The organism is Cupriavidus sp. FW305-27, from assembly GCF_058787995.1.
This window is the reverse complement of record NZ_JBYTAG010000010.1, coordinates 1-56559: the sequence shown is the minus strand read 5'-3', so window position 1 is coordinate 56559 and position 56559 is coordinate 1. Positions and strand designations below refer to the sequence as shown.

General features: G+C 67.4%; 50 protein-coding genes (1 of these 50 only partly in view). 14 read left to right on the top strand and 36 right to left on the bottom strand.

All coding sequences use genetic code 11. The annotated features are described in order from the left end of the window. The 7 genes from AC3WRI_RS06925 to AC3WRI_RS06895 form a co-directional block, all read right to left on the bottom strand. On the bottom strand, nt 1-57 hold the 5' portion of the coding sequence (locus tag AC3WRI_RS06925; protein WP_010813917.1) for a glutamate/aspartate ABC transporter substrate-binding protein. It extends 843 nt beyond the left edge of the window; only the first 57 of its 900 coding nucleotides appear in the window; the start codon lies at nt 55-57; its stop codon lies beyond the left edge, outside the window. A 266-nt stretch (nt 58-323) separates the two neighbouring features. Then, a complete protein-coding gene (locus AC3WRI_RS06920) occupies nt 324-1631 on the bottom strand; it encodes a Glu/Leu/Phe/Val family dehydrogenase (protein ID WP_010813918.1) in 1308 nt (435 codons plus the stop codon). 103 nt (nt 1632-1734) lie between these two features. Beyond that, nucleotides 1735-2718: a LysR substrate-binding domain-containing protein gene (locus AC3WRI_RS06915; protein ID WP_010813919.1), complete on the bottom strand. Its 984-nt coding sequence runs from the start codon at nt 2716-2718 to the stop codon at nt 1735-1737. Between the two features lie 55 nt (nt 2719-2773). Next, the gene (locus AC3WRI_RS06910) at nt 2774-3547 is read right to left on the bottom strand and encodes an ABC transporter permease (protein ID WP_010813920.1); all 774 of its coding nucleotides are present in this window, start codon (nt 3545-3547) and stop codon (nt 2774-2776) included. A gap of 12 nt (nt 3548-3559) precedes the next feature. Beyond that, nucleotides 3560-4414: an ABC transporter ATP-binding protein gene (locus AC3WRI_RS06905; protein WP_058697890.1), complete on the bottom strand. Its 855-nt coding sequence runs from the start codon at nt 4412-4414 to the stop codon at nt 3560-3562. Next, nucleotides 4411-5553: an ABC transporter substrate-binding protein gene (locus AC3WRI_RS06900; RefSeq protein WP_010813922.1), complete on the bottom strand. Its 1143-nt coding sequence runs from the start codon at nt 5551-5553 to the stop codon at nt 4411-4413. Before AC3WRI_RS06900 ends, AC3WRI_RS06905 begins: the two co-directional genes overlap by 4 nt. Before the next feature lie 204 nt (nt 5554-5757). After that, entirely contained in the window at nt 5758-7656 is a 1899-nt protein-coding gene (locus tag AC3WRI_RS06895) for an ABCB family ABC transporter ATP-binding protein/permease (protein ID WP_011614532.1), read from the bottom strand. 108 nt (nt 7657-7764) lie between these two features. Between AC3WRI_RS06895 and AC3WRI_RS06890 the strand changes: the two genes are divergently transcribed. After that, nucleotides 7765-8169, top strand: coding sequence for an acyl-CoA thioesterase (locus AC3WRI_RS06890; protein ID WP_037025319.1), 405 nt, complete (start codon nt 7765-7767; stop codon nt 8167-8169). A gap of 90 nt (nt 8170-8259) precedes the next feature. On the opposite strand, the gene AC3WRI_RS06885 is transcribed toward AC3WRI_RS06890, so the two are convergent. From AC3WRI_RS06885 to AC3WRI_RS06860, 6 genes are all read right to left on the bottom strand, one after another. Continuing rightward, on the bottom strand, nt 8260-9036 hold the full coding sequence (locus tag AC3WRI_RS06885; protein WP_492292910.1) for an enoyl-CoA hydratase: 777 nt from the start codon (nt 9034-9036) through the stop codon (nt 8260-8262). A 31-nt stretch (nt 9037-9067) separates the two neighbouring features. Further along, entirely contained in the window at nt 9068-10024 is a 957-nt protein-coding gene (locus AC3WRI_RS06880) for a DegV family protein (protein ID WP_454749230.1), read from the bottom strand. A 117-nt stretch (nt 10025-10141) separates the two neighbouring features. After that, nucleotides 10142-11341 (bottom strand): acetyl-CoA C-acyltransferase, encoded by a 1200-nt coding sequence (locus AC3WRI_RS06875; RefSeq protein WP_037025321.1) that lies wholly within the window; start codon nt 11339-11341, stop codon nt 10142-10144. A 21-nt stretch (nt 11342-11362) separates the two neighbouring features. Next, entirely contained in the window at nt 11363-13786 is a 2424-nt protein-coding gene (locus AC3WRI_RS06870) for a 3-hydroxyacyl-CoA dehydrogenase/enoyl-CoA hydratase family protein (protein WP_492292908.1), read from the bottom strand. A gap of 76 nt (nt 13787-13862) precedes the next feature. Then, the gene (locus AC3WRI_RS06865; protein WP_316152901.1) at nt 13863-15650 is read right to left on the bottom strand and encodes an acyl-CoA dehydrogenase C-terminal domain-containing protein; all 1788 of its coding nucleotides are present in this window, start codon (nt 15648-15650) and stop codon (nt 13863-13865) included. Between the two features lie 76 nt (nt 15651-15726). Further along, a complete protein-coding gene (locus AC3WRI_RS06860) occupies nt 15727-16317 on the bottom strand; it encodes a TetR/AcrR family transcriptional regulator (RefSeq protein ID WP_026201385.1) in 591 nt (196 codons plus the stop codon). A gap of 92 nt (nt 16318-16409) precedes the next feature. Between AC3WRI_RS06860 and AC3WRI_RS06855 the strand changes: the two genes are divergently transcribed. Beyond that, nucleotides 16410-16685, top strand: a complete 276-nt coding sequence (locus AC3WRI_RS06855) for a hypothetical protein (protein WP_041687143.1) — start codon at nt 16410-16412, stop codon at nt 16683-16685. Here AC3WRI_RS06855 and clsB read toward each other — a convergent pair. Next, nucleotides 16679-18022, bottom strand: coding sequence for a cardiolipin synthase ClsB (gene clsB, locus AC3WRI_RS06850; RefSeq protein WP_492292933.1), 1344 nt, complete (start codon nt 18020-18022; stop codon nt 16679-16681). The two genes, AC3WRI_RS06855 and clsB, sit on opposite strands and share 7 nt — an antisense overlap. Nucleotides 18023-18114: 92 nt before the next feature. Between clsB and mobB the strand changes: the two genes are divergently transcribed. Beyond that, a complete protein-coding gene (gene mobB / locus AC3WRI_RS06845) occupies nt 18115-18630 on the top strand; it encodes a molybdopterin-guanine dinucleotide biosynthesis protein B (protein WP_010813932.1) in 516 nt (171 codons plus the stop codon). Between the two features lie 2 nt (nt 18631-18632). Here mobB and AC3WRI_RS06840 read toward each other — a convergent pair whose 3' ends face one another. The 17 genes from AC3WRI_RS06840 to AC3WRI_RS06760 form a co-directional block, all read right to left on the bottom strand. Next, nucleotides 18633-19415 (bottom strand): endonuclease/exonuclease/phosphatase family protein, encoded by a 783-nt coding sequence (locus AC3WRI_RS06840; RefSeq protein ID WP_011614527.1) that lies wholly within the window; start codon nt 19413-19415, stop codon nt 18633-18635. Continuing rightward, nucleotides 19412-19900, bottom strand: a complete 489-nt coding sequence (gene nudB / locus AC3WRI_RS06835; RefSeq protein WP_010813934.1) for a dihydroneopterin triphosphate diphosphatase — start codon at nt 19898-19900, stop codon at nt 19412-19414. Before nudB ends, AC3WRI_RS06840 begins: the two co-directional genes overlap by 4 nt. Before the next feature lie 98 nt (nt 19901-19998). After that, on the bottom strand, nt 19999-20910 hold the full coding sequence (locus AC3WRI_RS06830) for a hypothetical protein (protein ID WP_492292906.1): 912 nt from the start codon (nt 20908-20910) through the stop codon (nt 19999-20001). Between the two features lie 212 nt (nt 20911-21122). Then, nucleotides 21123-22931: an aspartate--tRNA ligase gene (gene aspS, locus AC3WRI_RS06825; protein ID WP_011614526.1), complete on the bottom strand. Its 1809-nt coding sequence runs from the start codon at nt 22929-22931 to the stop codon at nt 21123-21125. A gap of 66 nt (nt 22932-22997) precedes the next feature. Further along, nucleotides 22998-23711, bottom strand: a complete 714-nt coding sequence (locus AC3WRI_RS06820; protein ID WP_010813937.1) for a DUF502 domain-containing protein — start codon at nt 23709-23711, stop codon at nt 22998-23000. Between the two features lie 14 nt (nt 23712-23725). Further along, nucleotides 23726-24070: an FmdB family zinc ribbon protein gene (locus AC3WRI_RS06815; RefSeq protein ID WP_492292904.1), complete on the bottom strand. Its 345-nt coding sequence runs from the start codon at nt 24068-24070 to the stop codon at nt 23726-23728. 164 nt (nt 24071-24234) lie between these two features. Next, nucleotides 24235-25671, bottom strand: coding sequence for a high affinity choline transporter 1 (locus AC3WRI_RS06810; RefSeq protein ID WP_010813939.1), 1437 nt, complete (start codon nt 25669-25671; stop codon nt 24235-24237). A gap of 293 nt (nt 25672-25964) precedes the next feature. Next, on the bottom strand, nt 25965-26585 hold the full coding sequence (locus tag AC3WRI_RS06805; RefSeq protein ID WP_010813940.1) for a methyltransferase domain-containing protein: 621 nt from the start codon (nt 26583-26585) through the stop codon (nt 25965-25967). A 32-nt stretch (nt 26586-26617) separates the two neighbouring features. Next, nucleotides 26618-28195, bottom strand: coding sequence for a ubiquinone biosynthesis regulatory protein kinase UbiB (ubiB, locus tag AC3WRI_RS06800; RefSeq protein WP_010813941.1), 1578 nt, complete (start codon nt 28193-28195; stop codon nt 26618-26620). Nucleotides 28196-28262: 67 nt separating this feature from the next. Continuing rightward, a complete protein-coding gene (locus AC3WRI_RS06795; protein ID WP_492292902.1) occupies nt 28263-28961 on the bottom strand; it encodes a ubiquinone biosynthesis accessory factor UbiJ in 699 nt (232 codons plus the stop codon). Nucleotides 28962-29091: 130 nt separating this feature from the next. Then, on the bottom strand, nt 29092-30081 hold the full coding sequence (locus AC3WRI_RS06790; protein WP_011614522.1) for a Tim44 domain-containing protein: 990 nt from the start codon (nt 30079-30081) through the stop codon (nt 29092-29094). A 63-nt stretch (nt 30082-30144) separates the two neighbouring features. Beyond that, the gene (gene ubiE / locus AC3WRI_RS06785) at nt 30145-30876 is read right to left on the bottom strand and encodes a bifunctional demethylmenaquinone methyltransferase/2-methoxy-6-polyprenyl-1,4-benzoquinol methylase UbiE (protein WP_010814445.1); all 732 of its coding nucleotides are present in this window, start codon (nt 30874-30876) and stop codon (nt 30145-30147) included. Between the two features lie 34 nt (nt 30877-30910). Further along, on the bottom strand, nt 30911-31333 hold the full coding sequence (locus tag AC3WRI_RS06780; RefSeq protein ID WP_011614521.1) for a gamma-butyrobetaine hydroxylase family protein: 423 nt from the start codon (nt 31331-31333) through the stop codon (nt 30911-30913). Between the two features lie 72 nt (nt 31334-31405). Next, nucleotides 31406-33271, bottom strand: a complete 1866-nt coding sequence (locus AC3WRI_RS06775) for an ABC transporter ATP-binding protein/permease (protein ID WP_011614520.1) — start codon at nt 33269-33271, stop codon at nt 31406-31408. A gap of 123 nt (nt 33272-33394) precedes the next feature. Then, nucleotides 33395-33832: an HIT family protein gene (locus tag AC3WRI_RS06770; protein ID WP_492292900.1), complete on the bottom strand. Its 438-nt coding sequence runs from the start codon at nt 33830-33832 to the stop codon at nt 33395-33397. Between the two features lie 9 nt (nt 33833-33841). Further along, nucleotides 33842-37816, bottom strand: a complete 3975-nt coding sequence (locus AC3WRI_RS06765) for a DUF3683 domain-containing protein (protein WP_011614518.1) — start codon at nt 37814-37816, stop codon at nt 33842-33844. A 180-nt stretch (nt 37817-37996) separates the two neighbouring features. Further along, nucleotides 37997-38575, bottom strand: a complete 579-nt coding sequence (locus AC3WRI_RS06760; RefSeq protein ID WP_011614517.1) for a YqaA family protein — start codon at nt 38573-38575, stop codon at nt 37997-37999. Between the two features lie 346 nt (nt 38576-38921). On the opposite strand from AC3WRI_RS06760, the gene AC3WRI_RS06755 reads away from it, so the two are divergent. From AC3WRI_RS06755 to AC3WRI_RS06720, 8 genes are all read left to right on the top strand, one after another. Further along, nucleotides 38922-39410 carry a (2Fe-2S)-binding protein gene (locus AC3WRI_RS06755; protein ID WP_011614516.1) on the top strand — a complete coding sequence of 163 codons (489 nt, stop codon included), beginning with the start codon at nt 38922-38924 and terminating at the stop codon, nt 39408-39410. A gap of 12 nt (nt 39411-39422) precedes the next feature. Beyond that, entirely contained in the window at nt 39423-41798 is a 2376-nt protein-coding gene (locus tag AC3WRI_RS06750; RefSeq protein ID WP_011614515.1) for a xanthine dehydrogenase family protein molybdopterin-binding subunit, read from the top strand. A gap of 27 nt (nt 41799-41825) precedes the next feature. Next, complete coding sequence (locus AC3WRI_RS06745) at nt 41826-42626, top strand: FAD binding domain-containing protein (protein ID WP_010814437.1); 801 nt, start codon at nt 41826-41828, stop codon at nt 42624-42626. Between the two features lie 95 nt (nt 42627-42721). Continuing rightward, nucleotides 42722-43618, top strand: coding sequence for an AAA family ATPase (locus AC3WRI_RS06740; protein ID WP_010814436.1), 897 nt, complete (start codon nt 42722-42724; stop codon nt 43616-43618). Nucleotides 43619-43620: 2 nt separating this feature from the next. After that, the gene (locus tag AC3WRI_RS06735) at nt 43621-44877 is read left to right on the top strand and encodes a vWA domain-containing protein (RefSeq protein WP_492292898.1); all 1257 of its coding nucleotides are present in this window, start codon (nt 43621-43623) and stop codon (nt 44875-44877) included. Then, nucleotides 44868-45425 (top strand): SRPBCC family protein, encoded by a 558-nt coding sequence (locus AC3WRI_RS06730; RefSeq protein WP_011614514.1) that lies wholly within the window; start codon nt 44868-44870, stop codon nt 45423-45425. Before AC3WRI_RS06735 ends, AC3WRI_RS06730 begins: the two co-directional genes overlap by 10 nt. After that, nucleotides 45398-46435, top strand: coding sequence for an XdhC family protein (locus AC3WRI_RS06725; RefSeq protein WP_010814433.1), 1038 nt, complete (start codon nt 45398-45400; stop codon nt 46433-46435). Before AC3WRI_RS06730 ends, AC3WRI_RS06725 begins: the two co-directional genes overlap by 28 nt. Before the next feature lie 19 nt (nt 46436-46454). Continuing rightward, nucleotides 46455-47060: a nucleotidyltransferase family protein gene (locus AC3WRI_RS06720; protein WP_010814432.1), complete on the top strand. Its 606-nt coding sequence runs from the start codon at nt 46455-46457 to the stop codon at nt 47058-47060. A gap of 12 nt (nt 47061-47072) precedes the next feature. On the opposite strand, the gene AC3WRI_RS06715 is transcribed toward AC3WRI_RS06720, so the two are convergent. Genes AC3WRI_RS06715 through otsB form a run of 4 tightly spaced genes read right to left on the bottom strand, consistent with a single transcriptional unit; the run spans nt 47073 to nt 51575 of the window. Then, on the bottom strand, nt 47073-47417 hold the full coding sequence (locus tag AC3WRI_RS06715) for a 4a-hydroxytetrahydrobiopterin dehydratase (protein ID WP_010814431.1): 345 nt from the start codon (nt 47415-47417) through the stop codon (nt 47073-47075). A gap of 35 nt (nt 47418-47452) precedes the next feature. Continuing rightward, nucleotides 47453-48844: an alpha,alpha-trehalose-phosphate synthase (UDP-forming) gene (gene otsA, locus AC3WRI_RS06710; RefSeq protein WP_010814430.1), complete on the bottom strand. Its 1392-nt coding sequence runs from the start codon at nt 48842-48844 to the stop codon at nt 47453-47455. A 48-nt stretch (nt 48845-48892) separates the two neighbouring features. Further along, nucleotides 48893-50758, bottom strand: a complete 1866-nt coding sequence (locus tag AC3WRI_RS06705) for a glycoside hydrolase family 15 protein (protein ID WP_010814429.1) — start codon at nt 50756-50758, stop codon at nt 48893-48895. 13 nt (nt 50759-50771) lie between these two features. After that, complete coding sequence (gene otsB, locus AC3WRI_RS06700) at nt 50772-51575, bottom strand: trehalose-phosphatase (protein WP_492292896.1); 804 nt, start codon at nt 51573-51575, stop codon at nt 50772-50774. 312 nt (nt 51576-51887) lie between these two features. Here otsB and ilvA point away from each other — a divergent pair, with 312 nt between their 5' ends. Further along, on the top strand, nt 51888-53426 hold the full coding sequence (ilvA, locus tag AC3WRI_RS06695; RefSeq protein WP_010814427.1) for a threonine ammonia-lyase, biosynthetic: 1539 nt from the start codon (nt 51888-51890) through the stop codon (nt 53424-53426). A 17-nt stretch (nt 53427-53443) separates the two neighbouring features. Beyond that, nucleotides 53444-54277, top strand: coding sequence for an NADPH-dependent 7-cyano-7-deazaguanine reductase QueF (gene queF, locus AC3WRI_RS06690; protein ID WP_010814426.1), 834 nt, complete (start codon nt 53444-53446; stop codon nt 54275-54277). Nucleotides 54278-54292: 15 nt separating this feature from the next. Here queF and AC3WRI_RS06685 read toward each other — a convergent pair whose 3' ends face one another. Beyond that, nucleotides 54293-55663 (bottom strand): carbohydrate porin, encoded by a 1371-nt coding sequence (locus tag AC3WRI_RS06685; protein WP_136227735.1) that lies wholly within the window; start codon nt 55661-55663, stop codon nt 54293-54295. Nucleotides 55664-55846: 183 nt separating this feature from the next. On the opposite strand from AC3WRI_RS06685, the gene AC3WRI_RS06680 reads away from it, so the two are divergent. Next, a complete protein-coding gene (locus tag AC3WRI_RS06680; protein ID WP_439671243.1) occupies nt 55847-56542 on the top strand; it encodes a TetR/AcrR family transcriptional regulator in 696 nt (231 codons plus the stop codon). Nucleotides 56543-56559 lie beyond the last annotated feature (17 nt).

Genomic DNA, 56559 nt, shown 5'->3' with positions numbered 1-56559 from the left:
CGTCCCGCACATCACGCCCCCGGCAATCATCAGGGCAGCCAGCTTGGCGAAATTCATAACATCTCCTTGACCATGAAGAGAAAGCGGGATTCTAGAGATAAAACCCCCACTGGTGAAACAGTATTGCGCAGCATCCGCCGCAATACAACTGGGTTTTCTCCTAGAACCCCACTTCAGGGCAATCACTGCGCACGGCGTCCGGATACGACAACGCGGTCTCCGGCGCTTGCCGGAGACCGCGTCTGACGGTCATGAGCCATGGGGAGCGGGACGATTATTGCATTGCACCATGGCAGTGCCTTATCCCGTTTCCCGTGCCCGGATCAGGGATACAGGCCGCGCATCTCGCGCGCCTGCAGGATCCGCGTACAGGCCACGATAAACGCCGCCGTGCGCAGCGTCACCTTGTTGTCCTGTGCCACTTGCCAGATTGCCCGGAAGGCTTCTTGCATGATCCGTACCAGGCGCTGGTTGATTTCTTCCTCGGTCCAGAAAAAGCTGGAGAAATCCTGCACCCATTCGAAGTAGGACACGGTCACGCCGCCGGCGTTGGCGATCACGTCGGGACAGACCAGGATATTGCGCTCGCGCAGGATATCGTCGGCTTGCGGCGTGGTCGGGCCGTTGGCGCCTTCAATCACCAGCTTTGCCGTGATCTTGGGCGCGTTCTGCACCGTGATCTGGCCTTCCAGCGCGGCCGGGATCAGGATGTCGCAGTCGACTTCCCAGAACTGCTCGGTGCGCAGGACTTCGCCGCGGAAGCCTTCGATGGTGCCGCTGTGCGAGGCGTATTCCATCATCGCCGGCACGTCCAGGCCGGCCGGGTCGAACAGCGTGGTGCGGTGGTCCTGCACCGCCACCACCTTGGCGCCGGCCTCATGGAACAGCTTGGCCGCCACCGCGCCCACGTTGCCGAAGCCCTGCACCGCCACGCGCGCGCCCTTGATCTCCAGGCCGATATTGCGCGCGGCCTCGGAGCCGACCACGAACACGCCGCGGCCGGTGGCTTCGTGGCGGCCGAGCGAGCCGCCCAGCGAGATCGGCTTGCCGGTCACCACGCCGGTGGCCGTGCTGCCGGAGTTCATCGAGTACGTGTCCATCATCCAGGCCATGACCTGGGCGTTGGTGTTCACGTCCGGCGCCGGAATATCCTTGCTCGGCCCGATGATGATGTTGATTTCGCTGGTGTAGCGGCGCGTCAGGCGTTCCAGCTCGGCGTGCGAGAGCGTGCGCGGATCGACGCGGATGCCGCCCTTGGCACCGCCGTAGGGCACGTTGACCGCGGCATTCTTCACCGACATCCAGGCCGACAGCGCCATCACCTCGGACAGGGTCACGTCCTGGTGGAAGCGCACGCCGCCCTTGCCCGGGCCGCGCGACAGGTTGTGCTGCACCCGATAGCCCTCGAAATGGGCAATGGTGCCGTTATCCAGTTCGATGGGAACGTCGACGATCATCGCGCGCTTGGGGCGCTTGAGGGTTTCGACCCAGCGTGCCAGCGAGCCCAGGTAAGGCGTGACACGGTCGACCTGCTGCAGGTAGATGCCCCAGGGGCCGAGATGGTCGGCATTGAGGTAAGACGGGAGTGCGTGCTTTTGGCCAGCAATATTGGTCGGTGCTGCGGAAGACATCGGTTGGTTCCGGTGTGAAGAATGCCCGCAAGCTTAGGGCTGGCGCCCCGCCCGAATCCAATGCCGTTTGCTCATCCGGTCATGCAAAACCTGCATAACGTTGTCATCTGGCGGAAACCGGGGAGCCGGCCGGCTGGCCGGACTGGGCCGCCGACAAGGTCGACCACACCTGGTCGACCAGCTGGCGCTTGCGCCGTGCCCCGGCGCGGCGTTCGTTGCCGTTCTCGCCCGGGCGCTCGCGGTACAGGCGGATTTCCATGTCGATCGACAACGGCAGCCCGCGCGCCGACTCGGCCCGCACCAGCCGGCCCGCGGCCACGTCCTCGCGCACCGCGCTTTCGGGCAGGAAGGCCATGCCGTGGCCGGCCAGCGCCATCACCTTGAGCGCCTCGGCCATGTCGGTCTCGTAGCATTTGTCGAGCTTGAGCGCCTCGGAGGTGTCGGCCAGCAGCAGGTCGACCATGCGGCCGAGAAAGGCGTTGGGCGTGTAGCTGAGGAAGGGCACTGGCTTCTTGTCGGTGCCGGGCAGCCGGAATTGCGGCTTGCCGGCAGCGTCCGGCACGCTGTAGGGCGACAGCCGCTCGGTACCAAGTACCAGCATGTCGTACCGGGCCGGATCCAGCTGGATCGCCTGGCGCGCGTGGTGGTAGACCATCACCAGGTCGCAGCCGCCCTCCACCAGCATCAGCACCGCGTCGTGGACGTTGAGCGCGCGCAGCCGGCACGGCAGCGTGCCGATCCTGCGCTCCAGCGCCTTGAGCCATTCCGGGAAGAAGGTCAGCGACAGCGTATGCGGCACCGCGAACTCCAGCACCTGGGCGTTGGCCGAGCGCTGGCCGCGCATCAGCGCACGGGTCTCGCTGACCTGCGCCAGCATGGCCAGCGCCTGCTCGTAGAACACCTTGCCGGCCGGGGTCAGGCTGGTGGGGTAGCTCGAGCGGTCGATCAGCTCGGTGCCGACCCACGCCTCCAGCGACTGGATGCGGCGCGAGAACGCCGGCTGCGTGACGTGGCGCAGCTCGGCCGAGCGCGAGAAGCTGTGCGTCTCGGCCAGGCTGACGAAGTCTTCAAGCCATTTGATTTCCATGACGCGGATTATCCACCCGCGCCCGGGCCTCCGTCACCTGTCCGGCGGCAAGCCGTCAGCCACGATGCGCCCAGCCGGTCATGCGCTTCTCGACCACCGCAAACAGCTCGTACATCGCCATCGCCATCACCGCGATCACCACCAGCCCGGCAAAGGCCAGCGGCATCTTCATGGCCGAGCCGGCCGACACCAGCAGGTAGCCGATGCCCTCGTTGGCGGCGTTCATCTCCGACACCGTGGTGCCGACAAAGGCCAGCGTGATTGCCACCTTCAGCGAGGCGAAGAAATACGGCATGGCGCGCGGCAGACCGACCTTGAACAACACGTCGCGCCGTTTGGCGCCGAGCACGCGCAGCACGTCCTCCAGTTCCGGCTCCAGCGTGGCCAGCCCGGTGGCGATATTGACCATGATCGGGAAGAACGAGATCAGGAACGCGGTCAGGATGGCCGGACCCGCGCCCAGGCCGAACCACACCACCAGGATCGGCACGAAGGCGGCCTTGGGCAGCGCGTTGAAGGCCGTCATCAGCGGATAGCTGGCGGCATAGAGCAGCCGTGACGAGCCCATTGCCAGCCCCAGCAGCACGCCCACGGCGATGGCCACGCCGAAGCCCACCATGGTGGTCCAGAAGGTGCGCCACGCATGGCCGGCGATCACGTCGGCATATTCCACCAGCGAGGCCACGATCGCCGATGGTGTCGGCAGGATAAAGTCGGACACGCCGAAGGCCATGCACGCGCCCTGCCACAGCAGCAGCACCGCGGCCAGCAGCAGCCAGGGCGCCACGCGCTGCACGCGGCGCTCCTGCGCGGAAGTGAGAGTCATCATGGTAGCTTTGCCTCAGTGTTGGCGCACATGGCCGATCTTCTCGCGCAGCACGTGCACCAGGTCGGCAAATGGCTCGGTATAGGTCAGTTCCAGGTCGCGCGGGCGCGGCAGGTCGATCTCCTTGCGCATCAGGATGCGGCCCGGGCGCTGGCTCATCACGTAAACGGTGTCGGCCAGGAACACGGCCTCGCGCAGGTCGTGCGTGACCAGGATCACGTTGAAGCGCTGTGCCTGCCACAGGTCGCGCAGCACGCACCAGAGCTCCTCGCGCGTAAAGGCGTCGAGCGCGCCGAAGGGCTCGTCCAGCAGCAGCATGCGCGGCTCGTGGACCAGCGCGCGGCAGATCGAGGCGCGCTGCTGCATGCCGCCGGACAGCTGCCACGGGTACTTGTCCTCGTAGCCGGCCAGGCCCACCGTATGCAGCAGCTTGCGCGCGCGCTCGACGTACTCGTCGCGACGTGCGCGCAGGGTGGAGCGATATGGTTCGACGATCTCCAGCGGCAGCATCACGTTGTCCAGCGTGGTGCGCCACGGCAGCAGCGTGGGCGCCTGGAAGGCCATGCCGACCTGCTTGAGCGGGCCGGTCACCTTCTCGCCGGCAATCCTCACGACGCCGCGCGTGGCCGCCTTGAGCCCGGTCGCCAGCTTCATGAAGGTGGACTTGCCGCAGCCGGACGGGCCGACGATGGCAATGAACTCGCCCGGCGCCACCTGCAGCGAGATGTCCTCGACCGCGAACTCGCCCTTGTGCGCGAGCTCGTCGTTATAGGCCAGCCAGACCCGGTTGAAATCGACAAAGGGCTCCGCGGCCACGGGTGCGGCGCTCCCGCCGGAGGCGGGCATGAAGGCAGCCTGGCGCGTCATCATCGCAGCACATCCAGTTCGGCCGCGCTGGGCAGGAACGCGTCGGTCCACAGCGCATCGGGGTTGATGCGGCCCTTGGTGCCGAAGGCATCGGCCACCTGCGAGGCCATCAGCGACAGGCGCGGCTTGCTGACGCGCCCGAAGCCCTCGGCCTTCGCGTCCGGCGACTTGACCACGCTGTCCAGCGCCAGCTTGAGCCGGCGCACTTCCAGCTTCTCATCGATGATGCCGTCGCGCGCCTTGACCGCCTTGATGCCCTCTTCCGGCCGCGCGATCACGTCGCGCGCCGACTTGCTGAAGGCGCGCAGGAAGGCCTTCACCGCCTCGGGGTTCTTCTTCATGAAATCCTCGGAGGCGATCACCGCGTTGCCGTACAGCTTCACGCCGAACTGCGGGTACGGCAGCACCACGATGTCTTCATCCTTCACGCCGCGCGCGTTCAGGTTCAGGATCGATGTGAACGAGAACCCGGTGATGGCATCGAGGTCGCCGCGCGTGAGCATGGTCTCGCGCAGCGTCGGGTCCATTGCCTGCCAGTTGAACGAGGACGCCTGCAAGCCGTTGGCCCTGGCGAAGATCGGGAAGGCGCGGCGGCCGGCGTCGAACACCGGAGCGCCCATGCGCTTGCCGGCGAGGTCCTTCGGCGCGCGGATGCCGGACTTCTTCAGCGCGAGGACGGCGGCGGGCGTGTTGTTGTAGACCATCATCACGGCCACCGGCTTGTTCTTCGCGTCGGGGTTGTTGCCGTAGAACTCCATCACCGACGACATATCGGCGAAGCCCATGTCGTACGTGCCCGAGGCCACGCGGTTGACCACGTTGCCCGAGCCGTTGCCGGCATCGATCGAGACGTCGAGCTTCTCGGCCTTGTAGTAGCCCTTCTGCTCGCCCAGCAGGAACAGCGCCGCCGGCCCTTCGAAGCGCCAGTCGAGCTGGAAGCGGACCTTGGTTGGTGCAGCCTGCGCGTGGGCCGCGCCGGCGAACTGTGTCGACAGCACCAGGCTGGTGCCGATCATCACGCCGAGCTTCAGCAGGCGGCGCCGTGCCGCAGTGCGGGACGCGCGCGTGCCGGTATGTTCATGGTTCTCGGCGGCAGCAGCGCAAACGCCGGGGGACGCTAGCGCAGCGTGGAAATGAGGCATGGAATCTCTCCGTTGATCGTGATCTCGGAGGGATTCGTCCGCAAGGGACGTGCCAGGTTTTTCAGCCCCGTTTCAGGGCGTGCCCGCAAGCGATTGCCGAACCAAAAGTGTGCGAGGCGATTGCCGCAGCGCCATCGTCGGCAATGATTGTCGACAATGCCCGCCGCCCCTTGGTGCACGCGGATACAGGAGAATGCAGTCCCGTCAGGCGTCCTGCGTGGCGTCGCCCACGTCGAGTGCCAGCGCATCCGCGCCCACGGCTTCGCCGCCCTTGGCGGCGGCGCGCGCCTGGATGTCCCACATCTCGGCGTAGCGGCCACGCGCGCGCATCAGCTCGGCATGGGTGCCGCGCTCGACGATGCGGCCGTGGTCCATCACCAGGATCTGGTCGGCATGCACGACGGTGGACAGCCGGTGCGCGATCAGCAGCGTGGTGCGGTTCTGCGCCAGCCGCATCAGCTCGGCCTGGATCGCCTGCTCGGTGCGTGAATCCAGCGCCGAGGTGGCTTCGTCGAAGACCAGCACCGGCGGGTCCTTCAGCAGCGTGCGCGCGATCGCCACGCGCTGCTTCTCGCCGCCGGACAGCTTCAGGCCACGCTCGCCCACCGGGGTGTCGTACCCCTGCGGCAGCTCGCGGATGAAGCTGTCGATCTGCGCGGCGCGCGCGGCGGCGATGACCTCGTCGCGGCTGGCGTCTGGCCGGCCGTAGGCGATGTTGTAGAAGATGCTGTCGTTGAACAACACCGTGTCCTGCGGCACGATGCCGATGGCGCGGCGCAGGCTGTCCTGCGTGATCGCGCGGATGTCCTGGCCGTCGATCTCGATGGCGCCGCCGTTGACGTCGTAGAAGCGGAACAACAGCCGCGCCAGCGTCGACTTGCCCGAGCCGCTGTGCCCGACCACCGCGGTGGTGGTGCCCGCCGCGATGGTGAAATCCACGCCATCCAGGATCAGCCGGTCCGGCTCATAGCTGAAGCGCACGTCGCGGAAACGCACCTGCGCGCCGCTGACCTGCAGCGGCTGCGCGCCGGGCGCGTCGGCCACCTCCTGGTTGGTGCCCAGCAGCACGAACATGCGGTCCATGTCGGTGGTGGCCTGCTTGATCTCGCGGTAGATCACGCCGAGGAAGTTCAGCGGGATATAGAGCTGGATCATCAGGGTGTTGACCAGCACCAGGTCGCCCAGCGTGAGCTTGCCGTCGACCACGCCCACGGTGGCGCGCCACAGGATCAGGATCAGCCCCAGTGCGATGATGGTCTGCTGGCCGAAGTTCAGGAACGACAGCGAGTTCTGCGAGCGGATCGCCGCGGTGCGGTACTTGCGCAGGTTCTCGTCGTAGCGCTGCGCCTCGTACTCTTCATTGCCGAAGTACTTGACGGTCTCGAAGTTGAGCAGCGAATCGATCGCTTTCTGGTTGGCGCGCGAATCGAGCTCGTTCATGCGGCGGCGGAAATGCGTGCGCCATTCCGTCACCACGATGGTAAAGACGATATAGCCCACCAGCGCGCAGCCGGTGATGGCCGCGAACCAGATGTCGTAGTGCAGGATAAAGAAGCCGATCACCAGCCCCATCTCGACCAGCGTGGGCAGGATGCTGTACAGCGAGTACGAGATCAGCGACTGGATGCCGCGCGTGCCGCGCTCGATGTCGCGGCTCATGCCGCCGGTCTGCCGGTCCAGGTGGAAGCGCAGCGACAGCGCATGCAGGTGTCGGAACACCTGCAGCGCGATCTCGCGCACGGCGCTCTGCGTGACCTTGGAAAAGAGCATCTCCCGCAACTCGGTGAACAGTGTCGCCGACAGCCGCAGCAGCCCGTAGGCGACGATCAGCCCGACCGGCACGGCCAGCAGCGCGCGCGGATCGCCCGGCTGCAGGTTCATGCTGTCGATCAGCTGCTTCATCAGCACCGGCACGCCCAGGTTGGCCACCTTGGCGGACACCAGGCACGCCAGCGCCAGCATCACGCGCCACTTGTAGTGCCAGACATAGGGCAGCAGGTTGCGCACCGTCTGCCAGTCGCTGCGGGGCGCGCGCTGACCGGGAAAGAGCGTGTTTGAAGCAGGAGCGGGGGCCGGCTCGGCGGTCGTGGAATAGCGGCGCATACGTTAGAATTCGGGCCAATGCGCGATTGTCGCAGAGTTCGCATTACGTGGCAGGCGAAGGGTCTTTCGCCGCGCCCCGCCTCCTTCCGCAGTCCACCACACACCGTCATGAACGCTCCCCACACCGTCCCCGCCCTGCCCGCCGGCAAGAATCCCGCTCTGCGTGTGGTGCCCATGCCCGCCGACGCCAATGTGCACGGCGACGTGTTCGGTGGCTGGATCATGGCGCAGGTGGATATCGCCGGCTCGATCCCGGCGGTGGAACGCGCCCAGGGCCGCGTGGCCACCGTCGCGGTCAACTCCTTCCTGTTCAAGCATCCGGTGTTCGTTGGCGACCTGGTCAGCTTTTATGCGGACATCGTCAAGACCGGCCGTACCTCGATCACGGTGTCGGTCGAGGTCTACGCGCAACGGATGCGCCACAGCAATGAGATCGTCAAGGTGACGGAGGCCACGCTGACGTATGTGGCGACGGATGAATCGCGGCAGCCGCGGATGCTGCCGTCGGCTTGAAGGGATAAGCCAGCGCTTGCTGGCTGTTTTCTCCCCTCTCCCACGAGCGGGAGAGGGGAGAGAACAAGCGGGATTGGACAGACGTGGGCCTTACTCGAACTTCGTAAAATCCGGCTTGCGCTTCTGGAAGAAGGCAGCAAACGCCTCTTTCGCCTCCGGCGCCACCAGCATCCTGCGGAACACCGCGCCCTCGTCGGCCATCTGCTTTTCCACCACCGCCACATCGCCCGCCTTCATCAGCCGCTTGGTCTCGCGCAGTGACGACGCCGGCAGGGCCGCCAGCTTGCGCGCCTGCTCCAACGCAAAGTCGTGCAGCTCGGCCACCGGCAGCACCCGCGTCACCAGCCCGATCTCCAGCGCCTCCTGCGCGCTGAAGGCTTCGCCCAGCAGCAGCTTCTCGGCCGCGCGCTGGTAGCCGACCAGCCGCGGCAGCAGCAGGCTCGAGGCGGCCTCCGGGCACAGGCCCAGCTGCACGAACGGCAGCGACAACTTGGCCGTATCGGACGCATAGACCAGGTCGCAATGCAGCAGCATGGTGGTGCCCACCCCGACCGCGGCACCGCTGATGGCTGCCACGACCGGCTTGGTGGCGTGGCTGATCTGGTAGAGGAACTGGAACACCGGCGCCTGCTCCGCGCCTTCGCCGGCGGTGGGCGGGCGCTGCATGAAGTCTTCCAGGTCGTTGCCGGCGGTAAAGATCTCGGGCTTGCCGCGCAGCAGGATGGCGCGCACGTTGCGGTCGGTCTCGGCCGCGCGCAGCGCGTCGGCCATGGCCTGGTACATCGCCGCGGTGATGGCGTTTTTCTTGTCGATGCGGTCGAACTCGATGGTCAGGATGCCCTGCTCGATGCCGGTGCGGATGCTCATGGTGTCCTCGTCTGTGGATGCATTGCTGGGTTTATTCAAAAGGCGGCGGCGATTCGGAAAGATAGCTCAGCCCGAACGCGCGCGCGCCGACATTCAGCGCCACCGTCAGGCTCATCGGCGCCAGCATCAGTGCCACGCCCTGTCCGCGCGCGGTGCGCTCCAGCGACTGGAACGCCGGCATCGCGCGCACGTCATCGAGCGGGCCGGCATAGCAGACCGAGATCGCCGGCACCATCAGGTCGCCGCCGCGGATGCACTGCTCGGCATGCTGCAGCACGCGCCGCGCACCCTCCTCGGAGCCGCGTGCCCTGGCGATGGCCTCGGTGTGCCCGCGGTGCATGCGCACCACCGGGCGGATATTGAAGGCGCTGCCCATCACATAGCGCCCCCAGGTAATGCTGCCCTCGCCCTTCTGGCGCGCGCGCGTGTACATGTAGAGCAGCTCGTCGGGCACCAGGAACATATGGGCGGCATCGCGCAGGCGCGTCTCGACCGCTTCCCGCACCGCCTGCGGGCTGGCGCCGGCGGCGGCCATGCGCGCGGCTTCGCGCACGATCAGCGCCTGGCCCGGCCCGATCGCGCCGGTGTCGACCACGGTCAGGTCGAACAGGCCCGTGCGCCCGGCTTCCTTGCGCAGGCGCACGCTGCGCGCCACGGTGCCGATCACCGCGCCGGTGGCATGCGCATACAGCTTGCTGCGCGAACTGGCAATGGTGAACAGGATGGCGCGGTCGCAGTGGGCCACCACGTTGCGCAGCAGGTGTTCTTCCAGCTCGCGCTCGAGCAGCGGGATCGATTCGGCGTAGTGGTCCTGGCGGCCGATCAGGTATTGCTGGTAGAGCGTGGGCAGCGCGTCTTCATCGCGCGTATCGGCGACAAAGTGTTCGCCCGCGCGGATGCGGAACGGAATCGTGTGGACCTTCAGCTGGGCCATGACGTCGCGCGGCAGATCGCACGCGGCATCGGCCAGGATGGCTGTCTCCTGCATATTATTGTCTCCTCCCTACCTGGTGACCCGCGTCGCGGGCGGCAGCCCCCGGTTACTGCTTTCTTCACCTGATGCAGAAGGGCGGGACAGTCCCGAGGGACCGTCCCGCAGGCGCGTTCAGACGCGCTCGAAGATACCTGCGGCGCCCATGCCCGTGCCAACGCACATGGTCACCATGCCGTACTTCAGGTTATGGCGGCGCAGCGCGTGCACCACCGTGGCCGAACGGATCGCACCGGTCGCACCGAGCGGGTGGCCCAGCGCAATCGCGCCGCCCATGCGGTTGACCTTGGCCGGATCCAGCTGCAGATCGCGCATCACCGCCAGCGACTGCGCGGCAAAGGCCTCGTTCAGTTCGATCCAGTCGAGCTGGTCCTGGGTCAGGCCCGCGGCCTTCAGCGCCGCCGGAATCGCTTCCTTGGGGCCGATGCCCATGATCTCGGGCGGCACGCCGCGCACCGCGAACGAGACGAAGCGCGCCAGCGGCACCAGGTTGAACTGCTTGAGGATCTTTTCCGAGACCAGGATCAGCGCGCCGGCGCCGTCGGAGGTCTGCGAGCTGTTGCCGGCGGTGACGCTGCCCTTGTTGGCAAACACCGGGCGCAGCTTGCCCAGGCCTTCCAGCGAGGTCTCCGGGCGCGGGCCTTCGTCCAGCGAGATCGTGCGCGACTTCACGTTCACCTGGCCGCTGGCGAGGTCGGGGAAGCGCTCGACGATCTCGATCGGCGTGATCTCGTCCTTGAACTCGCCGGCCTGCTGCGCCGCGATGGCCTTCTGGTGCGAGGCCAGCGAGAACGCATCCTGGTCCTCGCGGCTGACCTGCCATTGCTGCGCCACCTTCTCGGCGGTCAGGCCCATGCCGTAGGCGATGCCCACGTTCTCGTCGCGGGTGAAGATCTCCGGCGACATCGACGGCGAGTTGCCCATCATCGGCACCATGCTCATCGATTCCACGCCGGCGGCGATCATCACGTCGGACTCGCCCACGCGGATGCGGTCGGCAGCCATCGCCACCGCGCTCACGCCCGAGGCGCAGAAGCGGTTGACGGTGATGCCGCCCACGGTATTGGGCAGGCCCGACAGCAGCGCACCGATGCGCGCCACGTTCAGGCCCTGCTGCGCCTCAGGAATCGCGCAGCCGACGATGGCGTCTTCGATCAGCTTCGGGTCCAGGTCCGGCACCTGCGCCACGGCAGCCTTCAGGATGGTTGCCAGCAGGTCGTCCGGGCGCGTGTTCTTGAACGCGCCCTTCGGGGCCTTGCCGATCGGCGAGCGGGTGGCCGCAACGATATATGCGTCTTGCAGTTGTTTCATGATGTCGGTTCCTCGCTTGCCCTGTTAGTTACGCACCGGCTTGCCGGTCTGCAGCATGCCCATGATGCGCTCCTGCGTCTTGCCGGTGCCGAGCAGGTCGACAAAGGCCTTGCGCTCCAGCGCCAGCAGCCAGTCCTCGCTCACCAGCGAGCCGGCCTCGACGTCGCCGCCGCACACCGCCTCGGCGATGCGGCTGGCGATCAGGAAGTCGTGCGTCGAGATAAAGCCGCCGTCGCGCATATTGACCAGCGATGCCTTGATGGTGGCAATGCCCGAGCGGCCGGCCACCGGGACCAGCGTCGGCAGCGGCGCGCGGTAGCCGGCGCTGGCCAGCGCGCGCACTTCGTTCTGCGCCACGTACAGCAGCTCGTGCACGTTGAAGACGATCTTGTCGGACGGCTGCAGGTAGCCCATCTGGCGCGCTTCCAGCGCCGAGGCCGAGACCTTGGCCATGGCCGCGCTCTGGAAGCGGCTGGTCAGGAACTGCAGGATGTTGGTGCTGCCCGCGGCCTGCGCCGCGCGCGCGGCCGCCAGCGCGGCTTCCTTCAGGCCGCCGCCGGCCGGCACCAGGCCCACGCCCACTTCGACCAGGCCGATATACGTCTCCAGCGCGGCCACGCGCGAAGCCGAATGCAGCATCAGCTCGCAGCCGCCGCCCAGCGCAATGCCGGACGCCGCGGACACCACCGGCACCGAGGCGTACTTCACGCGCATCATGCCGTCCTGGAACTTCTTCACGAACGGTTCGATGCCCTTGGCGCCGCCCATCATGAAGGCGGGCATGGCCGCTTCCAGGTTGGCGCCGGCGGAGAACGGGCCACCCGGTGCGCCCAGCTGCAGCGAAGTCGGCTGCCACACCACCAGCCCCTTGTAGCCGGCTTCGGCCAGGTCGATGGCGCGGGTCAGGCCGTCGATCACGTCCGGCCCGATGGTGTTCATCTTGCTCTTGAACGAGACCACCAGCACGTCGTCCTGGCCTTCGCTCACCCAGATGCGCACGGCGTCGTTCTCTTCGACGGTGCGGCCGGCCTTGCGCGGATCGGCCGCGGCAGTGCCCTTGATCGCGGCACGGAATGCCTGGCGCTGGTACACCGGCAGCTTGCTGCGCGCGACGAAGGACTGCGTCGCCGGCGACCACGAACCGGCAGCGGCGTGCACGCCCTGGTTCTCTGCCACCGGGCCCTCGAATACCCATGCCGGCAGCGGCGCGGCCGACAGCGCCTTGCCGGCTTCCACGTCTTCCTTGACCCACTCGGCCACCTGCTTCCAGCCGGCCGACTGCCAGTCTTCGAACGGACCCGAGTTCCAGCCGAAGCCCCAGCGGATCGCCAGGTCGATGTCGGCGGCGGAGCCTGCGATCTGCTCCAGGTAGACGGCGATGTAGTGGAACACGTCGCGGAACACCGCCCACAGGAACTGCGCCTGCGGGTTGGTCGACTCGCGCAGCAGCTTGATGCGCTCGGCCGCATCCTTCTTCAGCATGCGCACCACGATCTCGTCGGCCTTCTTGCCGGCATCGACGTACTGGCCGGTCTTGGCGTCGAGCACCTTGATGGCCTTGCCTTCCTTCTTGTAGAAGCCGGCACCGGTCTTCTGGCCCAGCGCGCCCGCGTCGACCAGGCCCTTGAGTACGGCCGGGGTCTTGTACACCGGCGCGAACGGGTCGTCGTGCAGGGTGTCCTGCATGGTCTTGATCACGTGCGCCATGGTGTCCAGGCCGACCACGTCCGCGGTGCGGAAGGTGGCGGACTTGGCGCGGCCCAGCTTGGAGCCGGTCAGGTCATCGACCACGTCGAACGGGATGCCGAACTTCTCGGCTTCGGCAAACACGGCCAGGATCGAGAAGATGCCGACGCGGTTGGCGATGAAGTTGGGCGTGTCCTTGGCGCGTACCACGCCCTTGCCGAGCGTGGTGGTCAGGAAGGCTTCCAGCTGGTCGAGGATCTGCGGCTGCGTGGTCGCGGTCGGGATCAGTTCCACCAGGTGCATGTAGCGCGGCGGGTTGAAGAAGTGCACGCCGCAGATGCGCGACTTCAGGTCCGCATCAAACCCGTCGGACAGCGCTGTGATCGACAGGCCCGAGGTGTTGGTCGCGAAGATCGCGTGCGAGGCCAGGTGCGGCGCGACCTTCTTGTACAGGTCGTGCTTCCAGTCCATGCGCTCGGCGATCGCCTCGATCACCAGGTCGCATTCCTTGAGCAGCGCGATGTCGTCCTCGTAGTTGGCCGCCTGGATCAGGCCGGCCTCTTCCTTGATGCCCAGCGGCGCGGGCGAGAACTTCTTCAGGTTCTCGATGGCGCGCAGCGCGATGCCGTTCTTGGGACCTTCCTTGGCGGGAAGGTCGAACAGCACCACCGGCACGCGCGCATTGATCAGGTGGGCGGCGATCTGCGCCCCCATGACGCCGGCACCCAGCACGGCGACCTTCTTGACGATGAAATTGGACATGCTCGCTCCTGGATTAGTGAGCGTTAGACAGATGCGAAGCCGTCGTTCCCGGCCGGGAACGACGGGTAGAGTCGACTCAGAACAGGTCTGCGTCCAGCGCCATCAGCGTGGCCGAACCGGCGCGCGCCTTGCGGATCTCGGCGGCGGTTTCCGGCAGCAGCTTGGCAAAGTAGAAGCGTGCCGTGGCCAGCTTGGCGGTGTAGAACTTGTCGCCGCTCGCTTCCTTCTCCAGCGCGATCTTGGCCATGCGGGCCCAGAAGTATGAGAACACCAGGTGGCCCACCACGCGCAGGTACGGCACCGCGGCAGCGCCCACCTCGTCGGCATTGCCCATCGCCTTCATGCCGATTTCCATGGTGAGCTTCTGCACCTTGTCGCCAATGTCGGCGAGCGGGTTGATGAACTCCTGCATGGCTTCGTTGGTGCCTTCGGCTTCAACGAATTCCTGCACGATCTTGCCGAAGGCCTTCATCCTGGCGCCCATGTCGCCCAGGATCTTGCGGCCCAGCAGGTCCAGCGCCTGGATGGTGTTGGTGCCTTCGTAGATCATGTTGATGCGCGCATCGCGCACATACTGCTCCATGCCCCACTCGGCGATATAGCCGTGGCCGCCGAACACCTGCATGCCCTCATTGGTGGACGTGAAGGCGTTGTCGGTCAGGAAGGCCTTGATCACCGGCGTGAGCAGCGCGACCAGGTCGCCGGCCTGCTTGCGCACGGCTTCGTCAGGGTGCGACAACTCGCGGTCGATCTGCAGCGCGGTCCAGTAGCTGAAGGCGCGGCCGCCTTCGGCGTAGGCCTTCTGCGTCAGCAGCATGCGGCGCACGTCCGGGTGCACGATGATCGGGTCGGCGGGCTTGTCCGGCGCCTTCGGGCCGGTCAGCGCGCGCATCTGCAGGCGGTCCTTGGCGTAGGCCAGCGAGTTCTGGTACGCCACTTCGGTCAGCCCCAGGCCCTGCGCGCCCACGCCCAGGCGCGCGGCGTTCATCATCACGAACATGGCGTTCAGGCCCTTGTTGGGCTCGCCCACCATCCAGCCGCGCGCGCCGTCCAGGTTCATCACGCAGGTGGCGTTGCCGTGGATGCCCATCTTGTGCTCGATCGAGCCGCACTTGATGCCGTTGCGCTCGCCCGGGTTGCCGTTGGCATCGGGGATGAACTTGGGCACCACGAACAGCGAGATGCCCTTGGTGCCGCCCGGCGCGTCCGGCAGGCGTGCCAGCACCAGGTGGATGATGTTCTCGGCCATGTCGTGCTCGCCGGCCGAGATGAAGATCTTGGTGCCCGAGATCAGGTAGGAACCGTCGGCCTGCGGCTCTGCCTTGGAACGCAGGATGCCGAGGTCGGTGCCGCAGTGCGGCTCGGTCAGGCACATGGTGCCGGTCCACACGCCGGAGACCAGCTTGGGCAGGTAGGTCTGCTGCAGTTCTGGCGTGCCGTGCGCGTGCAGCGCCTCGTACGCGCCGTGCGACAGGCCCGGGTACATGGTCCAGGCCTGGCCGGCCGAGTTCAGCATCTCGTAGACCACATTGTTGATCACGATCGGCAGGCCCTGGCCGCCGAACTCGGGATCGCACGCCAGCGCCGGCCAGCCGGCCTCGACATACTGCTGATAGGCCTCCTTGAAGCCGGTGGGAGCCTTGACCACGCCGTCGCCGACGTAGGTGCAGCCTTCGCGGTCGCCCACCTGGTTGAGCGGGAACACCACGTCCGAGCAGAACTTGCCGGCTTCCTCGATAACCTGGTTGATGGTGTCCGCGTCGATGTCCGCGTGCGGCGGCATCGCCTTGAGTTCGGCTTCGGCGCCGAGCAGTTCATGGAGCACGAACTGCATGTCGCGCAACGGTGCGGTGTACTGGCCCATCTGAGACTCCTTGGAGTTGTGCGATGCCGCCACGCCGCCCGTCCCGCTTGCGCGATACGGTCCGACCGGGGCGACCTCAGGTACGGTAAGACTGAATCAGCTTGTTGAGCGCGACCATGGCAAGCTCGGCACTGTCAGGCAGGCGCAGGAAACGGGCGTCATGATGCAAGCCTAGTTCAAGGCTGTACATCTCGAACAGCATCAGGCGCGGATCGCAGTCCGCGCGCAGGTGCCCTTCCTCCCGCGCCTGGTTGATGGCGCGCGTGAGCGCTGCCCGCCAGATGGTGACGCTCTTGACCAGCTCGTCACGCACCAGGCTGCCGGCACGGTCGTCGTACTCCACGGCGCCGCTGATGTAGATGCATCCAGTCGTCACTTCCTGGATGCGCTTCTCCATCCAGCGCCGCACCATCGACCATAGCCGGGGCAGGCCGCGCGGCTCCTGCAGCGAGGGATAGAACACCTCCTGCTCGAACCGGCGGTGATACTCCCGCACCACCTCCACCTGCAGGTCTTCGCGCGAACCGAAATGCGCGAAGACACCGCTCTTGCTCATCTGCATGCGTTCCGCGAGCAGCCCGATGGTCAGACCTTCGAGCCCGTCGCGGGACGACAATTCCAGTGCGGCATCCAGAATCGCCACGCGCGTCATTTCACCCTTGCGCATTGGCGCGGGGGAGGCGGCGGCGGATTCGAGACGGGCTGACTGGTGTCGCATGTTTTTTCTCCGTTCTGCGGGGCCCTGCTGCGGCCCCGCGTATGACCCTGACGTTGCATTATTTGCTTGCGGCCGAACCGGCGGATTTGCCGGTGCATACCGCGAATGCACGCAGTCTAAGCCAAAAAAGAACGGTCGTTCAGATTATTCTGGCGCAGCAGCCGACCATCAAGCTTTTAATTAGACCGCTGTTTCTAAACGGACTGCAATGCAGCATGTCCGTCATGTCGGTCATGGCTTGCGCCGCGACCGGTTGCAGCGAGCGCCCTGCCGCATGGCAGCAAACGCACACCGCGTTCGCGGCTGTCGTTCAGTAGCGCCCCGCGACACCGGCAATGACGACACCCAGGCGCAGCAGCATATAGGCCGCCCAGTTGGCCAGCCGGTGCAGCGGCGAGCGGCGCGCATGCACCTCGGGCATCACGCGCACGCTGCGGTGCGCAATGGCGTATTCCAGCGCGGTGCGCAGTTCAGCGGCGAAGGCCGCATCATAAACGGCGACGTTGGCTTCGCGCGCGAGCAGCAGGCTGAACGGGTCCATATTGCTCGACCCGACCGTGGCCCAGGTCTCGTCGACCACGCCCACCTTGGCGTGCAGGAAGCTCTCGGCATACTCGTAGATCTCGACGCCGGCCTCCAGCAGCGAGGCATACAGCGCATGGGTGGCGTAGTGCTGCAGCCGGTATTCGACCCGCCCCTGCAGCAGCAGCCGCACGCGCACGCCGCGCGCGCGGCAGGCCAGCAGCGCGCGCCGCATCTTGTGGCCAGGCAGGAAGTAGGCGTTGGCAAGGATCACGTCGTGGCGCGCGGCGCCCAGCGCGCGCAGGTATTCGCGCTCGATGGTGCGGCGGTTGCGCAGGTTATCGCGCAGCAGCAGCGCGGCGCGTACGCCGCCCGCGGCTTCCGGGCGCGGCGGCAGGTCGGTGACCAGCGGGTAGTCGGCCACCGCGGCGGCGCGTTCGGTGCCGTGCATATCGCGCAGCGACAAGCGCCACCAGAGCCGCTCGGCGGACAGCGCGATGCCGTCCACCAGCGGGCCGCCGACCTGCACCGCGAAGTCATAGCGCGGCCCCAGGTTGGCGCCTTCGAACGGGCCGTGGTTGTGGTCGTCGATGATATTGATGCCGCCGACAAAAGCCACGCGCCGGTCGATCACCGCCAGCTTGCGGTGCAGCCGGCGCAGGTGGCGCCGCGCCAGCCGGAAGCCGCGCAGCATGCGGAATACGCGCAGTTGCACGCCGCCGGCGCGCAGCCGCGCGGCCAGCTCGGCGGGCATGTCGCCGGCGCCGAATCCGTCCACGGTCACGCGCACGGTCACGCCGCGCGCGGCGGCGCGGATCAGCGCGTCGCTGACCGCGCGGCCGACCTCGTCATCGGCATAGATGTAGGTTTCCAGCATCACCTGGAACGCGGCCTGGTCGATGGCGGCGATCAGCGCGGGGAAGAAGTCCTGGCCGCCGTGCAGCAGCCGCACCGCATTGCCGGTGGTGGGCTTGCCGCGGCGCCAGGTCCAGCGCAGCATGTGGCGGCGCGGCGCGTGGTCGCCGGCCGCTGCGGGGTCGTGCGCGCGGGTGTCGGCATGAGCGGAGTGGGAGATCCGTGACATGCCGTGATTATCGGACAGATTGCCGGGCGCAAGGCGCCGCGCGCACATTGGCAGGCGCATCTCTGCTATCGTCGAGACTGATGCTTGCCCGCGCAGCCAGCGACGGGCAAGCGACGACTGACGCCCCCACGGAACCCATTGTGAAGGTATTCGGCATTACCGGATCGTCCGGCAGCGGCAAGACCACGCTGCTGGACCAGCTCATCCCCTGCTTCGTCGCCGCCGGCCTGCGCGTGGCCGGCGTCAAGCATACCCATCACGGCTTTGACCCCGACACGCCCGGCAAGGACTCCTGGCGCATGCGCGAGGCCGGCTGCGCCAATGTCGTGCTGGTCGGCGCGCGCCACCTGACGCTGATGCGCCACTACCCGGAAGCGGTGCCCTCGCCCGAACTGGACGATGCGCTCGCCGTGCTGCCGGCCGACACCGAACTGGTGCTGGTGGAGGGCTACAAGCGCAGTGATTTTCCCAAGCTGGAGGTATATCGCCCGGCACTGGGGCGCACGCCGCTGTGGGACGAGGTGCCGGGCGTGGTGGCGGTGGCAAGCGACGACCCTGCCGCGGTCGCTGCCATGACCGCGCTGCCGGTGCTGGACCTGAACGACCCGCAGGCGGTGTTCGCCTTCATCCGCGACTATCCGGACAGCGCGCGCTGAATTCAGGCGGCCTTGCCGGCGGGCTCCGCGGGCATGGCCAGCTCGCCCCGCGGATGCCCCAGTTCCGCCACCAGCGGCACGTGATCCGAGCGCTGCGCCCAGTCGCGGCCGGTCAGCGCATGCGCGCGCTCGATCTCGTAGCCGCGCACATAGATGCGGTCGAGCTGCCACCACGGCATATGGCTGGGGAAGGTATGCAGCCGCGCACCGCGCGCGTGCGAGGCCTCGACCGCGCCCAGCGTATTGCAGATCTGCGCATCGAGCCGGTGGTTCCAGTCGTTGAAGTCGCCGGCGATCACCAGCGGCATGCCCGCGGGCACCACGGTGCGCACACGCTCCACCAGGGCCTCGGCCTGGCGCACGCGGCTGCGCGCGAACAGGCCGAAATGCACGCAGATCAGGTGGGTTTCCACCCCGTGCACATCCGCCACCGCATGCAGCAGCCCGCGCTGCTCGAAGCGGTGGTCGGAAATATCCAGGTTTTCGGACATCAGGATCGGGTGGCGCGACAGGATCGCGTTGCCGTGATGGCCGTAGTCATAGACCGCGTTGCGGCCGTAGACCGAGTGCGGATAGGCGTCAGTGGCCAGGTAGTTGAGCTGCGTATGCTCCGGATCGAACAGCGCCGCGGCCACCAGCCGGTCGTTGCGGTCCTGCACTTCCTGCAGGAAGACGATGTCCGCATCCATCGCATGCAGGCCGGCGCGCACGTTCTGGATGCGCGGGCGCCGCGAGATGCCGGTCACTCCCTTGTGGATGTTGTAGGTGACCACGCGCAGCTTCATGGCTGCGCTCCGTATACCGCCTGCCGCTCGCCAGCGCCAGCCCCGGCCGCGCGCCAGGCGAGCTGGCGGATGGCCTCGGCATTGCTGCTGGAAAAGCATTGCTGCGCCGCCTGCTCCCACGGCAGCCACTGGTATTGCAGGTGTTCGCGTGGCGCCAGCGTCACCGGCAGCGCCTGCTGCACGCGCAGCCCGAACCAGTGCTCGGTATTGCGCGTGACGCCTTCGGCGTAGCGGTGGCGCCACTGCGGGTAGATCTCGTACTGGATGGTGTGGGCCCAGTCGGTCAGCTGGTGCTCGCCGGCGATGATGCCGGTTTCCTCGGCCACTTCACGCGCGGCGGTCAGGGCCAGGGGTTCGTCCAGGGTGTCGAGGCTGCCGGTCACGGACTGCCAGAACCCCGGGCGATCGGCGCGTTCCAGCAGCAAGACTTGAAGATCTGGCGTGTAAATCACCACCAGCACGGATTCCGGGATCTTGTAGGACATGGGTCTGGGCGAAAGGACAAACCCAAGGATAGCGCAGCCGTGCCACGTTGCCACGCGAAAGCGTGGCGGCGCACGCCCGGGTCGACCCTCGGCGGCCTTCAGGCGGCGCTGCGCGTGCCATAGGTGGCACGGGGTGCCAGGTACGGCTCGTCGGCGGCAGTGCGCTGCCAGGTGTCGAACACCTGGGGCGAATCGCCGTGGCCCCAGGCGGCACGCAGCTGGTCCATCAGCGGCGCCAGCGCCTGGCGGTAGCGCTTGGACGCGCCATGCGCGTGCGTGGCCAGCGCGTCGGCGCGGTGCCGGACCTCGCCCTGCAGCCGCGTGCGCTCCAGCGCGATTTCCTTCTCGCGCTGTCCCAGCGAGTTGTACTTCTGGATCAGGAAGCGCTGGTAATCGCCGCCATCCATGCCCTGCGCCGCCTGCGCGTTGACCTGCTCGAAACGCAGCACGATGCTGCCGGTTTCCTGCTCGATATGGGCAACCTCGGCGTCCAGGGCCTGCAGCGCCTCCTGCACGCGCTGGGCGTCGCGGCGCAGTGCCTGCACCTGCGCGGCCTCGTCCTCGAACACGCGCTGCGCATCCAGGTAGGCCTGCACCACCGGCTGCGGCGCCACCACCAGCAGCGGGTTGGCGCCGTCGGCGCGCTGGCCGGCCAGCAAGGCGTCGTCGGCCAGGCGCAGGTTGCCGAGCTCGTCCAGCCAGCGCCCGCGCGTCATGACCACGCCGACGGTATCCAGCGCCAGCCGGCGCAGCGCTTCGGCACGCTGCATTTCCACCGGCTCGGCCGCCGCGGCGGGCGCGGCCGACTGCACCGCATGGGCGATGTCGGGCACGCAGGCGGCCACCGTGGTGGCCACCGATTCAGACATGGCCTGCGCCGAGCGGCGCACGGCGCGGCGCAGCTCGAAGCGCGCCAGCAGCATCATCACCAGTCCGGCCACCAGCCAGGTCAGGATGGTTTGGTCATGGGCCAGCAGGAACTGGCGGATCAGGTCGATATCCAGGGTCACGAATTTCCTCCCGAGTGCCGGAAGCCTTCATTGCGAGGCCGCTCGGCAAATTACGTGTCAAAGAGAGCAGACCCCGCCGCGGCGCCCTTCGTTCCGACCGGTAACAAATCGAAACCAATGCGCCGCGCGCCTCACAGCGCAGGCGCCCAGACGTTGCGCATAAAGCAAAAAAGCCGCGCAATCGCGCGGCTTCCTTGCGGACTTCAGGCAACTCAGGCCGTCGGCTTGGGCTCCGTGGCGCGCAGGCGGATGTGCAGTTCGCGCAGTTGCTTCTCGTCGACCGAGCTCGGGGCCTGGGTCAGCAGGTCCTGGGCGCGCTGGGTTTTCGGGAAGGCGATCACGTCGCGGATCGAGTCGGCGCCGGCCATCATCGTGACGATGCGGTCCAGGCCGAAGGCCAGGCCGCCGTGCGGAGGCGCGCCGTACTGCAGCGCGTCCAGCAGGTAGCCGAACTTGGCGCGGGCTTCATCGTCATTGATGTTGAGCGCGCGGAACACCTTGCTCTGGATGTCCGAACGGAAGATCCGCACCGAGCCGCCGCCCATTTCCCAGCCGTTCAGCACCATGTCGTAGGCCTTGGCCAGGCACTTGCCCGGGTCGGTCTCCAGGTATTCCAGGTGCTCGTCCTTGGGGCTGGTGAACGGGTGGTGCATGGCCACCCAGCGCGCGTCTTCCTCGTCGTACTCGAACATCGGGAAGTCGACCACCCACAGCGGCTTCCAGGTGTCTTCGAACAGGCCGTTGGCCTTGCCGAAGTCAGAGTGGCCGATCTTCAGGCGCAGCGCGCCGATCGAGTCGTTGACCACCTTGGCCTTGTCGGCGCCGAAGAAGATGATGTCGCCGTCCTGGGCGCCGGTGCGCTTGAGGATCTCGGCAATGGCGGCGTCGTGCAGGTTCTTGACGATCGGCGATTGCAGGCCGTCGCGGCCCTTGGCCACTTCGTTGACCTTGATCCAGGCCAGTCCCTTGGCGCCGTAGATGCCGACGAACTGGGTGTAGGCGTCGATCTCGCCGCGCGAGATCGCACCGCCGCCCGGCACGCGCAGGCCGACCACGCGGCCGTTGTCGCTGTTGGCGGGGCTCGAGAACACCTTGAAGTCGACGTCCTTCATCACCTCGGTCAGCTCGGTGAATTCCAGCTTGACGCGCAGGTCAGGCTTGTCCGAGCCGAAGCGGGCCATGGCCTCGCGGAACTCCATCACCGGGAACCTGGCGTCCAGGTCGACGTCGATGGCGTTCTTGAACACCGTGCGCATCATGTCCTCGAACAGGTCGCGGATCTCCTGCTCGGTCAGGAACGAGGTCTCGCAGTCGATCTGCGTGAATTCCGGCTGGCGGTCGGCACGCAGGTCTTCGTCGCGGAAGCACTTGGTGATCTGGTAGTAGCGGTCGAAGCCGGAGACCATCAGCATCTGCTTGAAGATCTGCGGCGACTGCGGCAGCGCGAAGAAATGGCCCGGGTTGACCCGCGACGGCACCAGGTAGTCGCGCGCGCCTTCGGGCGTGCTCTTGCCCAGCATCGGGGTCTCGATGTCGATAAAGCCCTGCGCATCGAGGAACTTGCGCACTTCCATCGCCACCTTGTAGCGCAGGCGCAGGTTGTACTGCATCTGCGGGCGGCGCAGGTCCAGCACGCGGTGCGTCAGGCGCGTGGTTTCCGACAGGTTGTCGTCGTCGAGCTGGAACGGGGGCGTGACCGACGGGTTCAGCACGGTCAGTTCATGGCACAGCACCTCGATCTTGCCCGAGGTCAGGTTGGCGTTCTCGGTGCCGGCCGGGCGCGGACGGACCTTGCCGGTGACGCGGATGCAGAACTCATTGCGGATCTCTTCGGCGGCCTTGAACATCTCGGGGCGGTCCGGGTCGCACACCACCTGCACCAGGCCTTCGCGGTCGCGCAGGTCGATGAAGATCACGCCGCCATGGTCGCGGCGGCGCTGGACCCAGCCGGTCAGGGCCACTTCCTGGCCCGAGAATTGTTCGGTCACCAGACCGCAGTAGTGAGTACGCATGGAGGACATAAGGAGATTCCCGGTAAAACGCGGCCGCCCGAAGCACATCGGGCGGCCCGTGATCAGATTGGATGCTTAAGGATCGGTCGTCTCGACCGTTTCCTCGCTGCTGGCCCTGCCGGCCGGATTGGCCGGGGCTGCCGGCCGGGACATGCTGCCGTTCTTGCGCGGCAATTCCGCCGGTGCCACCACGCCCATCGAGACGATGTACTTGAGCGCGGCGTCGACGGTCATGTCGAGTTCGATGGTGTCGGCCTTGGGCATCATCAGGAAGAAGCCCGAGGTCGGATTCGGCGTGGTCGGCACGTAGACGCTGACGTATTCGCCCTGCAGGTGGTTCTGCACGTCGCCGCCGGGGCGCCCGGTCAGGAAGGCGATGGTCCACGAGCCCTCGCGCGGGTACTGCACCAGCAGCGCCTTGCGGAAGGCGTTGCCCGAGGACGACAGCAGCGTGTCCGAGACCTGCTTGACGCTGGTGTAGATCGGGCCCACCACCGGGATATGGCCCAGCAGCGCTTCCCACCAGCGCACCAGGCGCTGGCCGATGAAGTTATGCGCCAGCAGGCCGACCAGCAGGATCACCAGCAGCGTGAGGATGGCGCCCAGGCCCGTCACGCGCTTGCCGAACATCAGCCGGTCCGGGCGCCAGGCCTCGGGCAGCAGCGCCAGGCTCTGGTCCATCGTGCCGATGATCAGGCTGAGCACCCACAGCGTGATGCCCAGCGGCACCAGCACCAGCAGCCCGGTCAGGAACCAGGTTTTCAGGGCGGAAGTCTTCTTGGCAACCACGGGGCGGGTCCGGCTCAATGGCAGGCGCAGGCGCTGCCGCAGCCGCCGGCTGCCGCGGGCGTGGCCGAAGCGGACGTGGCAGGACTGGCCGGCGATTCAGCCACCGCCGGGGTGCTGGCCGCCGCTGCAGCGGCGCCACCAGCGGCGCCGGTCGCTGCCGGCGCGCCGGCGCTGCCGCCGCGGAAGTCGGTCACGTACCAGCCCGAGCCCTTGAGCTGGAAACCAGCAGCGGTCAGCTGTTTCTTGAACGCGCCGGCGGTGCCGCACGACGGGCAGTCCGTCAGCGGGGCATCGCTCATTTTCTGCAGCACATCGCGCCCGTGGCCGCAGGCGTCGCAACGGTAGGCATAGATCGGCATGGTGTTATTTCGCGAGAAAACTTCGGAATTGGTACAAAGGCGGACATCGGCGTGGGCCATGGCGGCCGCGGGAAATTCCCGTGCGACGATGCAAAGCCTTGAATTATAAACCGTTCCGGGGCCGCCTGATCGCCGGAAATGAGGGGATGGCAGACCCCGGGCCGTCAGGCGATATGCACTTCCTTGACCGGCGCGTGATCTGCAATCCACTGCGGCAGCAGTGAACCGATCACCATGCCGCTGATCGAGAACAGCAGGCCCACCATTTGCGGCGGCACCACGGCATCGGCAAAGGCCAGCTCGCAGGTCAGCCAGGAGGACAGGCCCAGCAGGATCGCCGCCAGCCCGCCCTGGCGGGTGGCGTGCTTCCAGAACATGCCGAAGGCCAATGGCACGAAGGACGAGACCAGGGTGACCTTATAGGCATTTTCGACCATATGGAAGATCGACAGGTGCGAGTTAAGTGCGAACAGCGTCACCAGCGCGGTGAATACCAGCACCACGGTCTGCATCACGCGCAGGAACTGCCGGTCGTCGAGGTGGCGGAAGTACGGGCGCAGGATGTTCTCGGCAAAGGTCACCGACGGCGCCAGCAGGGTGGCCGAAGCGCAACTCTTGATCGCCGACAGCAGCGCGCCGAAGAACATCACCTGGGCGAACATCGGTGCGTGCTGCAGGATCAGCTTCGGCAGGATCAGCTGCGAATCGGTGTCGATGTACCTGGCCACCATGCCGGGGTCGATCAGCGTGGCCGAATACGCCAGGAACATCGGGATAAAGGCGAAGCAGAAGTACAGCACGCCGCCCAGCACCGAGGCGCGCCCGGCGATCTGCTCGGTGCGCGACGAGGTCACGCGCTGGAACACGTCCTGCTGCGGGATCGAGCCCAGCATCATGGTGAACAGCGCCGCCGCGAAGCCAATGATCTGTATGAAATCCAGCGACGGCAGGAACTCGAACTTGCCGGCCGCGGCCGCGTGCGACACCACCGCCGTGACGCCGCCGGCCTGGCCGCTGACCTCGTAGCCGATATAGAGCATGCCGATCACGATGATGATCATCTGGATGAAGTCGGTGATGGCCACCGACCACATTCCGCCGAACAGCGTATAGACCAGCACGCTGGCTGCGCCGATCATCATGCCGGCCTCCTGCGACAGCGCGCCGTCCGAGACGGTATAGAACACCAGCCCGAGCGCCTTGATCTGCGCCGCCACCCAGCCCAGGTAGGACACCACGATGCACAGCGTGGTCAGCACCTCGGCCAGCCGGCCATAGCGGTTGTGGTAGTAGTCGCCGATGGTCAGCAGGTTCATCCGGTACAGCGGCCGGGCGAAGAACAGGCCCACCAGGATCAGGCACAGCGACGAGCCGAAGGGGTCGGAGACCACGCCCGACAGGCCTTCCTTGAGGAATACGGCGGGGATGCCCAGCACCGTCTCCGAGCCGAACCAGGTGGCGAAGACGGTGGCGGTGACGATATGGAATGGCAGGCTGCGCCCGGCGACGGCGAAATCGGTGGTGTTGCGTACGCGCAGCGCCGCCCACAGGCCGATACCGACCGAGATTACCCAGTAGATGATGACGAACCAGATCAGCATGCCGCTGCCCTATGCAGAAGTGCCCTTGTGGCGAGAAACCGAATGCCGGGCGGCGCATGAGTGCACGTTGCTTGCGCGCATCTGCCCGGAGTCCAATTCATCGGTCGGGGCCGCATATCGAGCTGCCTGGTGTTCTCGCGCTGGGCGGAAAACGCGGCCGGGGCTGCGGTCGTAGCCGAATCAAAACGCGGATTATAGCGACGCAGACCAGCGTGGGCGAAAAAAATTCCCCGCTGGCGCAAATGCGCCACGCGGAGCATCGCCTGCGCCACAAGGGCTGGCCGGAGGCGGCGTCAGCCGGACCGGCGGCGCCAGACCTGCCAGCGCTCCTGCCCCTGGAACACCGGCAGCGGCGCGGCCGTGGGCCGGTCCTCAAGTCGCTCGAAGGCCGGTGCCAGCAGCGCGTCCAGCGCCTCGGCCGGCATCGCGAACGGCGGCCCGCCGCGGTTTTCGCCGAGGTAGAAGTAGCCGGCCAGCAGGCCGCCCGGCGGCAGCAGTTGCGCGACCCGGGCGGCATAGTCGGCCCGCATCGCCGGCGGCAGCGCGCACAGGAAGGCCCGTTCGTAGATCAGCTCGCACGGCGGCTGCGGCGTGAAGGCAAAGAAATCGCCCTGCTGCACCACTACCCCCGCCGGCCCCAGAGTTTGCCGCGCCGACGCCACCGCCTGCGGCGAGAAGTCGATTGCCGTCACCGGCCAGCCACGCTCGAACAGCCACGCGGCCTCCCAGCCGTTGCCACAGCCTGGCACCAGGGTCGGACATGGGGCACGGCCTTCAATGAACTGCCGGAATTCCTCGGGCACGCCGCCCTGGTCCCAGGGCGTGAAGCCCTGTTCGAAACGCTCGTCCCAGAATGCCGGGTCGGCGGCGTTGCGGGTGGCGAAGGTCGGCACGGGCTTGGCAGGGTCGCTCATGGTCACCTCAAAAATGGATCAGCCTGGGTGCGCTACCAGTAGCCCGCCCAGCCCAGCACATGCGTCAGCACGATGCCGGCGACAAAGCCGCCCAGCAACAGCAGCCCGGTGCCGAGCAGCCGGTTGGTGCGGCGCTGCTCCACCACCAGCATCGCCAGCAGCTTGTCCTGCTCGCCGTTGCTGGTCAGCGCGCGCCGCTCCAGGAACTGGTGCGCCAGGCGCGGGAAGTCGGGCAGCATCTTGGCCCACAGCGGCGCCTCCACCTTGACCCGCTCCCAGGCGCCCTTCCAGCCCACCTGCTCGTGCATCCAGCGTTCCAGGAAAGGCTTGGCGGTCTTCCACAGGTCCAGGTCGGGGTCGAGCTGGCGGCCCAGGCCTTCGATATTGAGCAGCGTCTTCTGCAGCAGCACCAGCTGCGGCTGGATCTCGACATTGAAGCGGCGCGAGGTCTGGAACAGGCGCATCAGCACCATGCCCAGCGAGATTTCCTTGAGCGGCTTGTCGAAGTACGGCTCGCAGCAGGCGCGCACGGCGCTTTCCAGCTCTTCGACACGGGTGTCTGGCGGCACCCAGCCGGACTCCACGTGCAGCAGTGCTACGCGGTGGTAGTCGCGCCGGAAGAAGGCGATGAAATTCTGCGCCAGGTAGTTCTTGTCGAACTCGGACAGCGCGCCGACGATGCCGAAGTCCAGCGCGATATAGCGGCCGAAGGTCTCGGGCTGCACCGACACCAGGATATTGCCCGGGTGCATGTCGGCATGGAAGAAGCCGTCGCGAAACACCTGGGTGAAGAAGATCTCGACACCCTCTTCCGCCAGCTGGTGCATGTCCACGCCGGCGGCCTTGAGCGACTCGGTGCGCGAGATCGGGATGCCGTGCATGCGCTCCATCACGAACACGGTGCTGCTGCACCAGTCCCAGAACACCTCGGGCACCAGCAGCAGGCTGGTGTCGGCAAAGTTGCGGCGCAGCTGGCTGGCATTGGCCGCCTCGATCATCAGGTCGAGTTCGTCGTGCAGATACTTGTCGAACTCGGCCACCACCTCGCGCGGCTTCAGGCGCTTGCCGTCGGCCCAGAAGCGTTCCAGCCAGGTGGCCATGTCGCGCATCAGCGCCAGGTCGCTGTCGATCACCGGCAGCATGCCCGGGCGCAGCACCTTCACCGCGACCTCGCGGCCGTGGCAGGGGCCGCCCTTGAGCGTGGCGAAGTGTACCTGTGCGATCGAGGCGCTGGCCACCGGCTGGTGCTCGAAGGTCTCGAACAGCTGGTCCAGCGGCCGCCCCAGCGCGCGCTCGATGATCTTCACCGCCACCACCGAATCGAACGGCGGCACCTGGTCCTGCAGCTTGGCCAGTTCGTCGGCAATGTCCGCCGGCATCAGGTCGCGCCGGGTCGACAGCACCTGGCCGAACTTGACGAAGATCGGGCCCAGCCGCGTCAGCGCCAGCCGCAGGCGCTCGCCGCGCGGCATCTCGAGCTTGCGCCCGATGGTGATGACGCGTACCAGGAAGCGGATCCTGCGGCTGCTGAAGCCCGAGAGCACCAGCTCGTCCAGGCCGTAATAGAGGATGACGAAGAGAATCTTGCCAAGGCGCAGGAGGCGGGTCATTCGGGAGTCTTCACAGGGCCGGGCAGGCAGTCATGTTGTTGGTGGATGGGATCGGGGCGCGGCCGGCTCAGCGGTGCGGCGACGGCAGCTTGCCGGACTGGCCCGACTGGCCCGACTGTCCGGAAGCCGGCGGCGGGCCGGCGCGCTCCAGCCGCTCCAGCCGTTTTTCGAGCCGGGCCAGGCTGTCGCGCAGCCGGCCCACGTCGGTGCCGAAGGCATCGAGCGCGGCGTGGCGCACCAGGGTCGGATGCTCGTCCAGCAGGTAGTCGGTGACGTTGTCGACCAGGGCGCGGCCCACGCGCGTGGCCTGCTCATGCACCTGGCGCGCGCCGTCGACCACGCGCTGCGCCACGCTGTCGCTCACCGGCCCGCCCAGGATGCCGCGCAGCGCGCGCGACAGGTCTTCGGCGGCGTCCCAGCGCAGGTTGCGCGCCAGCGTCGAGATGGTGTTGGCCAGCTCGGCGTCGCCCTCGATGCGGACATGGCGCATGGCGGCGGCCTGGCCGCCTTCGGCCACGTCGGCGGCCACCAGCGGCCACTGCTGCACCGGCACACGCAGCGTCACCGCGGGCGCCTCGGCCTCGGGCGCTGGTTCGGTGCAGCCGTGCTCCGTCACCTTCAGCGACAGCACGAAGGCGGCCGCATCGAAGCGGATCACGCGCCCGGCAAACGGCGTGAGCTGGTTGCGGGCCCACGGCTCCTGCTCAAGCAGGTGGTTCAGCGCCGAGATGGCGGGCATGGCCAGGGCGGAAGGCAGAGTATTCATGACAGCGCGGTTGGCGGGCAGGCAGCGACGCCGCAGGTCGGGCGTCCCAAACAAAAAAAGGCCCACGCTTTCGCGTGGGCCTCCATTCTAAGCTACTCCCCCCGGCGCATCACCGCCGCGGGGTGCGGCATCAGGACTCTTGCTGGATGCCGGCCAGCAGCCAGCCGCCGGTGCCGCTGGCAGGCTTGGCCAGGTTCCAGACCTCGCCGAACGGCTGGGCCGCCTCGCCGGACTTCTCGCGGATCATGCCCGAGAAGCGCACGCTGGCGATATGCTGGGCCGCAGCCGACTCGATGCCGAGCAGCTGGGCTTCCAGCGTGACCACGTCGGTCTTGTTGACCTCGGCGCCGCGGTCGGCCAGGTCCATCTTGATCTCGGCGAACATCTCCGGCGTGGTGAACTCGCGGATGTCGTCCAGGTTGCCTGCATCCCACGCGGCCTGCAGGCGCACGAAATGAACCTTGGCGTTGCGCAGGAAGGCTTCGGTATCGAAGTCGGCCGGCACGCCCCACGGCTGCTGGGCCACCGCATCGGCCGCGACCGGGGCTGCCGATGCTGCCGGCAGTACCGTATTGGCGGCCGGGCCTGCCGGGCTACCCGAAGACACAGGCGTCGGCTCGCCGCGGAACATGGGCTCGGCGCTGCGGCCCAGGTTCGGCGCGTTGCCGGCGCCGGCGTAGGCCGGCTGCTGGGTGCGCTTGCTGCCGCCACGGAACTTGCGGATCAGCCAGATCGCAGCGAACGCCACCAGCGCGATCAGGATCAGATTGGACAGGAAGCTCAGCGCCGCCCCGCCCAGACCGAAGTGCGACAGAAGCCAGCCGATACCCAGGCCGGCGGCGATGCCGCCCAGGATGCCGCCCCAGTTGCGCTTGGGCGCCGCGGCCGCGGCCGCGCCGGCCGCACCGGCCGTTGCCGGAGCCGCCTGCTGTGCGGGCTGCTGCGCCTGCTGGGTCGGCGAAGTGGGCTGCGGCGCCTGCTGGCGCTGCGTGACCGACTCAGATTGCTTGCCGATGCTGCGCGAACCGCCCATGCGCTTGGCATTGGCGTCGAACATTACTCCCAAGGCAATCGCGGTGATCAGCGACCCAACCAGGAATTTCCCACGAAATGACGACATATTCTGCTATCCCCTGTCAGTTTCACCCTATATGCGGGCGAGGCATGGCGATTTCAAGTCTTCTTAATACTTGCGCCCGACGTGGAGCGCCACCACTCCGGCCGTCAGATTGAAGTATTCGACATTTTCCAGGCCGGCATGTTCCATCAAGCGTACAAGTGAAGCCTGATCTGGATGCATTCTGATCGATTCCGCGAGATAGCGATAGCTGGGGGCATCCCCTGCCACCCGCTCACCCAGCCACGGCAGCACCTTGAAAGAATAGACGTCGTAGGCCTTCTCCAGGGGTTTCCACACCTTGGAGAACTCCAGCACCATGACCTTGCCGCCCGGCTTGACCACGCGGCGCATCTCGGCCAGCGCGGCATCCTTGTGCGTCATGTTGCGCAGGCCGAAGGCCACGGTCACCAGGTCGAAATGGTTGTCCGGGAACGGAATGCGCTCGGCGTCGCACAGGCACACCGGGGTGACGATACCCTTGTTCAGCAGCCGGTCGCGGCCCACGCGCAGCATCGACTCGTTGATGTCGGTCAGCCAGACCTCTCCGGTCGGGCCGGCCTGCTTCGCGAACGCCTTGGCCAGGTCACCGGTGCCGCCGGCGATGTCCAGCACCTTGTGGCCGGGGCGCACGCCAGCCTGGGCGATGGTGAACATCTTCCAGAGCCGGTGCATGCCGCCCGACATCAGGTCGTTCATCACGTCGTACTTGCTCGCCACCGAATGGAACACGCCGGCAACCTTGTCGGCCTTTTCCGCTTCGTCGACCTTTTCAAACCCGAAGTGGGTTTCACTCATCTTTCAGACTCCAGGGTAATCGGTTCGGCGCGGCTCAGTGATGGCCGCAGCCGTGGCCGCCGGCAGCGCCGGCGGCGGGCATCGGGGTGTCGCGGTCGGCGCCGGCGGCTTCCAGGCGCTGCAGGTAGTCCTGCCAGAGCGCGTCCTGGTTGTCGCCGAGGCGGTACAGCAGGTCCCAGGAATAGATGCCGGTATCGTGGCCGTCGGTAAAGCGGATCTGGATCGCGTAGTTGCCGACCGGCTCGACCGCGTTGACGCCCACCTCGCGCTTGCCGGTCTGCAGCACTTCCTGCCCCGGGCCGTGGCCCTGGACTTCAGCGGACGGCGAATACACGCGCAGCAGCTCGAACGGCAGCCGGAAGCTGCGGCCGTTGTCGAAGCCGATCTCCAGCACGCGGGATTGCGTATGGACGGTCAGCGCGGTGGGATGAGGGGTGTCTTTTTCCAGGCCTGCCATGATGATCGCGGCCCGGTTAGGGTCGCTCCTGAGGGGGTGATTGCCGCGCGATGCTGCCGGTACGGCACGGCATCACGCTTCGCATACGACCCGATAGCTTACCCCAGGCTCGCCGGCTTGCGCAGCCCGGGCCGCTTCCCCGTCCTGCGGCACGTAACGCAGGCGCCGTTGATGATAGGCCGCCACGGTGCTGCGGTGGGCAATACTGATGATGGCCGCCTGCGGCAGCGACTCCACCATCAGCCGGTACATGGCGCCTTCGGTTTCCTCGTCCAGCGCGCTGGTGGCTTCGTCCAGGAACAGGTAGTCCGGCTTCTGCAGCAGCGCGCGCGCGAAGGCCAGACGCTGCTGCTCGCCCGGCGAAAGCCGCAGCGCCCAGTTGTCGAACACGTCGAGCTGGTCCGCCAGCGCCGCCAGCCGCGCCTGGCGCAGCGCCGCCTGCAGCGCTTCCGCGCTATGCACGGTGCCGGCGTCCGGGTAAGCCAGCGCATCGGCCAGCGTGCCGATCGGCAGGTAGCTGCGCTGCGGCAGGAACAGCATGCGCGCGCCGTCGGGCATGGTCACGGTGCCGCTGCCGTACGGCCAGATCCCCGCCAGCGCGCGGAACAGCACGCTCTTGCCGCAGCCGGACGGGCCGCTGACCAGCCAGCGCTCGCCCGGCGCGACCGACAGCGAGAACGGCGCCACCAGCGGCCGCTGGCCCACGGCCGCGCTGCGCGCGGCGCGTACCGGCAGTGCCAGCGCCAGGCCGTCGATGGTGATGCCATTCTGCGGCTTGCCGGTATGTTCCACCTCGATATCGCGCACGCCGCCCGGCGCCAGGTCCTGGCGCTCGGCCACGCGGATCGCTTCCTGGAAATCGATCAGGCGGTTGGCGGCCGCCTTCCAGCCCACCAGCGTGGCGTAGCTGTCGACAAACCACGACAGCGCGCCCTGTACCTGGCCGAAGGCGGAGCTGGTCTGCATCAGGCCGCCGAGCGTCATCTTGCCGGCGAAGTAGCGCGGCGCCGCCACCAGGATCGGGAAGATGATGGCGAACTGCGCATAGCCGGAGCTGACAAAGGTCAGCCGCCGCGTATAGCGCATCAGCTGGTTCCAGTTGGCGCGGATGCGGTCGAAGCGCGCGCGCAGGCCGGCCTGCTCGGTGGGCTCGCCGCGGTACAGCGCCACCGGCTCGCTGTTCTCGCGCAGGCGCACCAGCGTGAAACGGAAATCCGCCTCATACTGCTCCTGCTGGAAGTTCAGGCCGATCAGCGGGCGGCCGACCACGTGCGCCACCAGCGAGCCGATCACCGCATAGCCCGCCGCGAACCACACCATATAGCCGGGGATGGTCCACTCGGTGCCGCCCAGCGCAAAGCTGATCGGCCCCGATACCGTCCACAGGATGCCGACGAAGGACAGCAGCGTCACCACCGAGTTGAGCAGCCCGAGCGACAACGACAGCGCGCCGTCCGTGAACAGGCGCAAATCGTCGGCGATACGCTGGTCGGGGTTATCGGTAGTGTGGGTCTGCTCGATGCGGTAATAGGCCTGGTGCCCGAGCCAGTGGCCCATGAAGCGGCCGGTCATCCAGGTACGCCAGCGCATCTGCAGCATCATGGTGTAGTACTGGCGCGAGATCGCCGCCACGATGAAGAACGCCGCGATCCACGAGAAGCGCAGCAGCAGCACCTTGAACGAGGCGTAGTCGCGCTGCTCCAGCGCGTTGTAGAACACGCGGTTCCACTCGTTGAGCAGCACGTTGATATAGACGATGCCGAGGTTGAGCACCACCACCAGCGCCAGCAGGCCAAGCCCGGCGAGGCGGTCCTCGGATTTCCAGTAAGGCTTGATCAGCGCCCACGTGGCAGCCATGCGCAGCCGGCTCTGGATCTTGAGGGCCCTGGCAGGGACGGCAGGGCCCGGTACGGTGACTGAGGTCGGAGTGGAGGACATAGCGGCAGTGCTTGGCCCGCCAGCGGATGCCGGCCGGGCTTGTTGTTCTGGATACCGTGGCGGCAGGCCACGGCGGCAACAGCATTCAGACGGTCACGGCCAGGCGTGGGTTCCGCGCGCCCCTCAGGCGTCGCCGGCTTCGAGCAGCGAAAGCGCCGTACGCAGCGCCGGCAACCGGCTGGCCAGCTCCTGCACGCGCACGGCATCCGCCGCGCGCTGCGGCGCGGCCCAGATTGCCTCGGGGAAATGGGTGTCCCAGCGGTAGCGCGGGATGATATGCCAGTGCAGGTGCGGCACGATGTTGCCAAAGGCCGCCAGGTTGACCTTGTCCGGCGCCATGACCTCGCGCACCACCCGTTCGACACGTGCGACCAGCCGCATCAGCCAGGCCTGGTCGGCATCCTCCAGGTCGCTCAGCTCGGCCACGTGATCGTTCCAGACGATGCGGCAGAAGCCCGGGAAACGGTCATGCTCGACCAGGATCAGCCGGGCGCGGTCGCCCATCCAGACCAGTTCGCCGCCGTCGGTCTCGCACAAGGGGCAGTTGGGTACGCGTGCCATCGTCGAGATTTAAACCAGCACCCGCTCGATACCGCCGGCGTTCGCCTTCGCAACGTACTCCGGCATCCAGTTTTCCCCAAGCAGATGCTTCGCCATCTCGATCACGATGTAATCCGCCTGCACCGTGGCATCTTCCTTGTAGCGCGACAGCCCCTGCAGGCACGACGGGCAGCTGGTCAGGATCTTGACGTCGCCGGTGAAGCCGTCGGCGCGCAGCTTGTCGGCGCCCTTGGTCATTTCCTCTTCCTTGCGGAAGCGGACCTGCGTCGAGATATCCGGACGCGTCACCGCCAGCGTGCCCGACTCGCCGCAGCAGCGCTCGTTCTTCTCGATCTTGCCCAGGCCGGTGTTGCCGCCCATCAGGTCGTTGACCAGCTTGGTCGGGTCCATGGTCTTGATCGGGGTGTGGCAGGGATCGTGGTACATGTAGCGGGTACCGGTCACGCCTTCCAGCTTCACGCCCTTCTCGAGCAGGTATTCATGGATGTCGATGATGCGGCAGCCCGGGAAGATCTTGTCGAATTCATACCCGGCGAGCTGGTCGTAGCAGGTGCCGCAGCTGACCACCACGGTCTTGATGTCGAGGTAGTTCAGCGTATTGGCGACGCGGTGGAACAGCACGCGGTTGTCGGTGACGATCTTCTCGGCCTTGTCGTACTGGCCGTTGCCGCGCTGCGGATAGCCGCAGCACAGGTAGCCCGGCGGCAGCACGGTCTGCACGCCCACGTGCCACAGCATCGCCTGCGTGGCCAGGCCCACCTGCGAGAACAGCCGCTCCGAGCCGCAGCCGGGGAAGTAGAACACCGCTTCCGTTTCCGGCGTGGTCGCCTTCGGGTCGCGGATGATCGGCACGATCTCGTTGTCCTCGATGTCGAGCAGCGCGCGCGCGGTCTTCTTGGGCAGGTTGCCCGGCATCTTCTTGTTGATGAAGTGGATCACCTGCTCGCGCACCGGCGCCTTGCCCACGGTCGCGGGCGGATGCGCGGTCTGCTTCTTGGCGAATTTCTTCAGCACGTCATTGCCGAGGCGCTGCGCCTTGTAGCCCCAGTCGATCATGACCTTGCGGGTCAGGTTGATGGTCTCGGGGTTGGTGGCGTTGAGGAAGAACATCGACGCCGCGGTGCCGGGGTTGAACTTCTTCTGCCCCATCTTGCGCAGCAGGTTGCGCATGTTCATCGACACGTCGCCGAAGTCGATCTTGACCGGGCACGGCGTCACGCACTTGTGGCACACGGTGCAGTGGTCGGCCACGTCCGAGAACTCGTCCCAGTGCTTGACCGAGATGCCGCGGCGGGTCTGCTCTTCGTACAGGAAGGCCTCGACCAGCAGCGAGGTCGCCAGGATCTTGTTGCGCGGGCTGTACAGCAGGTTGGCGCGCGGCACGTGGGTGGCGCACACCGGCTTGCACTTGCCGCAGCGCAGGCAGTCCTTGACGCTCTCGGCAATCGCGCCGATATCGCTCTGCTGCATGATGATCGACTCATGCCCCATCAGGCCGAACGACGGCGTGTAGGCATTGCGCAGGTCGGCGCCGGGCAGCAGCTTGCCCTTGTTGAAGCGCCCTTGCGGATCGACCTTCAGCTTGTAGGCGCGGAAGTCGCCGATCTCTTCCTCGGTCAGGAATTCCAGCTTGGTGATGCCGATGCCGTGCTCGCCCGAGATCACGCCGTCGAGCGACCGCGCCAGGTCCATGATGCGGGCCACCGCGCGATGCGCGTCCTGCAGCATGTCGTAGTCGTCGGAGTTGACCGGGATATTGGTGTGCACGTTGCCGTCGCCGGCGTGCATGTGCAGCGCCACGAAGACGCGGCCGCGCAGCACCTGCTTGTGGATCTTCTGGGCTTCGTCCAGGATCGGCTTGAACTCGCCGCCGTTGAAGATCTTGCGCAATTCGGCGCGGATCTCCGCCTTCCAGGACACGCGGATGGTGCGGTCCTGCAGCAGGTGGAACACGGTGGCATCAGGCTGATGCTGCAGGCGCGCATCGAACTCCTGCCCCAGCAGTCCCAGCCCGTGCCCGATCAGCGAGGCCTTGGCCTGCGTCAGCGGCACGTCCATGTGGTCCTGCAGGTAACGCCAGCGCGCGCGGATCTCGCGCAGCAGCGTCAGCGCGTGCTGCACGCGGTCTTCCAGCAGCTCGGCGCTGGGGATCTCGTTGGCGTCGTCGCTGCGGCCCAGCGGCAGGTTGCCGCGCGCGAAGAACGCTTCGAGCGTGTCGACCAGCTTGAGCTTGCTCTTGATCGACAGCTCGATATTGATGCGCTCGATGCCGTCGGTGTACTCGCCCATCCGGTTCAGCGGGATCACCACGTCTTCGTTGATCTTGAAGGCGTTGGTGTGCTTGGCGATGGCGGCGGTACGCGAACGGTCCAGCCAGAACTTCTTGCGCGCCTCGGGGCTGACGGCGATAAAGCCTTCGCCGCTCTTGCCGTTGGCCATGCGGATCACTTCCGAGGTGGCGCGCGCCACGGCGTCTTCATCGTCGCCGACGATATCGCCGATCAGCACCATCTTCGGGAAGGCGTTGCGCTTGCTCTTGGTGGCGTAGCCGACCGCGCGCAGGTAGCGCTCGTCCAGGTGCTCCAGGCCGGCCAGGATGGCGCCGCCGGGCTTCTTGGTCTCGGCGTCGAGGAAGTCCTTGATCTCGACGATGCTGGGGATCGCGTCGCGCGCCTGGCCGAAGAACTCCAGGCAGACCGTGCGGATGAATTTCGGCATGCGGTGCAGGATCCAGCGCGCGCTGGTGATGATGCCGTCGCAGCCTTCCTTCTGCACGCCGGGCAGGCCGGCCAGGAACTTGTCGGTGACGTCCTTGCCCAGGCCTTCCTTGCGGAACTTGCGGCCCTCGATGGCCAGCGTCTCGGTGCGCAGCACCTTCTCGCCCGGGGCGCGGTTGCCGTCCGACCATTTCAGTTCGAAGGTGGCCACCGGCACGTCGTGGATCTTGCCCAGGTTGTGGTCCAGCCGGGTGATCTCCAGCCAGTTGCCTTCCGGATCCACCATGCGCCACCAGGCCAGGTTGTCCAGCGCGGTGCCCCACAGCACGGCCTTCTTGCCGCCCGCGTTCATGGCCACGTTGCCGCCGATGCACGAGGCATCGATCGAGGTCGGGTCGACCGCGAACACCAGGCCTGCCTTGTCGGCAGCGTCGGCCACGCGGCGCGTCACCACGCCGGCGCCGGAGAAGATGGTCGCGACCTTGTGCGACACGCCCGGCAGGTCGGTTTGCTCCACCGGCCCGAGCTGCTCCAGCTTCTCGGTATTGATCACCGCGCTCATCGGCGTCAGCGGCACGGCGCCGCCGGTATAGCCGGTGCCGCCCCCGCGCGGAATGATGGTCAGGCCCAGTTCGAAGCAGCCCTTGACCAGCCCGGCGATCTCTTCCTCGGTATCGGGCGTCAGCACCACGAACGGGTATTCCACGCGCCAGTCGGTGGCGTCGGTCACGTGCGACACGCGCGACAGGCCATCGAACTTGATGTTGTCCTTCTGCGTGACCTTGCCCAGCACGCGCTGCGCGCGCTTGCGCAGGTCGTAGGCCGCGGCGAATTCGTTCTTGAAGTCCTCGATCGCCTGCTTGGCGAAGGCGACCAGCTGCTCCACGCGGTGCGAACGGTCCTCGGCGGCGGGCTCGGCGTGCTCGGCACGGTCGGCGGCGCGGCGCTTCTCGATCTCGTTCAGGCGGTGGTGCAGCGCGCTGACCAGCATCTGGCGGCGCTTGGGATTTTCCAGCAGGTCGTCCTGCAGGTAGGGATTGCGGCGGACCACCCAGATATCGCCCAGCACCTCGTACAGCATGCGGGCCGAGCGGCCGGTGCGGCGCTCGCTGCGCAGCTCGTCCAGGATGCGCCAGGCTTCCTCGCCCAGCAGGCGGATGACAATCTCGCGGTCCGAGAAGGACGTGTAGTTATAAGGGATTTCACGCAGGCGCGGCGGGGCGTCCTGCGCGGCGAGCTTGGCGTCGAGCACGAGTGGGGCGTTCATTGGGGGACCGCTTCCTGCTGCGCACGGGGACTGTGCGCGAATCGTTCATTAAAGGGCGATTGTACTTCAACCCCTGCTTTCGCCGCACCGCAACATAGAGGAATCCTTGTCGGAACAAGGGATTAGGCAGCTTTCTGGCCTGGCAATGGCGCCCCACGGTGGTGCCGGCAACGCACCGGATCAGAACCAGGCCTTGAACGTTTGCGCAATGTTCTGCCAAAAACTGTCCGGGATCCAAAGCAGGCTGGCGGTCATGAACAGATAGCGGATGAACTTGCCGACCGCCATCCAGGCCAGGCTGGGCCAGAAGGAGAGGCGCAGCCAGCCGGCTAAAGTGCACAAAGGATCACCAATGCCGGGCAACCACGAGAACAGCAGCGTAGGCGGCCCAAGCCGGCGCATCCACCGGAAGTAGCGCGCGTCGAGCTTGGGCTTGGGCGGTTTGCGCGCGTGCTCGCGGTGCTCCAGGTGCTCACGGTCGTGCTCGCGCGCCCGGCGCCGCTTGTGGTAGCGCACCAGCGCCAGCTTGGCGGCATAGCCCAGCCACCAGTCGATGGCGCCGCCCACGGTGTTGCCGGCAGTGGCCACCACGATCGCCGGCCAGAACATCTGCGGGTTGAGCTTGACGTAGCCGAACACCGCCGGCTCCGAGCCCAGCGGCAGCAGCGTGGCCGAGATCAGGCTGACCACAAAGATCGCGGGCAGGCCCACCTTGGGCAGGGCAATGGTTTCGAACAGCCAGTCGAAGAAGGCTTCCATGTCAGGGTGAGCAAGGGGGCCGGGCCATTCTAGCAGCGGCCCTGCCAGGACCCCGCCCCGCGAATGGGGAGCGGGCAAACCACATGGCACCTGTGCTGGATTTGTGATTAACTGTTAGAGCCTGTTGTGGCCAATCGTTCGCCGGCCGCAGCATTCGCGCCAGCATTGAAGCCGCTCGCCGCGTGCGCTGGCGCACCTACAGCAGTTGTAGCGGCAGCACCAATATCACGAATTAGCCGTCCTATAGCCGTCTTAAGCGGCAGTACCGCGTCGTGGCCAGTCCCACGCAGTTCTTTCGGGATTTCGGGCAATTGGTCATGCGCGTCCACCCCACATGGAGACAAGCATGGCGATTCCGATCCGCCTGACGGTCAACGGCAAGCCCGTTGACGCGCAGGTAGAACCCAACACCCTCCTGGTCCAGTTCCTGCGCGAACAATTGCGCCTGACCGGCACCCACGTCGGCTGCGACACCGCGCAGTGCGGCGCCTGCACGGTCCACCTGGATGGCCGGGCGGTCAAGTCGTGCAATATCCTCGCGGTCCAGGCCGACGGCGCCGCCGTGACCACCATTGAGGGCCTCGCCGCTCCCGGCACGCTGCACCCGATGCAGGAAGCCTTCCGCGAATGCCACGGCCTGCAATGCGGCTTCTGCACGCCGGGCATGGTGATGAGCGCCACCGCGCTGGTGCAGGAACATCCGGGCGCCGACGCCGCCACCATCCGCGCCCACCTGGAAGGCAACCTGTGCCGCTGCACGGGCTACCACAACATCGTGCGCGCAGTGCAGCAGGGCCAGGCGGCCATGCAGGGCACCGCCGCCAGCGCTGAATAAGGGGGACCGGCCATGAACGCACCCGAAAGCCAGCGCCTGGTAGGCGCGCCGGTCAAGCGCAAGGAAGACTATCGCTTCCTGACCGGCAACGGCCAGTACACCGACGACATCGTGCTGCCGCAGCAAAGCTACGCGTACTTCCTGCGCTCGCCGCACGCGCATGCGCGCATCCGCTCGATCGACAAGACCGAGGCCCTGGCCGCGCCCGGCGTGATCGCCGTGCTGACCGGCGACGAGCTGGCGGCCGACAAGGTCGGCGGCCTGCCCTGCGGCTGGCTGATCCACAGCATCGACGGCTCGCCGATGAAGGAGCCGCCGCACCCGGTGATTGCCCACGACAAGGTGCGCCACGTCGGCGACCAGGTCGCGCTGGTCATCGCCGAGACCCTGCAGCAGGCGCGTGACGCGGCAGAGAAGATCGACGTCGACTATGAAGAGCTGCCCGCCGTGGTCAGCGCCGCGGATGCCGCCAAGGCGTCCACCCTGGTGCATGACGACGTGCCGGCCAACACCTGCTACACCTGGGGCCACGGCGACAAGGCCGCCACCGACGCCGCCTTTGCCAAGGCCGCGCACGTGACCACGCTGGACATCGTCAACAACCGGCTGATCCCCAACGCGATCGAGCCGCGCGCGGTCAATGCCAGCTACACGCGCCAGGACGACAGCTACACCGTCTACGTGGCCAACCAGAACCCGCACGTCGAACGCCTGCTGATGGGCGCGTTCGTGCTGGGGCTACCCGAATCGCGCCTGCGCATCATCGCACCGGACGTGGGCGGCGGCTTCGGCTCCAAGATCTTCCTGTACCCGGAAGACGTGGCGCTGACCTGGGCCTCGAAGAAGATCGGGCGCCCGGTCAAGTGGACCGCGGACCGCTCCGAGTCCTTCCTGACCGATGCCCACGGCCGCGACCACGTGACCAGGGCCGAGCTGGCGCTCGACGCCGACGGCAAGTTCCTGGCGATGCGGGTGCATACCACCGCCAATATGGGCGCCTACCTGTCGACCTTCGCCAGCAGCGTGCCCACCATCCTGTATGCAACGCTGCTGGCGGGCCAGTACGCCACGCCCGCGATCTACGCCGAGGTGCAGGCCGTGTTCACCAACACCGCGCCGGTGGATGCCTATCGCGGCGCCGGCCGGCCCGAGGCCACCTATGTGGTCGAGCGCCTGGTAGAAACCGCCGCGCACGAGATGAAGATCGACCCGGCCGAGCTGCGCCGCAAGAATTTCATCCGCCAGTTCCCGTACGCCACGCCGGTGGGCCTGACCTACGACACCGGCGACTACGAGCCGTGCCTCGCGCGCGCGCAGGAGCTGGCCGACGTCAAGGGCTTCCCGGCCCGGCGCGACGAAGCGAAGCAGCGCGGCAAGCTGCGCGGCCTGGGCTATTCCTGCTATATCGAGGCCTGCGGGCTGGCGCCGTCGAATATCGCCGGCGCGCTGGGCGCGCGCGCGGGGCTGTTCGAGGTGGGCGAGATCCGCGTGCACCCGACCGGCACCGTGACCGTGTTCACCGGCTCGCACAGCCATGGCCAGGGGCACGAGACCACCTTCGCGCAGGTGGTCGCCGACCGGCTCGGGCTGCAGCTGGACCAGGTCGAGATCGTGCACGGCGACACCGGCCGGGTGCCGTTCGGCATGGGCACCTATGGCTCGCGCTCGCTGGCGGTGGGCGGCTCGGCCATCGTCAAGGCGCTCGACAAGATCGAGGCCAAGGCCAAGAAGATCGCCGCGCACCTGCTGGAAGCCGCCGACACCGACATCGAGTTCAGCAACGGCGTGTTCCGCGTGGCCGGCACCGACCGCACCAAGACCTTCGGCGAAGTCGCGCTCTCCGCCTACGTGCCGCACAACTATCCGCTCGACAAGCTGGAGCCGGGCCTGAACGAAAACGCGTTCTACGACCCGACCAACTTCACCTACCCGTCCGGCGCCTATGTGTGCGAGGTGGAAGTCGATCCCGATACCGGCGAGTCGCAGGTGGTCAAGTTCACCGCGGTGGACGACTTCGGCAACATCATCAACCCGATGATCGTCGAAGGCCAGGTCCATGGCGGCATCGGCCAGGGGCTGGGCCAGGCCATGCTGGAGCAGTGCGTCTACGACAACGACAGCGGCCAGTTGCTGACCGGCTCGTACATGGACTACGCCATGCCGCGCGCCGGCGACCTGCCCGACTTCACCGTCGAGACCGCCACCGGCACGCCCTGCACCCACAACCCGCTGGGCGTGAAGGGCTGCGGCGAGGCCGGCGCGATCGGCTCGCCGCCGGCGTTCATCAACGCGCTGGTGGATGCGCTCAGCCCGCTGGGCGTGAAGGACATCCAGATGCCCGCCACGCCGCACCGGGTCTGGCAGGCCATCCAGGCCGCCCGGCCGTGACCCACGCACACCGCAAAGGAAACCGACATGTACGCATTCAATTTTGAACGCGCCGCGGATGCCAAGGCGGCCGTGGCCACGCTCAGGGCCGATCCCGACGCCAAGTTCCTCGGCGGCGGCCAGAGCCTGCTGGCCGCGATGAAACTGCGGCTGGCCGCGCCCTCCGTGCTGGTGGACGTGGCGCGTATTCCCGGCATGGCCGAGATCCGCGTCGAAGGCAATGAGATCGTGGTCGGCGGCGCCGCGCGCCATGCCGATGTGGCCGAGCATGCCGAGGTGCGCCGGCGCATCCCGGCGCTGGCGGCACTGGCCGGCGGCATCGGCGACCGCCAGGTGCGCGCCATGGGCACCATCGGCGGCGCGCTCGCCAATGACGATCCCGCTGCCGACTATCCCGCGGGTGTGCTGGGGCTGGGGGCGACCGTGGTCACCGACCGCCGCACCATCGCCGCCGACGACTTCTTCAAGGGCCTCTATGAGACCGCGCTGGAACCGGACGAGCTGATCACCGCGGTGCGCTTCCCGATCCCGGAGCAGGCGGCCTACGCCAAGTTCCGCAACCCGGCCTCGCGCTTCGCGCTGGTGGGCGTGATGGTGGCGCGCACCGGCAACACGGTGCGCGTGGCGGTGACAGGCGCGGCCGACAGCGTGTTCCGCTGCCAGCCGCTGGAGCAGGCGCTGTCGGCCGCCTTCACCGCGCAGGCGGCGCGTGGGGTGAAGGTCGATGCGTCGACGCTGAATGCCGACCTGCATGCGTCGGCGGAGTACCGGGCGCATCTGATCCCGGTGCTGGCGGCAAGGGCAGTGGAGGCGGCGGCGAAGGGGTAGCGCTTCGCCGCCGCTTGTTGTCTCCCCTCTCCCGCACGGCGGGAGAGGGGAGCAAACCGCCGGCGCTTTTGTGGCGTTGGCACACAAGATTGCTCATGCTTCCCACCTCCATCGACGACACCATCGCCCAGCTGGAACGCCAGCAATACTTCGCCGACCGCGAGACCGCCACGGTGCTCTATCTCGCCCTGCGCATGCAGCGGCCGCTGTTCCTGGAAGGCGAGCCCGGCGTCGGCAAGACCGCCATGGCGCAAGCGATGGCGGGCGTGCTCGGCACGCGGCTGCTGCGGCTGCAATGCTATGAAGGGCTGGACGCCGCCAGCGCGCTGTACGAATGGGACTACCCGCGCCAGATCATGGCGCTGCGCCTGGCCGAGGCGCGCGGCGAGCGGCCCGAGGCGCAGTCGCTGTACCACGATGACTACCTGCTCAAGCGCCCGCTGCTGGAATCCCTGCTGCCCGACCCCGCCGCGCCCGACGTGCCGCGCGTGCTGCTGATCGATGAGATCGACCGCGCCGACGAGCCCTTCGAAGCGTTCCTGCTGGAGGTGCTGTCCGAATTCCAGGTGTCGATCCCCGAGATCGGCGTGATCCGCGCCGAGCGCCCGCCGCTGATCGTGATCACCTCCAACCGCACCCGCGAAGTCCACGACGCCCTCAAGCGCCGCTGCCTGTACCAGTGGATGGGATACCCCGAGCGCGACCGCGAACTGCAGATCGTGGCCGCGCGCGCCCCCGAGGCCGCCGCGGCGCTGCAGGCCCAGGCCATCGACTTTATCCACCGGCTGCGCGGCATCGACCTGTTCAAGGCGCCGGGCATCGCCGAGGCCATCGACTGGTGCCGCGCGCTGTCCGCGCTGGGCGCGACCGAGCTCGATCCGCAGTCCGTGCGCGACACGCTGGGCGTGCTGCTCAAGTACCAGGACGACCTGGCGCGCGTGGACGGCCCCACCGTGGCCGAGCTGCTGGCGGGTGCCACGCCGGGAGGCTGAAGATGGCCACGCTGCACGCCGCCGCACGGCCCGCCGCACCGGCCCTGCCGGTGCTGGCGCGCAACGTCACGCACTTCATGCGGCTGTTGCGCGACGGCGGCTTCGCGCTGTCGCCGGCCCATGCTGTCGATGCCTTGGAGGCGCTGCGCCATATCGATATCGGCCAGCGCGACGAGGTACGCGCCGCGCTGGCGGCGCTGGTGCTGTCCGGCCCCGACCAGCGCCCGCTGTTCGATGCCGCCTTCGACCTGTTCTGGCGCGATCCCGACTGGGAAGGCAAGCTGCGCGCGCTGCTGCTGCCGCGCGTCGACGGCGGCGCGCCGCCACCGAAACGCAGCAACCGGCTGGCCGATGCCCTGGCCGCGCGCCAGCCCGAAGCGCAGTCACGTCCGGCACAGGCCGAAGCCGAGCGCATCCACGTGCCGCTGACCTTCTCCGACCAGGAACGCCTGGCGCAGCGCGACTTTGAAACCCTGACCGCGCAGGAATGGCGCGCGCTGCAGCACCTGGTGCGCACACGCCGCGCCCACCTGGCCTTGCAGCGCACCCGCCGCCTGCGCGCCGCCACTTGTGGCACCCATGCCGACCTGCGCGCCAGCGCGCGCCTGGCGGTGCGCCAGCATGGCGAGTGGCTGCGCTGGAAATTCCGCAAGCACGCCGAGCGCAAGCCGCCGGTGGTGCTGCTGCTCGACATCTCCGGCTCGATGAGCCAGTACTCGCGCGCGGTGCTGTACTTCTGCCATGCGCTGATGCAGTCGCGCGAGCGGCTGTCGGTATTCCTGTTCGGCACGCGGCTGACCAACATCACGCGCTCGCTGCGCGAACGCGACCCCGACGAGGCCGTCGCGCTGATCACCGGCCAGGTGCGCGACTGGGCCGGCGGCACCCGCATCGGCGCGGCGCTGGCCAGCTTCAACCGCCATTGGGCGCGGCGCACGCTGTCCGGGCGCGCCACCGTACTGCTGGTCACCGACGGCCTGGACCACGAGCATATCGACCTGCTCGGCGACGAAATGGCACGGCTGCGCCGCTTTGCGCACCGCATCGTCTGGCTCAACCCGCTGCTGCGCTACCCCGGCTTCACCCCGCAGGCGCGTGGCGTGCAAGCCATCCTGCCGCACGTGGACGCACTGCGCCCGGCCCATAACCTGGACAGCCTGCTGGCGCTCGAGACGCTGCTGTCCGACCATGGCGGCCCGCCCCGGGCCGCCACCCCTGCCCTCGCCAGGCACAACAAGGAAGCCCCGCCATGGAAATGAACCAGAGCCAGCGCCTGCCGGTCCCGCAGCAGGTGGCATGGGAAGCGCTCAACGACACCGAGCTGCTCAAGCACTGCATCCCGGGATGTGAGAGTATCGAGCCCGACGGCGACAACGCGTACCAGCTGGCCCTGACGGCCGCGGTGGGCCCGGTCAAGGCGCGCTTCAAGGGCCGCATGGCACTGGAAGACATCCAGGCCCCCGACAGCTACACCATCCGTTTCGATGGCCAGGGTGGCGCGGCGGGATTCGGCAAGGGCAGCGCCCAGGTCCGGCTGGAAGCAGACGGTGACGAGACCGTGCTGACCTACACCGTCAACGCCCACGTGGGGGGCAAGATCGCACAGATCGGCTCGCGGCTGGTGGACGCCGCGGCGCGCAAGATGGCAGACACCTTCTTTGCGCGCTTCACCGAGGCCGTCACCCCTGACGCCACCGACGAAACGCCAGCGGCCGAGAGCGCCCCCGCCGCGGCCGCCGGCGACAATGAACCAACAGAGGAACCGAAGCGGAAACGATCATGGACAGCGTGGATCTCGAAGTCCTGAAGAACAGCGTGCAGTGGCAGCAGCAAGGCCATCGCGTGCTGCTGGTCACGGTAGTGCGGACCTGGGGCTCGTCGCCCCGGCCCGAAGGCGCGATGCTGGCCGTGCGCGACGACGGCCTGGTGGTGGGCTCGGTCTCGGGCGGCTGCATCGAGGACGACATCATCGACCGCGTGCGCCGGCAGGGCATCACCGCCGACCACCCGGAAGCGATCAAGTACGGCATCAGCGCCGAGGAAGCCCACCGCTTCGGGCTGCCGTGCGGCGGCACCATCGAGCTGGTGACCGAACCGCTGACCCCGGCCAGCGGCATCGCCGAGCTGCTCGATGCCGTTGAGAACGGCCGCCTGGTCGCGCGCACGCTCGACATGGCCACCGGCACCGCCACGCTGGGCCCGGCCAACGCCACCGACGGCCTGGTGTTCGACGGCAAGACCCTGCTGACCATCCACGGCCCGCGCTACCGCATGCTGGTGATCGGCGCCGGGCAGCTGTCCAAGTACCTGTGCCAGATCGCCGTGGGCCTGGGCTTCCAGGTCACCGTGTGCGACCCGCGCGAGGAATACACCGAGACCTGGGACATCCCCGGCGTGACCATGGTGCGCACCATGCCCGACGACACCGTCACCGACATGAAGCTGGACGAGCGCTGCGCCGTGATCGCGCTCACGCACGACCCCAAGCTGGACGACCTGGCGCTGATGGAAGCGCTGCGCACCCGCGCCTTCTACGTGGGCGCGCTGGGTTCGCGCCGCAACAACCAGGCGCGCCGCGAACGGCTCAAGGAATTCGACCTGACCGAGCTGCAGCTGGCGCGGCTGCATGGCCCCGTGGGCATCTACATCGGCAGCCGCACGCCGCCCGAGATCGCCATCTCGATCCTGGCCGAGGTGATCGCGGCCAGGAACCACGTATCGCTGCCCGACATCCTGCAGGTGGAAGGCGCCAAGGCCGCACGCGAGATGGCTGCCGGCACCGGCAGCAGCTGCGACGTCGCGCCCGATCCCACCTGACGACCTCGCAAGTGCCGCCATGACTGCCGCCCCCAACGCTCCCCTGCTCCGCACCGACCTGCCCACCGGCATCCTGCTGGCCGCAGGCTACGGCCGCCGCTTCGACGCCGCCGGCAAACGCAACAAGCTGCTGGAGGTGCTGCCCGGCGGCCGCTCCGTGGCCTGGCGCAGCGCCCGCACGCTGGCCGCGGCGCTGCCGGAATCGATCGCCGTCATTCGTCCGGGCAACCCGGCACTGGCGGAGGAACTGCGCCGCGGCGGCTGCCGCGTGCTGGAGTCGCCCGACGCCGAAGCCGGCATGGGCGCTGCCCTGCGTGCTGCCGTGGCCGCCACGCCCGAAGCGCGCGGCTGGGTGGTGGCGCTGGCGGACATGCCCTGGCTGCCGATGGAACTGATCCGGGCGGTGGCATTGACGATCACCGCGCCGGACACCATCGCCGCCCCTTGGCGCAACGGGCAACGTGGGCATCCGGTGGGTTTTGGCGCAGCCTGGCGCGAGGAATTGCTGAAGCTGGATGGGGATGAGGGCGCGCGGGCGTTGCTGAAGGACAAGCCTGTGACGCGGATCCTGACCGAGGATGAAGGGGCGTTTCGGGATATTGATACGCCCGGGGATCTGAAGTGACCCCCACCAACCTCACCCGATCCCCTCCGCCAGCTCGCTCGTCTTCACCGCCATGATGAAATCATTCCGGTGCAAGCCCTTGATCTTCTTGGTCCGCCACGACACCGTGGCATGCCCCCAGCCAAAGCTGATCTCGGGATGATGCCCCTGCGTCTCGGCCAGTTGCCCGACGCCGTTCACGAACGCCAGCGCCTGCGCGAAATTGCCGAAGGTGAAACGCCGTTCGATCCGCGTCGCGCTATCGACCAGCTCCCATCCCGGCGCCTGCTGCAATAGCATCTCGGCTTCAGCCGGCGTCAGCGGCGGCACGCCGCCACGGCAAGGCGTGCACGATTGCGCTGCCAGGTCTTCGCTCATGGTCATGCTCCCCGACCGGAAGAACAGCCCGCGCCTCAGGCCCCTTCGGTCTCAGTCAGTGCGCGCAGGAACTCGCTGCTCCACCAGTGCACATCCTGCGCGCGGATGCGCTCCAGCAATTTCTGATGCCGCTGCTGGCGCTCGGCCAGCGGCATGTGCAGCGCCTGCTGGATCGCCTGCGCGGTGGCGCGCGTGTCGTACGGATTGACCAGCAGCGCCTCGCGCAGTTGCTCGGCGGCGCCGGCAAAGCGCGACAGCACCAGCACCCCCGGGTCCTCGGGGTCCTGCGCGGCGATGAACTCCTTGGCCACCAGGTTCATGCCGTCGCGCAGCGGCGTCACCAGCGCCACGCGGCTGGCGCGGCACAGGCCGGGCAGCCGCTTGCGCGCGGTGGTGCGGTGGATATAGCGCACCGGCATCCAGTCCAGCTCACCGAACTCGCCATTGATGGAGCCGCTCAGCTGTTCCATCTCGCGGCGCAGGTCGACGTAGGCATCGACCGACTCGCGCGAGGGCGCGGCGATCTGCACCAGCGTTGCGCTCGAACGGTTCTCTGGGTACTCGGCCAGCAGCCGGTAGAACGCCTTGAGCCGCTGCGGCAGGCCCTTGGAATAGTCGAGCCGGTCGATGCCAAGCAGCAGCCGGCGGCGCGCGTACTGCGCGCACATCATCTCGTAGGTTTCCTGCGCGTCCGCTCCGCGGCCCAGCTCCATGAACTCGTCGACGTCGATGCCGATCGGGAAGGCCTGCGCCCGCACCGTGCGGTGGAAGGCGCGGTAGCGGTGCTCGCCCATCGGCTCGGCCTGCGCTTCGGCCTGCACATAGCGCGAGAAGTGCTCGACATCCGCATGGCTCTGGAAGCCAAGCAGGTCGTAGGCAAACAGTGCGCGCATCAGCCACTCGTGCTGCGGGATGGCGGCCAGGATCAGCGGCGGCGGCAGCGGTACATGCAGGAAGAAGCCGATCTTCTGCCCGCAGCCAATCGCGCGCAACTCTGACGCCAGCGGGATCAGGTGGTAGTCATGGATCCAGATGATGTCGTCGGGCTGCAGCAGCGGCGCCAGCTTGCGCGCGAACAGCTGGTTCACGCGCCGGTATCCGTTCAGGAAATTGGAGTCGAAGTCCGCAAGGTCCAGCCGGTAGTGGAATACCGGCCACAGCACGCCGTTGCTGTAGCCCAGGTAATAGGCGTCGTGGTCCTCGCGGCTCAGGTCGACGGTGGCCAGCGTCACGTTGCCGGCCTGCTGCAGATGCAGGTCGCCTTCACCGGGCGTGCCGCCCTGGGCGGTTTCCAGCGCCTTGCCGCTCCACCCGAACCACATGCCGCCGGTCTGGCGCAGGGCTTCGGATAGCGCCACGGCGAGGCCGCCCGCCGCCACGTTGCGGGGATCGGCGACCCGGTTGGATACCGCTACAAGTCTTGGCATATGTTGTTCTTGGAGTCCTCTGTTCTGGTTGCCGTGCGCGCAGGCGGTTCAGATCACCGTGTCCCACGGCGCCGACAGCCGCATCGCGCCATTGATCAGCCCGACCATCGAATACGTCTGCGGGAAATTGCCCCACATCTCGCCGGTCACCGGATGGGTATCCTCGGACAGCAGCCCCAGCGGATTGCGCGAGGCCAGCATCGACTCGAAAATCTCGCGCGCTTCCTCGCGCCGGCCGATGCGCGCAAGGGCATCGATGCGCCAGAACGTGCAGATGTTGAACGCGGTCTCGGGCTTGCCGAAATCGTCGGGCGCCTCGTAGCGGCGCATATAGGGTCCGTCGCACAGCGATGCCTCCAGCGCCTTGACGGTGGCGATGAAGCGCGGATCGCGCGGCTCGATGAAATTGACTTCGGCCATCAGCAGCACGCTGGCATCCAGCTCGCGCCCGCCGAAGCTCTCGGCGAAGGCCTGGCGCTCCTCGCTCCAGGATTCGGCCAGAATGCGCTCCTTCATGCGCTCGGCATGGTCGTGCCAGTAGGCGGCACGCGCCTGCAGCTGGAGCTTGTCGGCAACCTTGGCCAGGCGGTCGCAGGCGGCCCAGCTCATCAGCGCCGACGACGTATGCACGCGCGCCCGCGTGCGCAGCTCCCACATGCCGGCATCGGGCGTGCCGAACACTTTCACTGCCTGTTCGCCGACCTCTTCCAGCCGGCGGAATTCAGCGGGGCCGCCGCGGTGCAGCAGCCGGTGATCATGGAAGGCCTGGGCCGCGCCCAGCACCACGTTGCCGTAGACATCGTGCTGGAAGTGCTCCTGCGCCTGGTTGCCCACGCGCACCGGGCCCATGCCGCGGTAGCCGGGCAGATGGTCGAGCATGCTTTCAGGCAGCTCGCGCTCCAGGCCGATGCCGTACAGCGGCTGGATATGTCCGTCCTGCGACTGCATCACCACGTTGGACAGCCAGCGCAGGTAATCCTCCATGGTGCCGACCTCGGACAGGCTGTTGAGCGCGCGCACCACGAAGAAGGCGTCTCGCAGCCAGCAGAAGCGGTAGTCCCAGTTGCGGCCGCTGCCCGGCGCCTCGGGGATGCTGGTGGTCATCGCCGCGACGATGGCGCCGGTCTCTTCGAACAGCGACATCTTCAGCGTGATGGCCGCGCGGATCACCGCGTCCTGCCATTCGCGCGGCACCGCCAGGCGGCGGCTCCACAGGCGCCAGTAGGCGGTGGTCTCCTGCTCGAAGTCGCGCGCGGTTTCTTCCACGCCGTGCGCGAGGGTCTCGTCCGGGCCGAGGATGAAGTTGTACCCGCGCGTGACCAGGAACGGCGTATGCGACAGCACATACGCCATCGGCGCGTCGGTGGTCATGCGCAGGGTCATGTCGTCGCCGATATAGCGCACATGGCTGCTGCCGCGCGTCGTCTGCGGCGCCTTGCGGCCCCATTCGAAGCGCGGCGCCACCACCACGCGCACGCGCGGCGCGCCGCGCACCGGGCGGATGCGCCGGACCAGCGTGGTCGGGCGGAAATAGCGCCCCAGCCGGAAGAAGCGCGGCGCAAAGTCGGTGATCTCCAGGCAGTTGCCGTGGATGTCCGTCAGCCGCGTGCGCAGCACCGCGGTATTGGGCTCGTACCATTGCCGCGACGACTGGAAGTCCTCGATCTCGATCGAGAAATGGCCGGCGTTCTCGCTCGGGTCCAGCAGGGCGTTGAACACCGGGTCGCCATCGAAGCGCGGCAGGCACGACCAGACAATGCGCGCGCGGCAGTCCACCAGCGCAGAGATGGCGCAGTTGCCGATCATGCCAAGCGACAACGACGGATTGGCAAAGCGGCTGCCGCCGTCCACGGTCTTGTGCACGCCTTCGGTCGGCGGCTGGCCCGGTTCGCTCGGGCTGCTCGGATTGGTCACAGCGATACCTCCCTCAGGATGTCGTTGTGCGCCGGGCCGGGCCTGGCTCGGCCTCATTCGGCACGGCGCACGGGTGGCCGCCGGCGCCTTCCAGCGCGCGGGCCGATCGGTGCAGCCAGCTGCGCAGCGCGGCCGGCCCGGGCACGGTGACGCTGGCCACGGTCTCGCGCTGGCCCACCAGCACGCCCAGCCCGCCGAGCTTGCGCACGGCGGCAAAGCCCGGCTCGTCGGTCAGGTCGTCGCCGGCAAAAAGCGGCATGCGCTCGGCGAACGGCGCGGATTTCATGAATGCGGCAATGGCGTCGCCCTTGTCGACGCCGGCCGGCTTGATCTCGACCACCATCTTGCCGGGCAGCGCTTCCAGTCCGACGGCATGGCGCAGCACCTCGGTGACCGCGGCATCGACCACGCCGGCAAGTTCAGGCGCCTGGCGGTAGTGGATGGCGACGGCGACGGACTTGCGCTCCAGCCGCAGGGCGGGATGGGCGCGCACCAGCGCTTCCAGGTGGGGGATCAGCAGTTCCAGGCCGGGGGCGGCGGAAGTCTTGGACACCATGCCGCCGTCGGTGCGGAATTCAGCACCATGCACGCCGGCCGCCGGCAGCCGCAGCGGCTGCAGGAAGTGGTCGAGTTCAGAGATCGGCCGCCCGGAGATGACGGCCAGCGCGCCGTCCAGACGCTCGAACAGCGTGTGCAGCGTGCCGACCAGTTCGGGTTCGACCTGCACCAGTTCCGGGCGCGGGGCCAGGTCGGCCAGGGTGCCGTCGAAGTCGAGAAACAGGGCGGTATTAGATTCGATTAGCGGTAGTTGTGGCATCGCGTTACACCGTAACACGTCGTTTTGACCGGCGTCCACCGGACGCCGTCCTACATGGCGCGCACGCAACCTGGCCTCGACGCAAGTCCAGGGCCAAGCGTCTGCGGCCCCCGCTGCGCCCTGGTTCGCCTTGCCCGCATGAGTGCATCGTCATCCACACGAAGAGTGACCTCCGCGCGGCCCGGGCCGCCCGTCGCGAGCGGCGGGAGCGTCGCCCGGGCCGGGTGGAAGTCGCCGCCATCCTTTATCATTGACGGTTTCCGCCAGAATTTCCGCCTTTTTTTGCGCCGCCCCACGGCCCGCCCCGAGACCATGACCCGCACGTCCGCCGCCCGACCCGATTACCTGAAGAAGATCCTGACCGCCAAGGTCTACGACGTGGCGCAGGAGACCGAACTGACCTACGCGCACCAATTGTCGGCGCGCACCGGCAATTCGGTCTGGTTCAAGCGCGAGGACACCCAGCCGGTCTTCTCCTTCAAGCTGCGCGGCGCATACAACAAGATGGCCTCGCTGACCCCGGAAGAGCTCAGGCGCGGCGTGATCGCCGCCTCGGCCGGCAACCACGCGCAGGGCGTGGCGCTGTCCGCGGCGCGCCTGCAGTGCAAGGCCATCATCGCCATGCCGGTCACCACGCCGCAGGTGAAGATCGACGCCGTGCGCGAACGCGGCGGCCAGTGGGTGGAAATCGTGCTGCACGGCGAGTCCTACAGCGACGCCTACAACCACGCCGCGGAGCTGGAGAAGAAGCACAAGCTGACCTTCATCCATCCGTTCGACGATCCCGAGGTCATCGCCGGCCAGGGCACCATCGCCATGGAGATCCTGCGCCAGCACCCGGGCCCGATCCATGCCGTGTTCGTCGCCATCGGCGGCGGCGGGCTGATCTCTGGCATCGCCTCGTACATCAAGGCGGTGCGCCCCGAGATCAAGGTGATCGGCGTGCAGACGGTGGATTCTGACGCGATGAAGCGCTCGGTCGACGCCGGCAAGCGCGTCGAGCTGAAGGAAGTGGGGCTGTTCTCGGACGGCACTGCGGTCAAGCTGGTCGGCAAGGAGACCTTCCGCATCACGCGCGAGCTGGTCGACGACATCATCCTGGTGGATACCGACGCCATCTGCGCGGGCCTGAAGGACGTGTTCCAGGACACCCGCAGCATCCTGGAGCCGGCCGGCGCGCTGGCCGTGGCAGGCCTGAAGGCCTATGCCGAGCGCGAGAAGCTCAAGGGCCAGCACCTGGTGGCGATCGCCTGCGGCGCCAACATGAACTTCGACCGCCTGCGCTTTGTCGCCGAGCGCGCCGAGGTGGGCGAGGCGCGCGAAGCCGTGTTCGCCGTGACCATCCCGGAAGAGCGCGGCAGTTTCAAGCGCTTCTGCGAGCTGGTGGGCACGCGCAGCGTGACCGAGTTCAACTACCGCATCGCGGATACCAGCATGGCGCATATCTTCGTTGGCGTGCAGATCGCCAGCCGCGCCGAGAATGACAAGATCGCGGCCAGCTTCCGCAAGCACGGCTTCGACACGCTGGACCTGTCCAACGACGAGCTGGCCAAGCAGCATATCCGCTACATGGTGGGCGGGCGCTCGGCGCTGGCGCATGACGAGTTGCTGTACCGCTTCGAGTTCCCCGAGCGGCCGGGCGCGCTGATGCGGTTCCTGTCCAGCATGAGCCCGAACTGGAATATCAGCCTGTTCCACTACCGCAACCAGGGCGCGGATACCTCCAACATCCTCGTCGGCATCCAGGTGCCGAAGAACGAGAAGCGCGCCTTCCGCGCCTTCCTTTCGACGCTGGGTTACGTACACTGGGACGAGACCGACAACCCGGTGTACAAGCTGTTCCTGTCCTGACACCTGCTGAGCGCCCCATGAGCCTCCCTGAACATTCGCCGCTGGGCAAGCCCTCGGCCTACAAGACCGAATACGACGCCTCGCTGCTGTTCCCGATCCCGCGCCAGCCCAAGCGCACCGAGATCGGCCTGCCCGAAGGCAAGCCGGTGCCATTCTTCGGCGTCGATATCTGGAATGCGTACGAGCTGTCGTGGCTGAACCTGAAGGGCAAGCCGCAGGTGGCGCTGGCCAGCTTCATCATCCCGTCGGACACGCCCAATATCATCGAGTCCAAGTCGTTCAAGCTGTACCTGAACTCGTTCAACCAGACCAGGATTGCTTCACCCGAGGCGCTGCAGCAGCTGCTGCACCACGACCTGTCCGAAGCCACCGGCGGCACCGTGCAGGTGCGGCTGGTGACTGAAGCGGACCTGGGCAAGCAGAAGATGGGCGAGCTCGATGGCCTGCTGCTGGACCGGCTCGACATCGAGGTGGACCGCTATGAGCCCGCGCCCGAGCTGCTCTCTGCCGACCAGCAAGAATCGCCGGTGGAGGAAACGCTGGTGTCGCATTTGCTGAAGTCCAACTGCCTGGTCACCGGCCAGCCGGACTGGGGCAGCGTGCAGATCCGCTACGTGGGTGCGCCGATCAACCAGGAAGGGTTGCTCAAGTACCTGATCTCGTTCCGCAACCACAACGAGTTCCACGAGCAGTGCGTGGAGCGGATCTTCATGGACGTGATGCGCGAGTGCAAGCCGGTCAAGCTGGCGGTGTATGCGCGCTACACGCGCCGCGGCGGGCTCGATATCAACCCGTTCCGCACCAACTTCAATACGGCGTGGCCGGATAACAAGCGCAACGCGCGGCAATGAGGCAGGCGGGGAGGATCAGAACTCCCCGTGCAGGCGCACCCCGTAGAACTTCGCCGGCCCGCGGTCGCGGTTGTAGCCGGGGTTGCGCACGTACTGGAAGTCCGGGCTGATGCTCAGGTACTTCACCGGCTGGAAGCTGTAGTAGATCTCCAGGATCTGCTCAGGCCCGTAGCGCAGCGCACCGTCGCCCAGGAAGGCGCCCTGCCCACCCGCGGCCAGGTAGTTGCGGTGGTCTGGGCCCAGCATGTTGATCGCCACCGCCACGCCCAGCGCATCGCGCGCCCGTCCCCACGCATCGCCCTTCAGCACGCCGCCCGCCGACACCTGGCGGCCGATCTCCGTGAAGGCGTAGGTCTCGGTCTTGTCGTCGGACAGGCTGGCGCGCGCGAACATCCCCAGTGAATCGGTGACCTGCTGCAGCAGTGTCACGCCCACGCCGCTCTTGGCGTGCTCGCGGCGCACGTCGGCGACGTCCGGGGTGGTGTTGTTGGCCATGCCGAAGCCGATGGCATCGCTGAACGCGCCCATGCGCGCCTTGTTGCGGAACCACAGCAGCCGCGCGGTGCCGGGCCGGCCAGCCAGCTGGTAGCGCTTCTCCACTTCGATGATGTCGCCGTAGTGCTCGAACATGCGGGTGTCGAGCCGCAGCCCGTTGGATTCCAGCGGCTGCAGGAAGCGCCCGATGCGCGCCGACCAGCCGTCACCGATGTATTCCAGCGACAGGCCCCAGCTATAGCCGCGTGCATCGGCCGGATAGTCGAAGGCGCCATGCGTCATGAACGACCAGTTCATGAATTGCGTGCGCGGGTCCGAGCCGAACTCGTTCTGGTCGAAGACATCCAGCACGCTGAAGTTGCCCGCTGTCAGCACCACGCGCTGCTGATCGACGGTGCGCCCAAACTGGTTGAAATCCGCTTCCAGCGCTTCGCTGCCGCCGCCCAGGCCCCAGGTCTGCCGCACGAACGCGCGCGCCCGGTAGAACACCGGGTTGGTGCTGGCGGCCTTGCCCAGTTCTCCGTTGGACAAGCCGCCCAGGCCGTGCAGGCCGGAAAACGGCACGCCTTGCGTGGCTTCCGGATTGAAGTGGAACTCCGCGCCCGGCCACAGCTTCAGTCCCAGATCCAGCGTCGCACTGAACGAGTAGCTCTTGGCCCGTTCGGTACCCAGGCTGTTGGGGCCGGAGTAGGCCGCGCCGAATGCTGGCTTGCGCTGCCAGATGTAGGTGCTCTGGCCGTGAAAGGCAAACGGGCTCTCCGCTTCAGCCGGGCCTTGCACCGGCTCCGCTTGCTGCGCCATCGCTGGCAGGCACGCACAACAGGCCAGCGCTGCCAGCACACGACGAAAACGGATACGAACGGGAGCGCTGGCAAGTGGCGGAAACGGCATCGGCAGAGGCGATCGGCAAGGGATGTGCCGGAGGCGGCGCGCTCCGGCGCCCGCAGCATAGCCAAGCACCCATGACATGTCTACCTGCCAAAGGGTGTGCCGGAAGGCCGACGTTGTAACCGCCCTTGAATTAATTAACGCAAAAATTAATATTCACTGGAGACCGCTTGCATCCGTTTGCCCATGCCGCGCCCACCCGCCAAACCGAAACCCTCCGCCGGCCGCAGCCCCGGTCGCCCTGCGGCCGGCCAGCCCGGCCAGCGCGAACGCATCCTCGATGCGGCCACCGAGCTGTTCTCGCGCCAGGGCGTGGCCGGCACCCCGGTCAAGGCGATTGCCACCCAGGCCGGCGTGACGCCCGCGCTGGTCCATTACTACTTCAGCGACCGCGAATTGCTGCTGGACGCCGTGGTCGAGGAAAAGCTGCAGCCGCTGGTGGCCGGCGTCTTCGCTGCCGCCGGCGATGCCGAGCCGATGGCCATGCTGATCGGCATCGCCGGCCAGCTGATCCGCACCGCGGCCGCCACGCCCTGGTTTCCCGGGCTGTGGATCCGCGAAGTCGCCAGTGCCGACGGCGCCCTGCGCGAGCGCGTGCTGGACCGCTTCGCGCTGCAGCGCGCCGGTGCACTGAGCGCGCCGCTGGCGGCCGCGATCGCGCGCGGGCAGCTCAACAGCGGACTGGAGCCGGCGCTGGTGATGCCGTCGCTGATCGGCCTGACGCTGCTGCCGCTGGCCACCACCCATATCTGGCGCCGGCTGCCCGGCGGCGAAGCGGTCGATACTGACACCCTGGTGCGCCACGTATCCGCGCTGCTGACGCACGGGCTGGCACCGGCGCCCGATGCCGGCAAGTCCAGGCTTTCTCCGGAGTCATCATGAAGCACGCCCACCCCACC

What these genes read in the sequence shown, in the direction of transcription:
- AC3WRI_RS06920 (WP_010813918.1), bottom strand. Translation starts at nt 1,631, where the DNA reads ATGTCTTCCGCAGCACCGACCAATATTGCTGGCCAAAAGCACGCACTC.
- AC3WRI_RS06915 (WP_010813919.1), bottom strand. Translation starts at nt 2,718, where the DNA reads ATGGAAATCAAATGGCTTGAAGACTTCGTCAGCCTGGCCGAGACGCAC.
- AC3WRI_RS06910 (WP_010813920.1), bottom strand. Translation starts at nt 3,547, where the DNA reads ATGATGACTCTCACTTCCGCGCAGGAGCGCCGCGTGCAGCGCGTGGCG.
- AC3WRI_RS06905 (WP_058697890.1), bottom strand. Translation starts at nt 4,414, where the DNA reads ATGATGACGCGCCAGGCTGCCTTCATGCCCGCCTCCGGCGGGAGCGCC.
- AC3WRI_RS06900 (WP_010813922.1), bottom strand. Translation starts at nt 5,553, where the DNA reads ATGCCTCATTTCCACGCTGCGCTAGCGTCCCCCGGCGTTTGCGCTGCT.
- AC3WRI_RS06895 (WP_011614532.1), bottom strand. Translation starts at nt 7,656, where the DNA reads ATGCGCCGCTATTCCACGACCGCCGAGCCGGCCCCCGCTCCTGCTTCA.
- AC3WRI_RS06890 (WP_037025319.1), top strand. Translation starts at nt 7,765, where the DNA reads ATGAACGCTCCCCACACCGTCCCCGCCCTGCCCGCCGGCAAGAATCCC.
- AC3WRI_RS06885 (WP_492292910.1), bottom strand. Translation starts at nt 9,036, where the DNA reads ATGAGCATCCGCACCGGCATCGAGCAGGGCATCCTGACCATCGAGTTC.
- AC3WRI_RS06880 (WP_454749230.1), bottom strand. Translation starts at nt 10,024, where the DNA reads ATGCAGGAGACAGCCATCCTGGCCGATGCCGCGTGCGATCTGCCGCGC.
- AC3WRI_RS06870 (WP_492292908.1), bottom strand. Translation starts at nt 13,786, where the DNA reads ATGTCCAATTTCATCGTCAAGAAGGTCGCCGTGCTGGGTGCCGGCGTC.
- AC3WRI_RS06865 (WP_316152901.1), bottom strand. Translation starts at nt 15,650, where the DNA reads ATGGGCCAGTACACCGCACCGTTGCGCGACATGCAGTTCGTGCTCCAT.
- AC3WRI_RS06860 (WP_026201385.1), bottom strand. Translation starts at nt 16,317, where the DNA reads ATGCGCAAGGGTGAAATGACGCGCGTGGCGATTCTGGATGCCGCACTG.
- AC3WRI_RS06855 (WP_041687143.1), top strand. Translation starts at nt 16,410, where the DNA reads ATGACCCTGACGTTGCATTATTTGCTTGCGGCCGAACCGGCGGATTTG.
- clsB (WP_492292933.1), bottom strand. Translation starts at nt 18,022, where the DNA reads ATGTGCGCGCGGCGCCTTGCGCCCGGCAATCTGTCCGATAATCACGGC.
- AC3WRI_RS06840 (WP_011614527.1), bottom strand. Translation starts at nt 19,415, where the DNA reads ATGAAGCTGCGCGTGGTCACCTACAACATCCACAAGGGAGTGACCGGC.
- nudB (WP_010813934.1), bottom strand. Translation starts at nt 19,900, where the DNA reads ATGTCCTACAAGATCCCGGAATCCGTGCTGGTGGTGATTTACACGCCA.
- aspS (WP_011614526.1), bottom strand. Translation starts at nt 22,931, where the DNA reads ATGTCCTCCATGCGTACTCACTACTGCGGTCTGGTGACCGAACAATTC.
- AC3WRI_RS06815 (WP_492292904.1), bottom strand. Translation starts at nt 24,070, where the DNA reads ATGCCGATCTATGCCTACCGTTGCGACGCCTGCGGCCACGGGCGCGAT.
- AC3WRI_RS06810 (WP_010813939.1), bottom strand. Translation starts at nt 25,671, where the DNA reads ATGCTGATCTGGTTCGTCATCATCTACTGGGTAATCTCGGTCGGTATC.
- AC3WRI_RS06805 (WP_010813940.1), bottom strand. Translation starts at nt 26,585, where the DNA reads ATGAGCGACCCTGCCAAGCCCGTGCCGACCTTCGCCACCCGCAACGCC.
- ubiB (WP_010813941.1), bottom strand. Translation starts at nt 28,195, where the DNA reads ATGACCCGCCTCCTGCGCCTTGGCAAGATTCTCTTCGTCATCCTCTAT.
- AC3WRI_RS06795 (WP_492292902.1), bottom strand. Translation starts at nt 28,961, where the DNA reads ATGAATACTCTGCCTTCCGCCCTGGCCATGCCCGCCATCTCGGCGCTG.
- AC3WRI_RS06790 (WP_011614522.1), bottom strand. Translation starts at nt 30,081, where the DNA reads ATGTCGTCATTTCGTGGGAAATTCCTGGTTGGGTCGCTGATCACCGCG.
- ubiE (WP_010814445.1), bottom strand. Translation starts at nt 30,876, where the DNA reads ATGAGTGAAACCCACTTCGGGTTTGAAAAGGTCGACGAAGCGGAAAAG.
- AC3WRI_RS06780 (WP_011614521.1), bottom strand. Translation starts at nt 31,333, where the DNA reads ATGGCAGGCCTGGAAAAAGACACCCCTCATCCCACCGCGCTGACCGTC.
- AC3WRI_RS06775 (WP_011614520.1), bottom strand. Translation starts at nt 33,271, where the DNA reads ATGTCCTCCACTCCGACCTCAGTCACCGTACCGGGCCCTGCCGTCCCT.
- AC3WRI_RS06770 (WP_492292900.1), bottom strand. Translation starts at nt 33,832, where the DNA reads ATGGCACGCGTACCCAACTGCCCCTTGTGCGAGACCGACGGCGGCGAA.
- AC3WRI_RS06765 (WP_011614518.1), bottom strand. Translation starts at nt 37,816, where the DNA reads ATGAACGCCCCACTCGTGCTCGACGCCAAGCTCGCCGCGCAGGACGCC.
- AC3WRI_RS06760 (WP_011614517.1), bottom strand. Translation starts at nt 38,575, where the DNA reads ATGGAAGCCTTCTTCGACTGGCTGTTCGAAACCATTGCCCTGCCCAAG.
- AC3WRI_RS06755 (WP_011614516.1), top strand. Translation starts at nt 38,922, where the DNA reads ATGGCGATTCCGATCCGCCTGACGGTCAACGGCAAGCCCGTTGACGCG.
- AC3WRI_RS06750 (WP_011614515.1), top strand. Translation starts at nt 39,423, where the DNA reads ATGAACGCACCCGAAAGCCAGCGCCTGGTAGGCGCGCCGGTCAAGCGC.
- AC3WRI_RS06745 (WP_010814437.1), top strand. Translation starts at nt 41,826, where the DNA reads ATGTACGCATTCAATTTTGAACGCGCCGCGGATGCCAAGGCGGCCGTG.
- AC3WRI_RS06740 (WP_010814436.1), top strand. Translation starts at nt 42,722, where the DNA reads ATGCTTCCCACCTCCATCGACGACACCATCGCCCAGCTGGAACGCCAG.
- AC3WRI_RS06735 (WP_492292898.1), top strand. Translation starts at nt 43,621, where the DNA reads ATGGCCACGCTGCACGCCGCCGCACGGCCCGCCGCACCGGCCCTGCCG.
- AC3WRI_RS06730 (WP_011614514.1), top strand. Translation starts at nt 44,868, where the DNA reads ATGGAAATGAACCAGAGCCAGCGCCTGCCGGTCCCGCAGCAGGTGGCA.
- AC3WRI_RS06725 (WP_010814433.1), top strand. Translation starts at nt 45,398, where the DNA reads ATGGACAGCGTGGATCTCGAAGTCCTGAAGAACAGCGTGCAGTGGCAG.
- AC3WRI_RS06720 (WP_010814432.1), top strand. Translation starts at nt 46,455, where the DNA reads ATGACTGCCGCCCCCAACGCTCCCCTGCTCCGCACCGACCTGCCCACC.
- AC3WRI_RS06715 (WP_010814431.1), bottom strand. Translation starts at nt 47,417, where the DNA reads ATGAGCGAAGACCTGGCAGCGCAATCGTGCACGCCTTGCCGTGGCGGC.
- otsA (WP_010814430.1), bottom strand. Translation starts at nt 48,844, where the DNA reads ATGCCAAGACTTGTAGCGGTATCCAACCGGGTCGCCGATCCCCGCAAC.
- otsB (WP_492292896.1), bottom strand. Translation starts at nt 51,575, where the DNA reads ATGCCACAACTACCGCTAATCGAATCTAATACCGCCCTGTTTCTCGAC.
- ilvA (WP_010814427.1), top strand. Translation starts at nt 51,888, where the DNA reads ATGACCCGCACGTCCGCCGCCCGACCCGATTACCTGAAGAAGATCCTG.
- queF (WP_010814426.1), top strand. Translation starts at nt 53,444, where the DNA reads ATGAGCCTCCCTGAACATTCGCCGCTGGGCAAGCCCTCGGCCTACAAG.
- AC3WRI_RS06685 (WP_136227735.1), bottom strand. Translation starts at nt 55,663, where the DNA reads ATGCCGTTTCCGCCACTTGCCAGCGCTCCCGTTCGTATCCGTTTTCGT.
- AC3WRI_RS06680 (WP_439671243.1), top strand. Translation starts at nt 55,847, where the DNA reads ATGCCGCGCCCACCCGCCAAACCGAAACCCTCCGCCGGCCGCAGCCCC.